A 56,106-nucleotide genomic window follows, 5' to 3' on the forward strand; every position below is an offset into this window, starting at 1 on the left:
GTAATTCTATATTTGGTACCACCCCAAAATGATACAGACTTGTTATATAAGCTCCGCCATTCAAGTTGCAGCTTTGTTAGTCGCACCTTGAAGCCCATTGAGTATAGAATCACTGATAAGATGTGGGGGAAAACATCAATTTTATTTGATTCCTGTTATTCCATACACTGCATTGCCAAAAAGAACTGCGTTCATTGTTATGGCTTGCACGAATAACCTCCAATCTGCGAAAAGGAGCCCCTTTGTCTAACTGCTTCTGGTAATCACCCGATTTAATATGTGCATTTAATCCAGCAGACGACAATAAAATGGTCTTGTCCTGTGTATCATAATAACCCACCAGGAGCGAAAAAGGCTCTTCAGCTTTAGCATCATTCAATATCTGGTTCAGCCAATTCATAATATTCTGCATATCAAGCAGACCATTTTTTTTATGAAGTTTTTTATTTTTCAATAAATTATTGAAAGCAACTCTCAATAACAGTGCAGAAACCGCGTTTCTATCTTTTGCATCGCTGATATCAAGGCAATAAAACATAACTTCCTTTTCAGAAAGCGCTGCAATATCGAAAATCAATCCCATTTTATCTACTGCATTTAACAGACGATAATTTACTCTACAGTTAGCAATAATCTGGGAAACAGGCGGCTGGCACTGTTTTAATACGCGCCATACGGTTGTCGTGTTTTGTTTTAATCTGGCTAACTCTTGAGATAATCTGCTTCGGTCGGTAGCTTCGGAAGAAAACAATTTGGGATATAAACAATCCAATGCGATTCTCTTTATCTCATTGAAATTAGCTAGCGGCTTTAACACGATATCTTTCGCGCCAAGACGCAACGCATTATCTATTTCCATCATTTTTTTTGTTGCAGAAACAATAATGATAGGGATCGCCATCCCTCTTGTCGTCATATGGCGGATAAATTCCAGACCATTCATGGTAGGCATATCCAAGTTATAAAAGATCAGATCAGGTTTTATTTCACTCTCTATCTTCTGTAGGGCGACCTGTCCATTTGATGCACACATAGTTATTGCTCCCAGAGAATCCAGATAATCCACTAATGAAGTGCAAAAAAATGGCTCATCTTCTACAACTAATATCCTCTTTCCTCTCAGTACCTTTTCCATAACGGCAGCCCCTTACCCAGCGTTGCGACCATTGCCTATATTCGAGTATCATCACGCGATGATATCCCAATAGACCCGTACTATTTATACTCTTACATATCTTTTCAATGTCGTTCATATTAACAGCAACTACCTTAAACAATTGGAGTTATTTTGACAAAAACGTGTCCCTGCGGCAGTAATTCGCCTTTTGCTCATTGCTGTAGCCCCTATATCGAAAAGCGCTATCCTGCTCCAGATGCCGAAACTCTGATGCGTTCCAGATATAGTGCGTATGTCACACAGAATGCGGATTACCTTATCGCGACCTGGCATCCTGATTGTCAGGCTGAAAATTGGCGTACGGAAATAGAACAAAGTTTTGCGGGTGTACAATGGCTGGGATTAAATGTTCTGAAAACCAGTCAGGGTAATCATAATAGCGAAGCCTATGTTGAATTTTCAGCTTGCTTTATTGAACAGGGAAAGCAAGATAGGCAATTGATTCACGAGCGCTCACGTTTTTTGCGTATTGACCAAAACTGGTTTTATATAGATGGTATTCACCCTCAGACAGGTCGTAATGACCCTTGTCCATGTGGTTCAGGCAAAAAATACAAGAAGTGCTGTGGTTAAATCAGTCTCTAAATATTAAACATAATAATTCACACACAGTGAAGAAATTTAAGGATCTCGCAATCCATGCAAAACACAAACATACAAAAAAAAATCTTGCGCACAATCTGCCCTGATGCCAAAGGGCTAATCGCAAAGATCACAAACATTTGTTACAAACATCAATTGAATATCGTTCAAAACAATGAATTTGTTGATCATCGTACTGGCCGTTTTTTTATGCGCACAGAATTGGAAGGCATTTTCAATGATGAAACGCTTTTAGCCGATTTGGATGATGCTTTACCGGCAGGCTCTAACCGAGAATTAAATACTGCGGGTCGTCGTCGCATTGTTATCATGGTAACAAAAGAAGCACATTGTATTGGCGATATCTTGGTAAAAAGCGCTTATGGCGGGCTGGATGTCGAAATTGCCGCTGTTGTTGGCAATCATACAACATTACAGCATTTGGTTGAGCAATTTGGTATTCCATTCCATCATGTCAGCCATGAAGGCTTAACCCGTGAGCAGCACGATGATGCATTGATGGCCCAGATTGATCAGTATCAACCCGATTACGTTGTACTTGCTAAATATATGCGTGTTTTGACGCCTGCATTTGTTCAACATTATCCGAATCAGATAATCAATATCCATCACTCATTCTTGCCAGCATTTATCGGCGCCCGTCCTTACCATCAAGCTTATGAACGTGGTGTAAAGATTATTGGAGCCACTGCTCATTATGTAAATGACAATTTGGATGAAGGCCCGATTATTACTCAGGATGTAATAAATGTGGATCATACTTATACTGCTGAAGAAATGATGCGGGCAGGACAGGATGTTGAAAAAAATGTTCTGAGCCAAGCGTTGCATTGGGTCTTCTCTCAACGAGTATTTGTATATGGCAACCGCACTGTTATTCTTTGATAAAGAGTGGTATTCCTCGCCTCTTTATTGGCTGCAACTTGATCATTGGGATTAAAAAAACGCCAAGCGATACTTTATTTTCAATTATCTACTTTACAGCGGCGGCTTATTTGGTATTATGCCGTCCGCTGCTAACGACAGCGAACAATTTAAATATCTGGTGGGGTTCCCGAGCGGCCAAAGGGAGCAGACTGTAAATCTGCCGTCACAGACTTCGAAGGTTCGAATCCTTCCCCCACCACCATCAAAGACTTGTCTCTTAATCAATTTACCCCTCCCCTCAGTCAATATCTCTGTTCTTGCTGTTTCTGTTATTTTCTATTTCCACTATTGTTTATCCCGACTACTGTTCATTCTCATTATTATTCATTTCATTCATTGGTAATGGTTTTGTTCTTTCACTTCTCCATAAAACATATCAAAATACTTTCCTTTTGAGGAAAAACAAGAATTTTGGAGTACTGGTTGAATTTAACACAAAATATAACAATGTAGAGAGATGGGAATTAAGAACAGAAAAATAACGAAACGAATTGCGGATATTATTTCAGCTAAGGGTGAGGAACAAAATGATGAGTCATCTTTCCCCACCACTATCAAAAATCCATTTCAAGCTTTCTATGCATTACAGAAATAGCAAACAATTTATTGGTTACATAGATTGTCTAATCAGTCACCACATTAGGAAATAATGCATTTACAATAACCAATAGCGGAGCTGAGGGATCTGGCAGTTCGCTCCGCTAGATGCAAGCAGTTACTCCATATCGCTAACTGAGTCGATAAAACGATTTAACACGCTTGAATGAGATTTTGATTTATAGACATAACACTGATTAATGGCATCAGGTCGTGGAATTGGCATGAAGCCTAAGCTTTCTCCCTCTTCCAAAGCACCGGAGTGAGAATCTGTAATGAAAATATAATCATCTGACTGAATAAAATTAAGACAGCATTCCATATTATCCATCTGTCTAATATTAATTTTCTCTCCGTTCTTTACCATTTCCTCTTCTAAGTTCTTTATCAAATTACTTTTATAGAGTACTGGGTCACATAACCATGTTCTCTTTTTCAGCAATTGAGTGAAATCTCCATTCACCTCATCCAATAATTCTTTACGGCAGCAGATCCCCAAATTTGGTCCATCAATTTTCCGTACAAGACTGAATCGATCACTAAGTATTTTTTCTGAACTTAAAATTATCGTATTGCCCTCATAATCAACTATTTCATCAATGTTATCATAACTGAAGCGTAATATATTTACTTGAGCATTATTTCTGTCTGCTGCTTTATAAAGAGAGATCAGATGCTTTTTCTTACCCCAATCATGGTATATATTTACAACATTACAAATACTCCCGCTAATGTGTTTCTTTGTAATTTCCTTCTCTTTCAAATAGAGTTCTTTCAGGTCATTATATAACTCCACTCCGTCTTTAGTCAGAATCATCCCAAACTTCTCCCTTTTAAATAAGCGCTTTCCTAACGTCGCTTCGAAGTCTTTAATTGATTTAGCGACTGGGGGAGTCGTACGGTTCATCACTCTTGCCGCTTTGCTTAAAGAACCCATTTCCACCACCGCCATGAATGCTTCTAATTTACGAGAAAAAAACATAATTCACCGTTCCTATGTAACTTGTGGCTAAAATAATTTCCTTGAAATGGCCTTCTCATCAGGTAACCGCTAAATCAAGCTTGATATTATGAAGGTATAATTTTGTACAATAAAAATAGATCTTTTTCAAATGACATTTATATAAAATGCCAGTCCCTGATGCAATAATGCGGTTTAGATGGACTAAATAAGTCCATCTATATCATGATGAATATTCCATCGTGATTGTAAGTCATTAGTAAATATAACCAAGACCTACAAGTTCAATTTTCTATCAGAGATTGATTAACTCTTCTACTTTTTCATTAATTAATTTTTGTAACGCATGACATAAAATAAATTCAAAGGATAAAAAACCTATCATGCAATTATAATATCGCGTGTTTAATATAACAGATTATAACTAGTGGATTATTATATATCCATTAATTTACTACTTATTATTTTTGTGATTTTTATTATCTTAAAAACGATTCAACACTTAAAATTTTGGATAACTAAGATATTATAGTTAATACAGTATGACAGATACGAGTAAAATAGCCATATATCAAGTTTATAGGGAAAAATTTATTAATTAATATATAGTTACATCTTTATTTATATCTGTTAACATTAAAAAATAGCATATTCTTAAGGTGATTATAACGACATGAAATTTGTATCATTTAATATTAATGGGTTACGAGCACGTCCCCATCAACTCGCCGCCATCGTCGAACAACACCAACCCGAAGTTATCGGATTACAGGAAATCAAAGTTCATGATGAGATGTTTCCATTAGAAGAGGTAGGTAAATTAGGCTATCACGTTTTCTATCATGGTCAAAAATCACACTATGGCGTTGCCCTGCTTACCCGTCAAAAACCGGTAAATGTTCGTAAAGGTTTTCCTACCGATGATGATGATGCCCAACGTCGCATTATTATGGCTGATATTGATACACCTCTCGGCTTATTAACTATCATCAATGGTTATTTTCCCCAAGGTGAAAGCCGCGAGCATCCGATCAAATTTCCGGCAAAAGAGAAGTTCTATCAAGATCTACAATCGTATCTGGAAAATAATCACTCTCAAGAATCACACGTTCTCATTATGGGAGATATGAACATCAGCCCAACCGACTTAGACATAGGGATCGGGGAAAATAATCAGAAACGCTGGCTAAAAACAGGAAAGTGTTCTTTCTTGCCTGAAGAAAGAGAATGGATGGAACGCCTGAAAAATTGGGGATTGGTTGATACTTTCCGCTCACAGCACCCTGAAATCAATGACCAATATTCTTGGTTTGATTATCGTTCAAAAGGGTTCGATGATAACCGTGGATTACGCATCGATTTGTTGCTTGCCAGCCGTTCATTGGCTGAAAAATGCGTTGCTTCTGGTATTGATTATGATATCCGTGGCATGGAAAAACCGTCTGATCATGCCCCTGTTTGGACAGAATTTGCCATATAACCATCAATTGGGACACAGCACCATGATTGATGGTGCTGTGTTATCGTTTTTATGCCTCTTTAATCTTAGCCTTGCTTTTACTCGGCTTTGGCTGTTTTCCTTTTTTCCCTTTCGCAGGAGCAGGAGGCAAATCCCTGAACGCTTTCAAATTACGATGCTGCTTTGCCTGCCAGATTAATTGTTGCAATGTTTCTTGGAGAGGCAGCATAAAATCCTGATAGCGAAATTGCTTTTCGCTGATTTGCGTTAATCGAGATTCCCAATGCGCGGTCATATCAGGTAATACTGCCATATCGGGCAATACATGGATTAAAGCTCGTCCGGCAGGTGTGGCATGTATATAACGCCCTTTTTTGTACAAAAATTCGCGTTTGAACAATAACTCAATAATGCCCGCCCGCGTTGCTTCTGTTCCCAAGCCATCGGTTGCCCGCAAGACTTTTTTAAGGGCTTTATCTTGCACAAAACGGGCTATCCCCGTCATTGCAGATAATAATGTCGCATCAGTGAAATGTCTTGGTGGCTGTGTTTGCCTTTCCACTATTTCACCTTTTTCACACCAAAGTTCATCTCCCTTGGAAACCACAGGCAATGGCATTCCTTCATTCTCTTCATCCCGCTCTTTGTTGCCGAGCAAGGTTCTCCAACCTGCCTCCGCCAGAAAGCGTGCCTTCGCGATAAATTTTCCACCAGCAATATCAAGTTCAATCGTGCATTTACGGAAGACCGCATCTGGAAAAAATTGCATCAGATATTGTCTGGCAATCAGGCTATAAACATGGCTTTCATTCTCTGTCAGTCTGACTTGACTGCTGCGTGCGGTAGGGACAATCGCATGGTGCGCATCAACTTTCTTATCATCCCAACTTCTATTTTTCCTCTCCATATCCAGAACATCTTGTGGAAGAAAATGAGAGGCATGAACTGAAATGGCATTCAAAACAGCATGACGTCCTGCAAAGTGCTCTTCTGGCAGATAACGGCAATCAGAACGCGGGTAAGTGATTAATTTATGGGTTTCATAAAGCCGTTGGCAAACATCAAGTACTTCCTGAGCACTTAACCCATGACGCTTGGCAGCTTCGATCTGCAAGGAAGAAAGAGAAAACGGCAAAGGTGCAGTTTCAGATTCCCGCTTGTCCTGATATGCAGTGACGTTGGCAGGCTGTTCCGTAATGCGCGCGACAACATGTTCAGCCAAATTTCGATGGATAACCCGCCCTTCTTCATCCTGAAAATCAATGCAAGATTCACTTGGCTGCCATACTGCCGTAAACCGTTCTTCATTTGGCGTAACAATATGCGCTTTGACTTCAAAGAAATCTTTCGGCACAAAATTTTCTATCTCTTCATCACGACGAACGACCAACCCCAAAACAGGAGTTTGAACTCGCCCAACGGATAAGACACCCTGATAACCCGCATTTTTCCCCAACAACGTATAAGCACGGGTCATATTGATGCCATAGAGCCAATCCGCCCTGGCTCTGGCAAGAGCGGAAACACACAAAGGGATAAATTCCCGGTTACTCCTCAATCGCTCTACCGCTTTGATTACCGCCTGTGGATTCAGGTCATTAATGAGACAACGCTGAACGTTTTGCTTTTTTCCGGCATCCAGATCCAAAAAGTCCAACACCTCATCCACTAACAATTGCCCTTCGCGATCAGGGTCACCTGCATGGACAATTTCATTTGCCCTTTCCAACAAGGATTTAATAGTATTTAACTGCTTCGCCACGGCTTCCCGTGGTTTTAACTGCCATTTTTCAGGGATAATCGGCAAATCCGCCAATACCCAGCGAGCATAACGACTGTCATAAGCATCTGGTTCAGCTTGCTCCAAAAGATGGCCGACACACCAAGTAACAAACTGATTATTTCCGCATTCAATAAACCCATCCCCACGCCGATGAGGTTTTGGTAAAACATCTGCAATAGCTCTCGCGAGGCTGGGTTTTTCTGCAATAAAAAGACGCATGGAATTTATTCAATAACTTCTATTAATGCCCTGTCTGAGCGTGGTTCAGTCAGCTCACCAATAGCAATCAGATCAATGTCGTGGCTCCGTGCAATGGCTTTCGCCTTTTCCACGTCTTCTGGCAAAATAGCCAGTAATAAACCACCCGAAGTTTGAGGGTCACACAGGAGCTGACGTTGGCTATCTGTCATTTCTCCAATTAAATGCCCATAACTGTCAAAGTTGCGCCCAGTACCACCGGGTACGCAACCTTTTTCAATATAATAGTCAACATCTGGCAATCTTGGCACCTGTGAAAATTTGACAGTGGCCTGAACCCCTGAACCTTCACAGATTTCACTCAAATGCCCCAACAGGCCAAAACCTGTTACATCCGTCATTGCCGTAACACCTTGAATGGCCGCGAAATCCGCCCCTGCTTTATTCAGCCGGCACATTGTTTCTTTCGCAACGCCCTGATGTTCAGGGTGAAGCAGGCCTTTCTTTTCAGCTGTGGTCAATACGCCAACCCCTAAAGGTTTTGTCAGGTACAAGAAACTTCCTGCCTTTGCCTGATTATTGCGCTTCACATGCTCAATATTGATTATTCCGGTCACGGCCAAACCAAAAATAGGTTCAGGTGCATCAATCGAATGCCCACCAGCAAGGGAAATACCTGCTTCCTGACAAATCGCCCGGCCTCCTTCAATGACTTTTTGTGCAATTTCCGGGGATAGATTGGCAATTGGCCACCCTAAAATGGCAATTGCCATGATGGGTTTCCCGCCCATGGCGTAAATATCACTGATGGCATTAGTGGCTGCAATACGGCCAAAATCAAACGGATCATCGACGATCGGCATAAAGAAATCCGTAGTGCTAATGATGCCGGTACCATTACCAATATCATAAACAGCAGCATCATCACGGGTTTCATTGCCGACCAGTAAATTAGGATCGAGAAATTTTACCTGTTCACTGTGCAGGATCGTTCCCAAGACTTTAGGGGAAATTTTGCAGCCACATCCGGCACCATGGCTATATTGAGTCAGACGGATTTCAGTTGGCATCATACTGTCCAGTTTAAAGTGGCCCGGTTAGAAGTAGCTGACAAAGTTTGTCAAATCGGGGGTTGATACTTTTGTTGGCGCTTTCAACTCTGGAGTGCCTAAATAGAGGAACCCGACAATTTTGTCATTTTCTTCACATCCCAGACCTGAACGCACAATCGGATCGTCTGTCCATGAACCAGAACGCCATATTCCACCAAATCCTTGGGCAACAGCCGCCATCTGCATGGCCTGAACGGCGCACCCTGCTGCAACAACCTGTTCCCATGCCGGGACTTTCGGGTGCTCAACCACTTTGGCAATCACGGTGATAATCATGGGAGCGCGATAAGGCGCATTTTTTGCCTTTTCCGCTACTTCGCTGCCCAAATTCCCTTCAATGGCTGATTTTTCAAGAAGCTGGCTAAATTTATCAATGCCTTCTCCCTGCATCACAACAAAATGCCAAGGACGCAATGCCCCATGATCAGGCGCCCTCATTCCTGCTGCTAAAATATGTTGTAGTTCGTTTCCTGCAGGGGCTGGTGTAACTAAACGTGAAACTGAACGACGATTTAACAAAAGTTCCAAAGCATTCATGCTGTTCTCCTGAATAAGATAATCTGCCACGGCACCACATTCTCTGTTTATTCGTTAATGAATGAAAGCATAGAAACGATTTTTTCTGTCTATTTGCATGATTTCCAGCTGACATTTACAAACGAGCTGATTAGGATACCTCAACTTGACCCCATAACCGGAGACGATATGCGTACTTTATGGAATTTTATAGCAGCTCTATTTAAATGGTGTTGGAAGTTGCTAAATTTTGTCCGCGAACTAATTTCCAATATTATTTTTATCCTGCTAATCCTTGTCATTGCTGCTGGTGTAGTTATTTATCAACAACAGATCAAATCTGACGAAAATTATCGTGGGGCATTGTATGTTAATTTAGCTGGTATTGTCGTTGATCAGACAACCGCCAAAAACCCACTTGAGCAATTCAGCAAAAATCTTATCAGCCCTGCCAGCAACAATGATCAAGAAACATCGCTATTTGATGTTGTTGACAGTATTCGCCGTGCTCAAAATGACCCTAAAATTACCGGAATGGTATTAAAGCTGAGCGATTTCGTGGGGTCTGATCAACCATCTTTGAAATATATCGGCAAAGCCATCAACGAATTTAAAGCAACGGGCAAACGTGTTTTTGCCATTGGTGAAACTTACAGCCAATCGCAATATTTGTTAGCCAGCTATGCGGATGAAATATATTTGTCTCCACAAGGGATGGTTGATATTCATGGTTTCTCAACCAACCATTTGTACTACAAATCATTATTGGACACGCTGAAAGTTTCTACCCATATTTTCCGGATCGGAACCTACAAATCTGCCGTGGAGCCTATGCTGCGGAATAATATGTCAGAAGCGGCACGTGAAGCTGACAGCCTGTGGCTCAATGAAATATGGGATAGTTATTTAAATACTGTTGCCGCCAATCGAAAAATTCCTGCCAATCAGGTCTTCCCCGGCGCCACTAATTTTATTGAAAAACTCCGTAAAGCCGGAGGCGACTTTGCGCTGTATGCCTATCAGAACAAACTGGTGGATCATATTGCGTCACGCAGTGAAGTTGAAAATAAAATGAAGGCGAAGTTTGGTTGGAATGCAGAACAAAAACATTTCAACTACATCGATCTCTATGACTATATTGCCCAAAAATCGACACATGATTCAGCGACTCAAGACGGCAACATTGCGGTCATTATTGCTGAAGGTGCAATTTTAGATGGCAAGCAATTGCCGGGTGCCGTAGGAAGTGATTCTACGGTGGAACAACTGCGTGAAGCACGTCAAAACCCCAACATAAAAGCTATCGTATTGCGGGTAAATAGCCCGGGCGGCAGTACCAGTGCATCTGAGGCTATTCGCAGTGAATTGCTCGCCATCCGCAACGACATAGAAAATAATGGCAAAAATGCCAAACCTATTGTTGTTTCGATGGGAGGAATGTCAGCCTCTGGGGGTTACTGGATTTCCACTCCGGCGAACTACATCATTGCCGATCCTGATACATTGACAGGCTCCATTGGTATTTTTGGTGTCGTCCAAACTTTTGAAAAGGGGCTGGATTACCTTGGTGTAAATACAGATGGTATTTCAACCACCCCACTGGCCGATATTTCTGTAACAAAAGGGATCAACCAAACATTCTCCGACCTGATGCAACTATCTATCGAGAATGGCTACAGCAAATTCATCGGGCTGGTTGCTAAATCTCGGAATAAGTCACTGGAAGAAGTTGACCATATCGCGCAAGGCCGAGTCTGGAGTGGCTTGGATGCCAAAAAGCATGGTTTGGTCGATCAACTCGGTGATTTTGATGATGCCGTTAAAAAAGCAGCGGAATTGGCAGGCATCAAAGATGCTTCCCTGAACTGGATGCAACCCGAATTGTCATTCACAGAAAAAATGATGTTAAGTATGACGTCATCCGCACAAGCATTGCTACCAAATATGTTGCAATCAGCATTACCAGCGCCGTTCTCCCAAATGGCCCAGGATATGAAAAAGCAAGCTGTGTTTTATAACAATATGAATGATCCTAAAAACATTTATTCATTCTGCCTGAGTTGTTCCGATATTCGTTAAAAACGACCGGCGAGTTATTGTGTAAATTTGAAGCCTGATCTCATCATCAGGCTTTTTTTATTCTACGTACTACCTATTTCCATTGGATTTCAAGCTGCAATTAACCACAAAGCAACGTCCTTGAAAGCCTGAACAGCCATATCTTCATAAAAAGGGTGACCGGGGCAAGTAAGAGCAGTCAACAAAGCTGCAACTTGAAAGAGGACAGGTATATAATCGGCTAAAAATATTTATTGAGACGTTAAGATGCAGGTTAATATGCAGAAAAAATCCATCTATGTTGTTTACACCGGCGGCACAATTGGGATGCAGTACTCTCCCAACGGGTATATTCCTGTTTCCGGCCATTTACAGCAACAACTCGCCAAAATGCCCGAATTTCACCGCCCAGAAATGCCGACATTTACGATCCGTGAACACCACCCCTTGATTGATTCTTCTGATATGAGTCCTGACGATTGGAGCGTTATCGCGGACGATATTTACCAGAATTATCACAATTATGATGGTTTTGTTATCCTCCACGGCACAGATACCATGGCTTTCACTGCCTCAGCTTTATCATTTATGTTTGAGAACCTCAATAAGCCCGTCATTGTGACAGGGTCACAAATACCTTTAGAGGCTCTGCGGTCTGATGGCCAAACAAATCTGCTTAACGCGCTTTATCTTGCAGCCAATTATCCTATCAATGAAGTCAGTCTATTTTTCAGCAATAAATTATTTCGAGGGAACAGAACAATCAAAGCCCATGCTGACGGTTTTGATGCTTTCTCCTCCCCTAACTGCTCGCCCTTGATGGAAGCCGGAATCAATATCCGAACCTTCAAGACAACGCCCATACCTGCCAGTCATAACGCATTCGCGGTAAACCCAATCACATCACAGCCTATTGGTGTTGTGACCATTTATCCGGGATTATCCAGCCAAGTGGTTGAAAATATCCTGATGCAACCCGTCAAGGCATTAATTTTACGTTCATATGGCGTCGGCAACGCGCCTCAATGCAGCGCGTTGTTGAAAACATTAAAGGATGCAACTGAACGGGGGATCATCGTGATTAATTTGACGCAATGTATTTCCGGCAGAGTCAACATGGGGGGCTACGCAACAGGTCATTCTCTGGCAGCGTCAGGTGTAATTAGTGGTTATGACATGACATTCGAAGCCACTTTGACAAAATTGCATTATCTCCTGAGCCAATCTTATGCACCTGAAGAAATTCGCCACCTGATGCAACAAAATCTGCGTGGAGAACTGAGCTATTCCGATGAATAACAAAATGTCAGTAAGAGTATAAATCGAGGAATATGATGAAAACCGCATTAATACTTATCGATTTGCAAAATGATTTCTGTACTGGGGGGGCGCTGGCCGTCAAAGAAAGTGATGACGTCATCAAAACCGCAAATGAAGTTATTGCTCTATGTCAGAACCGCCATGACGGAGATAAAAATATCGCGATTATTGCAAGTCAGGATTGGCATCCGGCAAATCACATGAGCTTTGCAGTCAATTCCGGGCAACCAGTTGGCGAGTTGGGCGAACTTAACGGTATTCCCCAAGTGTGGTGGCCGGTACATTGTGTCCAAGGCCAATTTGGCGCAGAGTTTCATCCGGCATTGAATCAATCCGCCATTCAGGAAGTTTTCCGCAAAGGAGAAAATCCCCAGTTGGATAGTTACAGTGCCTTCTTCGATAATGATCATCAAAGTAAAACGCGTTTGCATGAGTGGCTGACAGAGCAGAAAATACAGCGGCTGCTTGTATTGGGCATAGCAACAGATTATTGCGTCAAATTCACAGTGCTTGATGCTCTGATGTTGGGTTATGAAACCTATGTCATTGTTGATGGTTGCCGTGGTGTTAATATTCAGGCTGATGACAGCAAACACGCATTAGAAGAGATGGCGGCTAAAGGGGCTAAGTTAATTTCGCAAAACGAAGTCACTTCGATTTTATAACCGGTGAACGATTAATTCCTGCGGATTATGAGGTTGCGCCAAGGTGGCAAAAGAGCGGCAAATTCGTTTCTGACGAATTTGCCCGATCAAAGATTGGCCCTCGGTAATGAGCCGCAGCTTCTTGTTAATCCCGCCGGAGCATCAATAGCCGTCGCTTGCTGATTAATCTTCTGATTGAGGTTTTAGTTTAAAGACTATTTCAGATTGGAATGTGGCCTTCAATTCTTGTTTACTTTTTACCTTGATTTGGCCATCCACACCAATCGTCATATGTTCAGGATCGTGATTATGCTTGGCCTGCCAAAGCATCACCGCCTGTAGACTGTATTCTTTCTGTTCTGGCGTAAGCGGTACACCATCTTGCCATTTACCCAATTCAACAGCCTGAGCCAAGCGCTGATAAATTTCTGGCGTCATTGCGGCGAGTAAATCATCCAACTTCATCGGTATTTCCTTAGCGGCTATATGCTATTTTCTTACGTTACAAATTTACCTGATAAATCTGCGTGTTGATACTGCATTATATTCGTGTATTTGACATTGCCACAAATGAGCATACTGCTGAATGGCATTTAGCTGAATCGTTTCTGTTTTATATATTCTTCGTTATATATTCCCACTTCGAGGGCAAATTTAATGATTCAGACAAACTCAACACGCATCAATCTAAAACTAATTTTCTATTCTTTCAAAAACTAGCCTTCTGTTTTTTCACCCGTTTCTTCATCGATAAAACTCAGTGAAGCTGAATTAATGCAAAAACGCTCACCTGTTGGTTTAGGACCATCGGGAAAAACATGGCCTAAATGTGCCTGACAATGGCTGCAACGCACTTCTATCCGATGCATATTATGGCTGTAATCATCAAGGTAAGTAATGGATTCATTACTGATAGGCTGATAGAAACTCGGCCATCCACACCCAGAATCAAATTTAGTTTCAGAAACGAATAACGGTTGATGGCAACACAGGCAATGGTAAATACCACTTTTTTTGTTGTGCAATAATTTCCCTGAAAACGGAGGTTCAGTGCCTGCTTCTTGCGTAACATGACGTTGCGTTGAATTAAGCTTTTCTATAGAAAGGGAAATATTTTGACTCTTAATCATAATAACCACCTTTTAAGGCCGGTATTTTCAATAAAAAATCATCGAAAACAACAAAAAATTAACATCTAAATGATAAAAGCCATTCTAACCCATTCAACACAGTAATTTGCCTTACTAATTGTGATAAATCTCACATATCTAACCGATGGTAACTTTAAATATCTCCTGATACCCCGATAATGATGTGCGTAGAGCTTGTACCAGCTGTACAACAAGCGTTCATATGGGGGTTATTAAATTGATCTTTTTCAATTGTTGACACGATTCCGCTTGACGGCTGGCAAGATTTTGGTAACTTTAGACACAACTTTTAATTCACTAAAAAATAGCTGGTGGAATACTATGACTATCAAAGTAGGTATTAACGGTTTTGGTCGTATCGGCCGTATTGTTTTCCGTGCTGCACAAGAGCGTTCAGACATTGAAATTGTTGCTATCAATGATCTGTTGGATGCAGAGTACATGGCTTACATGCTGAAATACGATTCAACCCACGGCCGCTTCAATGGCACTGTTGAAGCTAAAGACGGTCAGTTGATTGTTAACGGCAAAACCATCCGCGTTACATCTGAAAGAGATCCAGCTAACCTGAAATGGAACGAAGTTGGTGTTGATGTTGTTGCAGAAGCAACGGGTATCTTCCTGACTGACGAAACTGCACGTAAGCATATCGCTGCTGGCGCGAAAAAAGTTGTTCTGACTGGCCCATCCAAAGACGACACTCCAATGTTCGTTATGGGTGTTAACCACAAAGCCTATGCAGGTCAAGAGATCGTTTCCAATGCATCTTGCACCACTAACTGCCTGGCTCCACTGGCTAAAGTTATCAATGACAAATTCGGCATCGTTGAAGGTCTGATGACAACTGTTCACGCAACAACTGCTACCCAGAAAACTGTTGATGGTCCTTCAGCAAAAGACTGGCGCGGCGGCCGCGGTGCAGCACAGAACATCATCCCATCTTCTACTGGCGCAGCAAAAGCAGTAGGTAAAGTTATTCCAGAACTGAACGGCAAACTGACTGGTATGTCTTTCCGTGTTCCTACTCCTAACGTTTCTGTTGTTGACCTGACTGCACGTCTGGAAAAACCAGCAACTTATGCAGAAATCTGCAACGCAATCAAAGAAGCAGCAGAAGGCGAGCTGAAAGGCATTCTGGGCTACACTGAAGATGACGTTGTTTCTACCGATTTCAACGGTGAAAAACTGACTTCTGTATTCGATGCTAAAGCAGGTATCGCGCTGAACGACAACTTTGTTAAACTGGTTTCTTGGTATGACAACGAAACTGGCTACTCCAACAAAGTTCTGGATCTGATTGCTCATATCTCTAAGTAATTGAGTTTAATCCCCCGAATTGTGGGTATGATCGACATCCAAAAGCCATCTGCATAAGATGGCTTTTATGTTTCTATTTCACAAATGTCTATTTTCAAAAGATTAAGCTATTCTTGAACCTTGCTTCAACTGTCAATTCAGAAAACGCAGCCAACAGAGCTGTAATTTAAAAGGCGAAGAGCATACATAAGGTTATGACAGATGCTTGATAAAATTTTCTCATTACCGGTTGCAGAACAGATATCCCCTTACATCAGTCAACGGAATATGGGTGATTTTCCATTGATTGTTGTTTCACATCCCAAGGCCCGCGGTGCAATCAGCATTCAGGGAGCACACCTTATTGCATGGCAACCCAGCGGTGAGAAGCCTGTCTTGTGGTTAAGCGATAACACAGCATTCAATTCGGGTACCCCCATTCGTGGCGGCATTCCCATTTGCTGGCCCTGGTTTGGTTCATCTACTGCGCCCAGCCACGGATTTGCACGCATCATGCCGTGGGAATTCAAGGCGCATCATGAAAATCAAAATGGCGTGCTTTTAACATTCACTTTACAGGATAATGACTTTACCCATAAGTTATGGCCGCATGAATTTACGCTGATTGCGCGTTTTAAATTAGGGGAAACCTGCGAAGTAGAATTGGAGTCTCATGGGGAATATGAGGCTACCGCTGCCCTTCACTCTTATCTGAATATCAGCGATATCGATCAAATTCAGGTCAGTGGGCTTGGTGATCATTTCCTTGATTCTGTTTCTGGCAAAGAACAGAGCCTCCATGAAGATTTAGTTTTTAAAGAACGTATCGATCGCATCTATACCCAGCCGGACGATTTTAGCCTGCTCAGAGATCCTTTGTGGAAACGTACAATTGAAATGCACCACTATCACCACAGTGATGTAGTGTGTTGGAATCCGGGCGCTGCCCTTTCCAGCAGCATGGAAGATATGGGCAAAGCCGGTTATAAGAATATGGCGTGTATCGAAACCGCACGTATCAATAACCCAATGCAACCTAAGAATAATAATCCTGACAGACTTTCGGTTATTATCCGATGCCGCAAAATGTCTGATAGTTCTTCATTGAATACAGATGGATGAATGCAGATCGACAGAATTGAAATAACGAAAAGCTGAACTCTGCCGTACTAATTTCCGTTCAGCTTTTCGTTTTATTGAAAAATCGCCAGGGATTAAATCACCGTTACCGGAACTCGTTTTGTCAGAGCACACAATAGCTCATAACCAATAGTTCCAGCTGATTCTGCCACTTCATCAACAGGTAAATTTTCTCCCCACAACTCAACAACGCTGCCGAGATTTGCATGCGGGCATGGTGTTAAATCAACGGTTAGCATATCCATAGAGATAGCACCCAATAGTTGGGTACGAACGCCATCAACTATGACAGGCGTTCCGGTCGGCGCATGTCGTGGATATCCATCCGCATAACCACAGGCAACTGTACCGACACGCATGGTTTGTTTAGTTGTATAACGGCTGCCATAGCCAATTTTTTTCCCTTCCGGAAGTTCGTGAACAGCGATGATTTCACTCTGTAGCGTCATCGCTGGTTTCAACCCAACATCCGCAATATCCCGCCATTTTCCGCTGGGGGATGCCCCATAAAGCACAATCCCTGTTCTGACCCAATCTTTGAGCGTGCTCGGGTGCCACAAGACAGCGCCCGAATTTGCCAGACAATGAGGAAGCGACTCCATTTTCAATTGCTCAATAATCGCCATTTGCTCATCAATGCCCACTTCATTATCTGAATTGGCAAAATGGCTCATCAGCGTCACTGAATTGATATTTTTAATCCCTTTTGCCCTTGCTACGACCAGTGGATACTCGTCTGGCGTAAAACCCAACCGATTCATTCCGCTATTGAGTTTCAAATAAATATCAATGGGTTTATCCAAGTGCGCTTTTTCTATCGCCTCAAGTTGCCAATTACTGTGCACTGCGGGCGTCAGGGCATATTCATTGACAATCTGCAAATCCGACAACTTAAAAAAACCTTCCAGTAGCAGGATTGGCCCTTGCCAGCCATTTCCCCGCAGATAAATAGCTTCATCCATGTCAAGCAATGCAAAACCATCTGTCTGCATGAGTGATTGCCATATTCTGTCCAATCCATGCCCATAGGCATTTGCTTTCACTACCGACCAAATTTTACTGCCACAAGCTTTTTGACGAATAACAGCCAGATTATGGCGAAATGCATCAAGGCTGATTGTCGCCAAGATAGGACGTGGCATAACGACCCCTTCTTATTAATTTACTTATGCCGTATGAAAATTAGGCTTCATTGGAAGCACTTTTATATTGAATCCGTCGATGTATCTGAAAACAGAGAGATCATCGGCGGCGATATCTGTTTTTTTGCCAGAAATTAAATCAGCCAACAATTTTCCTGACCCACAAGCCATTGTCCAACCTAGTGTGCCATGTCCGGTGTTCAGGTAAAGATTCGAATATTTCGTCGGGCCGACAATCGGTGTGCCATCCGGAGTCATGGGGCGCAACCCCGTCCAAAACTCAGCTTCCGCCACATTACCGCCATTGCGGTAAAGATCTTCCACCACCATTGTCAGTGTGTCACAGCGATTCTGGGGAATATTCAGATTAAAACCCACGACTTCGGCCATGCCACCGACACGAATGCGATTATCAAAGCGAGTAATAGCAATTTTATAAGTTTCATCCAACACCGTCGAAACTGGCGCTTTGGATTCATCGACAACCGGCATAGTCAATGAATAACCTTTCAATGGATAAACCGGGATCTTGACGAGATCTTTCAAAATGCTGGTAGAGTATGCACCCATTGCCACTACATACCTATCCGCAGTCATGATGCCATCATCACATTGGATACCTGTGATTTTTTCCCCATCAACCAAAATCTGTTTAACCTGCTTGTTATAGATAAACTTCACCCCGCTCTCTTCTGCCATTTTTGCCAATGTTTTGGTAAAAATCTGGCAATCCCCTGTTTCATCATTCGGGAGTTGTAGCCCTCCCGTCAATTTATGGGCGCTGTGGGCAAGTGCAGGTTCCACTTTTGCCAATTGATCAGCCGTCAGTAATTGATAAGGAACACCCTCCTGTTCCAGCACTTTGATGTCATTTGCGGCGTTATCAAATTGCTTGGCAGTTCTGAACAGTTGCAGGGTTCCTCCCTGACGCCCTTCATACTGAATGCCGGTATCCAGCCTTAATTGTTTAATGCAATCCCGACTGTATTCAGCCAAACGCACCATTCTGCTTTTATTCATTGCGTAGTGGCTTGCATCGCAATTAAGCAGCATTTGCCACATCCAACGTAATTGAAACAACGAACCATCAGGGCGAATAGCCAAAGGGGCATGGCGCTGGAACATCCACTTAATTGCTTTCAGTGGGATCCCCGGCGCTCCCCAAGGGGTGGCATACCCTGGTGATATTTGACCTGCATTACTGGCGCTGGTTTCTTCAGCTGCACTATTCTGGCGATCGATTACCGTAACTTCATGCCCTTCTTGCGCGAGATACCAAGCACTGGTTACGCCAATAACGCCACTACCTAAAATAAGGACTTTCATCCTGCCCCCTGCTAATGAGTAATATTCGCAAGCATAATATGCTGGATATAAAAATCCAATCCAGAATAATAGACTGTAACATAATTAGTCAATTTTTAGGATTTAGGTCACAATTTCATTACAAGGCGCAATTGTGAAATTCATTTAAAAAACAGGGATTTTTATAAAAATTTCATTTTAAATTATAAAATTACATAAGTATAAAATTCTGAAAAACCCCTTTATTTTGTATGATGAAAAGAGATTTTGACGGCAAAAAAACAACATCCGATTTACATTGGAAGTTTTTATTTAATCCATACAAACACAAATTAAAAGAATTAAATCCTGAACAAGCATAAGTTGAATAGCATTTAAATTTAAAAAATAGAATTTTACAGCTTGTGTCCATTTTTAACGTCAAACAACTAACACGCTGAAATACAATACCGTAAATACAACTCTTGGAGTTCAGGGCATAAGGAAGTAGATATCCCTATAGTATGAAGGGTTATTGATTGTAGGAACGGTAAAGGATGGATAAACGTTGAACAAACGTTGACGCTATACTAAACAGTAAAGAAAAAATCAATTAATAGAAAGTCATTCATTTAAAAAACAACAGTGATAATAACTTAGTAAAAATATTAAATACACTTAAGTTTAATCAAAAAAGCCACCAGCCACTTAATAACATAATTATTAGCTTTTATTTAATGAGTTAAGATAAAAATACTTTCTGTAAAAATCCATACCAGCCAACTTGATAATATTGCCAGATAAATAGCAAGGCATCCGCTACAATTTTACACGAATTTTGCTTTTATCTAAAAACAAACTATAATTAATGGTTTATATTCTTAAAACCCCAAATCCAATCTCAAAAAGCACCTCCCTTGCACGTTATTTTTTACGCAAGAATAGCGTTTCTAAAAACCCCTTATTTAATAAATAGATACAAAATAAACATAAGAAAAAATAAAAATAAACTTATATATTTAATAAACGGAAATCATCAGCCGATTGCAAATAGTAAACATTATGCTTAACTAATCACTAGAAAATCTATCTTCATGCTTTACTCTAATTTATATGTATTCCTTGAGCTGCAAGGGGTATGCGGTAGCTTTGAACGAGTGCAAGGTAATATCATGGATAAACAATATATTGTACATAGCTCGTCATCTGAAAAAACCTTATATTTCAAATCACTGACAGGAACAGAGAAATTATCTTCTCCCTATGAATTTGAAATACAATTATTAAGTGAAAAAAGATTGTCAGACCCAATTTCTCTGCATAACACAAATCTCACCATTGAAATAAAGGGCGGAGCAACATCCTCGAGATATTTAAGTGGTAATATAGAGAAGATATCCTACTCACCATTTCATAAATATGATGACAGGCTCTATTTATATACCGCGATAGTAAGACCTAATTTATGGAATTTGAAAAAGCTATTGGGCTATGGCATTTGGCAGGATAAAACTGTACCGGAAATTATTTCTGAGGTTTTGAACAAAGCGGGCATTTCCTTTACAAATCAATTAATAGAAAAATATCGCACATGGGAATATTGCGTTAAGCATAATGAAACTGATTTCGATTTTATCCATCGACTGATGGAGCATGAAGGCATTTATTACTATTTCAAACATGATATGGGCAACCATACCATGATCTTAGTGGATGCCCCTCAATCTCATGAATCTGCACCCAATTATGAAAAAATCAAATATATCAATACCACTGATACAGTAAAAAAACGTCCGACAGAATATATCTATAATTGGAATATTTCCAGCATCACCATACCACACACATACAGCCTTGATGATTACGATTTCCGCAAGCCGCGCGCTAAATTATATACAACGAACCAGACTCAAAATAGCGCCGTCGAAAACTCAGATATTTTTATTTGGCCCGGCCACTATATAAAAAGCGAACAAGGGCAATTTTATTCTCGTGTACGCCAACAAGCATCCGAAGCGAAAAGTGAATTAGTTGATGGAATAGGAAATGTCTTGGGAATGGCGCCGGGACATACATTCACTCTATCGTTGCCTCATGACATTAAAGGCGATGAGCATAACAATTATCTGATCATAGGCACACATTATGCGCTCTATGACGACGCTTACCCATCTGACACCGTGGACGAATTAGCCAATGACTTACCTGATGGAGATCGTGATAAAAATATTATCCGCTTTGATGCCATTCCGGCCAGTACGCCCTGGAAACCGTCTGCCATAACCCCGTGGCCAAAAGTCATGGGCCTTGAAACAGCCATTGTCGCAGGCCCTAATGACAAGAAGATATGGACGGATAAATACGGCCGGATAAAAGTGAAATTCCGCTGGGACAGAGACGACAAACAGGACGACAGCCGCTCTTGCTGGATACGTGTTGCCACACAATGGGCAGGCTGGCGTTACGGCAGCGTATGCATTCCCCGCGTAGGTGAAGAAGTCATTATCAGTTTCGTCAATGGCGATCCTGACAAACCCTTGGTTATCGGCAGTACTTACAACGACGAAAATATGCCGCCGTGGGAGTTGCCCCAATATGAAGCCCGTGTAGGCATTATGTCAAACACGGAAGGCGGTAAGCATGATCAGGCAAGTTATCTCTTTTTGGATGATAAACCCGATAATGAATCAATCACGATACATGCAGAGCGTGATATGAGCATTTCAGTGGAAAAAAATAATGATGTCATCATTCATGGGGGAAGCTGCACTCAAGTTGATGAAAATCAAAAAAATACCGTCGGTGGTAACGCCGATTTCACTTACCAAAAAGATCACACCATCACCATTGATGGTGAAGATTCGCTAACAGTCCAATCCGGCCGGCAAGAAACCATTAATGGGGGGTTGGAGACAAAAATTAAAGGCGGAAGAAAAACAAAGATTGACGGTAAGGACTTATTAACGCTCAAAAATGGCCGTAAAGAAACCATCAGTGACGGAGGACTGGAAACAAAAATTAAAGGCGGAAGAAAAACAGAGATCGAAGGTGAAGACTCATTAACGCTCAAAAATGGCCGTAAAGAAACCATCAGTGACGGAGGACTGGAAACAAAAATTAAAGGCGGAAGAAAAGCCGAAATCGACGGTGGAGACACCCACAAAATTACAGGCAACTTGGATACCGAAATAAGCGGAAACTGGGCTCAAAAGGCCACAGGAACGGTAACACTGAAAAGCTCCGGGGTTTTTTCTGTGAACTCTACCTTGTTCAAAATTGATTAATATACTTATTTATCAAAAAAATAATCACCAACGGACAAATTGCCGTTACGGCAAATAATAAATATAACACCATGTTTTAATGAAAAAATAATTTTAATAAATTAAGCATTAATAGGCATTGAGCATCACCTAACAAAGCCAATACAAAAAGCAAGCAATAAAAGATATTGTTTAATAAGCAGTTAACGCAAGCAATGAAAACTAACTTATATTTAACATAAACAAATCTCATCCATTTATTGCAAATAATGAACTTTATACATAAAACTCAAACTACAAAATTTGTCATTCCCCATTACTCCAGTTTCCATATATTCCTTGGTTTCCGAGGGGTATGCGGTAGCTTTAAACAAGAGCAAGGAAATATTATGGAGAAGAAATTTATTGCACACACTTCACTGCCTGGTAAATCTTTATTTTTCAAATCCCTTAACGGAATAGAAAGATTATCAGACGCGTACGAATTTGAGATCCAGTTATTAAGTGAAAAAAGATTGTCCGATCCCATATCCCTGCATAAAACCACACTGACCATTGAAATAAGAGACGGCTCCAAAGCAGCCAGGTTTCTAAGTGGCTATATAGATAAAATATCCTACTCCCCATTCTATAAATATGACGACAGACTCTATTTATATACCGCGATAGTAAGACCTAACTTATGGAAATTGAAACAAACATTGGGTTATGGCATTTGGCAAGATAAAACTGTCCCGGATATTATTTCTGAAATATTGAATAACGCCGGCATTGATTTTAAAAAACAACTGATAGAGAAATACCGTACATGGGAATATTGTGTTAAACATAATGAATCAGACTTCGATTTTATCCATCGTTTAATGGAGCATGAAGGAATTTATTATTACTTTAAGCATGATATGGGCAGCCACACCATGATTTTGGTTGATTCCCCCCAATCACTTGTCCCCATGCCTGACTATGAAAATATTAGGTATTTCAATACCTGCAGTTCAGCGAGAAAACGGCCTACGGAATATATCGATAACTGGAATATCTCCAGCGTGACTATTCCACAAAAATATAGCCTTGATGATTACGATTTCCGCAAACCACGCGCTAAATTGTTTACGACAACCCAAACCCCCATCAGCGCCCTCGATAACTCAAATATCTTTATTTGGCCCGGGCACTATATAAAAAGCGAGCAAGGACAATTTTATTCTCGAATACGCCAACAAGCGTCCGAAGCAAAAAGCGAATTAATTGATGGAAAAGGAAATGTTTTGGGAATGGCACCGGGACATACTTTCACGCTGGTGTTACCCAATGACATTAAGGGTGATGAACATAACGATTATTTAATCACCGGAACACATTATTATTTTTATGACGACATTTGCCCGTCCAATTTTATAGAAGAAATAGGTGAAATAATTGAGGAATTTTTGGATGAAGAACAAAACAAGAATGTTGTTCAATTTGAAGTCATTCCGGCCAATACCCCTTGGAAACCTTCGGCAGTCACTCCTTGGCCAAAAGTCATGGGCCTGGAAACCGCAATAGTGACCGGCCCCAAGGATAAAAAAATATGGACGGACAAGTATGGCCGGATAAAAGTGAAATTCCGTTGGGACAGAGACGACAAACAGGATGATACCCGTTCTTGCTGGATACGTGTTGCCACACGTTGGGCTGGCTGGCGTTACGGCAGTGTATGCATTCCCCGCGTGGGCGAAGAAGTTATTATCAGTTTCGTCAATGGTGATCCTGACAAGCCTTTGGTTATCGGCAGCACTTACAACGATGAAAATATGCCGCCGTGGGAGTTGCCTAAACATGAAACGCGTGTAGGCATTATGTCAAATACCAAAGGCGGTAAACATGAACAGGCAAATTATCTCTTTTTGGACGATGAGCCTGATAAAGAATCATTTGATTTGCATGCAGAACGCGACATGAACATCTCGGTGGAGAAAAATAAAAAAGTGACGATCGACGGTGACCGCACCACGGAGATTAAAAAAGAGCAAAAAGACACGGTAACAGGCAAAGCTACCTTCACCTACAAAGCTGACCATGAAACAACCATTGATGGCAAAAACACATTAACCGTCAAAAAGGGCCAACAGGAAACCATCAGCGATGGATTAAAAACAGATATCAAGGGAGGAAGGAAGACAACTATCGATGGCGGAGACACTTACAATCTCAAAGGCAATTTAAATGCCACCATCAATGGGAACTGGATGCAATCCATTACAGGAACAACAACTATCACCAGCCCCAATGTCATTACAATACACAGCGATAACAATGTTGTCATAGATTGCCCGCAGCATATATTTTCAGCCAAATTGATGTCTGTCTCCATCGTCGCTTCCAGTGCCAGCATGACCGGAAATTCGACTTCAACCACATCATCCAGCACCAGTGTGACAGGCACAAGTATCTCCTCAAAGGCAATTGATATAAGCGATTCAGATCTGTCGCGCAGCCAGGTAGGCACGAAACTCGATAAAGCAACCATGGCATTGGATGAAGCGGATGTTGCAATAAAAAAATCGCGGACCAACATATCAAACAGCAGCTTACACATCATTAGCTAATCAACTTCTTTGTCAGGATCCTAATGAAAATCATTAAGCCACTGCGTCTAAGCATACTTTACCGGCCTTATCGCTGGTTGCAAAAAAACCATCTTGGGGTCTCAGTCATGGCACTGGCCGATATGGGTTCATCTCCGCGCCTGCGCCCGGAAGCAGAACTCTGGCAACTGGCAGAAAATGAGTTAAAAACCTGCAACGGCATTATCGATTTGGCAATACCCAAGCCCTGCGCTGAATTTTTGGCGACAGGATACGCCTACAATCATCATCAAGATAATAAAAGCGCGTGTACTGCACGCATCCAAATTGAACGATTGGATAAATCCTTGGCAGTTTTCGGTAATCGTTATTGGATAGATGATAAGCCATCAAAACCCCAGCCTTTTGAACAAATGCGGTTGGATTGGAGTCAGGCATTTGGTGGTGAAGGCTATGAAAACAATCCACACGGTATCGGTTTCAGGCCGGAAGAGCTGACGGAAGGGATAAAAGTACACCGCTTGCCCAACATAGAAGTGCTGCACAAGCGCTTAATGTCGCAACGCCAATTGGCATCACAGGAAGAAACTCCCACTCCGGCAAGTTTTTGCCCTCTGGATATTGCGTGGCCGAGTCGTTTTAGCCGTATCGGAAAAAAATACGATAAAGAGTGGCTGGAAAATGAATTCCCTGGTTTTTCCCAAGATATCGATTGGCACTTGTTTAATGCGGCCCCCAAAGATCAATGGTGGGAAGAAAACACCGCCCTGCCAAAGCAAGCCAGATGGCGCATCTGGAATATGCATCCAGAGAAACCCATGCAAGAAGGCATCTTGCCCTCATGGAACGCGCGTTGTTTTATCAAAAGGCTGCGCCTTGATGAAGAGGTTTTTGAAGAAGTCGCCATGCGCAACACCACGGTATGGTTCTTCCCCCATTTAGAACAAATGATCCTGATTTGGCAAGGCAGCGCACGGATCAATGAAGATGATGCCAAGGATGTCCTGCAAATGGTATCCGCGCTGGAGTTGCATGACAGCCCCCGCCCGCAAAGCCATTATCTGCAAGTGCTTGAGCAGCGTATGGATAAAGAGAAAGGGGTTTTGTACTCATTTCGGGAAAAAGACCTTATTCCCGAAGACATTATTGGCACATGGTTGGATACAGAGTCCGCAGAGAATAATTCGCCCTTGCAAACAAACTTACAACATCTTGAAAAACGCATTCGTGAGCAGCAAAAGGAGCGATTGGCGGAATATGGACAAGATGCCAATGCATTTATCCAGCCTGAGAATGATCCATCAGCCAATGCCAAGCCGCCCAAATTGGACGAACTGCCGGAATTTGTGGCAAAGGTTGAACAAGATCTCAGCCAAAAGCGTGCAGAGGCTGAACTGAAACGGGCAGAGATGATTGCTATGGCCAAAGAGCAAGGCATTAATGTCGAAAAATCGGCTACCAAGCCTCAGGTTCGGGGGCCGGAAAGCCTGCAGCAGATGCGGGATATTTTGTACCGGCAACACCTGAAAGAAGAGATAGACGATAAAACGCTTGCTCAAATCGAACAATCAATCCATTTAATGTACCTTTCTTCAGCACAATCACAGGCACCTGCCTTGCGTCTGGCCAGCAATTTATCGCAGATCATTCGAAAACGGGCTGAAGAAATCATGTTGCAAGGCGGAGATTTCAGCGAAATGGATTTTACCGGCGTGGATTTGTCCGATATGGATCTGCGGGGAGCCAATTTCACCCGAACCCTGCTGGAAAATGCCTGCTTGAATCGCTGCCAACTGGATGGCGCTAACTTCACCGAAGCTATGTTAGCCAGAACAGAAATCTGTGATTCATCATTACGTGGCGCAAAATTGGATAACGCCAGTTTGGCACTGGCTAAATGTGAGCGGAGCGATTTTTCTGCCGCCAGTTTTGAGCAAACCCAGTTACAAGAAACACGATTTACTCATTGCCGCTTTGAGAACGCCCTTTTTTCAGGCTTGCTCCTGCAACAAATTTTTATTACGCAGTGCGATTTCTCTTATTCCCAATGGAAAGAGTCTAATTTCATGGAACTTGAACTGCCTGCGCTCAAATTTAATCATGCAAATTTAAATAAAGTCTCGTTCATCAAATGCAAACTGAAACAAGCGGTTTTTGACCATGCAGAGATGGAAAGCTGCTCTTGGGTAGAAACACAGCTAAACGGAAGCCAGTTTCACTCAGCCAAGCTATTGACCTGTGCATTTGCCATGGACAGTGAACTTAATCAGGCAAATTTCAGCCATGCCACATTGACCGAATGCAATTTGCGTCAGATGCCGCTGGTTAAGGCTAACTTCTATGCGGCCACGTTGAACAACAGTGATCTCAGTGAAGCTGACTGCCAGTCAGCCGATATGCGGTATCTGAATGCGCCAAAGAGTATGTTTATTAGAACTGATTTCCGTCATGCCTTACTCAATAAGGCCAATTTGATAGGTGCCATTATGCAGAAATGCAGCTTCATCGGCACTGATTTACGGGAAGCCAATCTCTTCCGTACCGATATGTCTCAATCTATTTTCGATAACACAACCTTAATTACCCATGCTTACATCAATCGAACCAAAACCTTGCCAAAACGAGATAAGGAAGTGATATGAGTTCACTCACAGCAGATGAGTTAATGGATAAAATCAAACAAGGTGAAATTATTGAAAAAGTGAATTTGCAGAATCTATCACTGACTGGATGTGACCTATCTGGAGGGATTTTTAAAGATGTCGATTTTTCGGGCACTGATTTTTCTCACGCTCAATTTAAAGAGTCTGTTTTTACTGAGTGCCAAATAGAAGAAGGCATTTTCCATTCAGCTATTTTTGAACAAAATATTTTCGAAAGATGTAACTTAATCCGCTCGACTTTCAATGAAAGTACATTGGCAGACACCGTCTTTAATCAATCTGTGTTAAAAAAAACACAATTTACCGAAACAAAACAAAATAATATTCAGTATGTGTCCAGCCCGCTGCAATATGCAGTTTTCAACCACAGCCAACTTGACCGAGTTCTATTTTCTGATTCAAACATGGATCAAATGACGCTGAATAATAGCCTGCTCTCTCTGGTGACTTTTTTTCGCCAAGATCTGCGCAAAACCAGTTTTTATGCCAGTGAATTCAATAAAACGATTTTTTTTGAATGTGATTTGCGCGATCAGGATTACCACAAGCAACAATTTAAAATGTGCCAATTTACTGATAGTAAGCTTGATAAAGTCAATTTCAGTCACGCCATATTGACGAATTGCAATTTCAAGGGCGCGACTCTGCAAGATGCCATATTAACTAATGTCAACGCCACTCAAGCGTTATTCCCCGAAGCTGATTTAACTCGGGCTTGTTGTAAAAACAGTGTGTTTGAACAGGCTATTTTTATCGATGCATGCCTTGAGGCCGCTGATTTCCGTTACAGCAAATTACCTATGGCAATAATGCACAAAATCAGTGCCGAGAACGCACAATTTACAGGCTGTGATATGCCTTATACCGATTTTTCTTATGCAAACCTCAACAACTGTGATTTCCGTGCAGCCCGTTTCATGAGGACACAGTTTCATCGGGCTAAACAAGTTGGAACCCTGTTCACTGACCGAGAAGGCATTCTGGAAAATGATCCTGAATTATTCGCGGCTGAAGAGTGGAGCATGCAACGTAATAAGATTTAATCAGGAGAATCAAGATGACGAAACCTTCTTATGCGCTTTCGCAATATCCCTTTACAACCTCCCTGACTACCGAACCTTTACAGCAAATGACCGGGCAAATCATCAGCATTCATCCTGATGGCAGCTTTATGGCGAAGAGCAAAAACAATCGTGGCTGGCATTGCCGCCGCGCTGCAAGCTGCCTCTTGACGCCAGAGATGGGAGATACCGTACTGATCACAAAAATTGAAGATAATCTTTGGGTTTTAGCCATATTAGAGCGGGCAACCCAACAGGGTGTGGCTGAAATCAGCGTTCCCGGCGATTTAACTATTACTTCCCCCGGAAATCTGAGCATGAACAGCAATGGGCTGAATATTACGGCTGACAACGGCAACTGCCATATCAAGGAAATGAAATACAGCGGAGAATCACTGTCTGCCTGGGTATCCATTACTCGTCTGGTCGGCAATCAATTTGAATCCCTCTGGCAAACCGTAACCCAATTGAGCAACCGGTTATTTCGCCATACAACACAAACAGAAAAAGTGCATGCCGGTCAATTGGATATGCAAGCAGACAATTATGCCCGATTGCATGCCCAACAAACTATCGTGACAGCAAAAGCCATGACCAAAATAGATGCTGAACAGATTCATATCGGCTAAGGGGAAAAAATCATGTATGCCAATACGCAAGGTGGTGGACAAGATTTCGCAACGCCCGATGTTTGCTTGACTCCCTCCGGGCCTACACCGGTACCCATGACATACCCCAATACAGCGCAAGGCACAATGGGCGCCCCCGGAATGTCGAATATCATGTTTGCGGGTTGTCCGGTACATAATATGACCACGAACATTACCTTAACAACAGGAGATAGCGCAGGTGTTAATCTCGGTGTGACTTCCGGCACCGTAATGGGACCATCGCGCCATACTGCGGGAGCAACTTCCGTGTTAGTCAAGGGTTCCCCCATTACACGAGTGTCGAGTCCAACCATGCAAAATTCAACTAATGCTCCTGGCTCCCGTACTTCACCCAGTCAAACCAAAGTCAGTATTCTAGCCTCCTGATACTGGCTATTTGACGGATAACCATTTTCTTTTTTTTGCCGTACCACTTTGCCACCTAAATTTGCCACACAAACTGTTTTCTTCATAAACAATAAGTCAGACCTTAAATAATCTGGCGGGCATGATGACACTTCATTTTCTCCGGAGAAATAACATTACAAAAAATAGGTTAAAAACGATCAAATGGTCGAGCAAGAGGCTAACCCCAGTAATGTCTCTGGCAGTTATTTCTCTGATAACAATATCTCTGACCATTATCACGGGTTGTTCATCTTCATCATCACAACCTAAGTTGCCACCTTATAAAATCATCTTCAACACTGCTTCAAACATGAATAATTCCGCCCCATTGAAAATGCATGTTCTTTTGTTGAAATCACGTGAGGAATTTATGTCTGCTGATTTCTTTTCTTTACAAGGAAAAGATAAGGCTGCATTAGGCGATAAATTGGTCAATGAAACCCAGTTTTTTCTCCGCCCTTCTCAGCCAACCTATTGTGTAATGGAAAAAAATCAATCAGAGGCCAATTACATAGGCGTTATTGCCGAATATAGCCAATTGAACGGTAAAAAATGGCGCATTGCCTTTCCCGTTCCCATACCTGAAAAGCCCTCTTTTTATGAGTTCTGGCGTTCTTCTCCTGACGAACTAAATCTATGCGTTAAAGTCACCCACAACGGCTTAAGTGTCATTAAAGAATGTAACTTGAGTTGTACAGCAGAGACTGAAGAGAACAATGAGTAAATCAGAAAAAGTTATCTGGACAGAAGGTATGTTTTTGCGTCCCCATCATTTCCAGCAGTCTGAAAGCTACCTGGAAGCTTATATCCGCAATTGGGGCCAGGCACAAATTCCTTACTATTGGGGGTTTTTGACCCTTGAATTAGATCAAAAATTACTTAACCAAAGTAAGATAAAACTTTCCTCAGCCAGCGGCATTTTCCCAGACGGAACCCCGTTTAGCTTTGATGCTGCCAATGCCCCAATGCCTTTGCAACTCGATGAAAATCAGACAAATATTGATGTGGTTCTGGCTCTGCCGACATTTCGGCAAGGAAAAGAAGAAGTGATTTTCAGTGAAAGAAATGACTCGCTGGCACGTTATGTCAGCTTTGAAGTTGAAGTTAATGATTTCAACGCCATGTCAGTCGGCAATGCGGCAATACAATTTGGTAAAATGCGTTTACGTCTGATGCTGAAATCAGATTTAACGCCGGAATGGACAGCACTCAGCATTTTGCACGTTGTAAACAAAACGAGTGACAAAAAACTTCACCTCGAACCGCTGTTTATTCCCCCTTTGCTCAATTGTCGTGCCAGCCCGCAAGTTGTCAGTTTTATCAACGATATACAGGGATTGCTGGAACAGCGTCGCCAACAAATCAGCCAGCGGTTATTACAGTTGGGAAGCCGCAACGATTCTGAAATCATGGACTTTCTCCTACTGTCACTGCTAAACCGTTATAGCGGTCAGGTAAGCCATGCCCAGAATTTATCCTTACTGCATCCTGAACGTTTATTCAGTGATTGGCTGCAATTTGCCACCGAACTGGCGACATTTTCCCAAGACAGGGTTCCCGAAGATAATTTACCTGTCTACGATCACGACAACCTGACTCAATGTTTTAATCAGCTCATGCTCCAGTTGCGTCAGGGATTATCAATCATTCTGGAAGAACAGGCTATCCAACTGCCATTGACGGGATATTCCCATGGCTTGAATGTCGCGACATTGCCTGATGCCAATATGATACACACCTTCAGCTTTATTCTGGCTGTCCATGCTGACATCGCCAATGATGTATTGATGACCAGTTTCCCCGCTCAAATGAAAATATCTCCCGTTGACCGCATACGTGAATTGGTGCAATTGCAATTACCCGGGATTTCACTGCGGGCAATGCCGTCTGTTCCCAGACAAATTCCCTGGCATTCTGGTTACGTCTATTTCGAATTGGAAAAAGAGGGCGAGTTGTGGAAACAAATGGAGAAATCCGGAGGCTTTGCGTTACACCTGGCAGGTGAGTTCCCAGGTCTGAGCATAGAGTTCTGGGCTGTCCGCAATCAGGAAAAATCAAGGTAAGCGAAGCCTATGATGCAGGAAAAATTAAAAACTGAACAAAAAATACAGGTTGATGATGCCAACCCCAATCCATTGGTTTCTGCCGCCAATCCATTGTTAAACAGCATCCCCCAGATCCGGCATTCGGTTGTTCATCCTGACCCAGCTAACTTAAGGCAGCAACTTATCAACGAAATCCGGCATTTTGAAGTCCTTTGCCAACAAGCCAATTTACCTTATGAAATGATCATTGGCGCACGCTACTGCTTGTGTACCGCATTGGATGAAGCGGCTGCACTGACGCCGTGGGGACTGCGCAGTGTCTGGTCTGGCAATGGATTGTTGGTCACTTTCCATAATGAAACATGGGGAGGAGAAAAATTCTTCCAGCTATTGGCCAAGTTATCGCAAAACCCCAAAGAGCATATTTTTCTGTTGGAGTTGATTAACTTTTGCCTGCAACTGGGTTTCGAAGGACGCTACCGAGTCATTGATAACGGGCGCACTCAACTCGAAACAGTAAAGCAACGTTTGTTCCAATTGATACGCTCTAACCGGGGCAATTATTCAGTTGGGTTGTCCCCCAAGGCGCACACCGCTACCGTACCGAATAAATCTTGGCGATTTTCCTTACCTCTCTGGGTTATTGCTGCAATCTTAGGTTTTTTGCTGTGTATTTTATATATCGGCTTGAACTGGCGACTGAATAATATAATCAACCCCGTTCTGGCAAAAATTTATCAAATCACTCTCCCCAACGTGGAAGAAAATAATCCGGCATTTCAACCCATATCTGGATCAACGCCACTCAGACTGAAACATATATTGAAAGAAGAAATCGATGACGGGCTATTGAATGTCACCGATTTGCCTGACAGAAGCATAGTGACATTGAAGGGTGACGGCTTGTTCAGTAGTAGCTCTGCCCAAATCAAAAACCAATACTTGGTTATCATCAGACAAATAGCTGAAGCAATGAATAATATTCAAGGCAAAATTTTAGTTGTCGGGTACACCGATAACATACCGGTTCACCGCAGCAATTTTCGATTTTCATCTAACAGGGCCTTATCGCTAGCCAGAGCCAGATCGGTACAAAAAGAACTTCAACGTTATCTGAATCAACCAGAAAGGGTTCATGCTCAAGGAAAAGGAGCCGAAAATCCTATCGCTCCCAATGATATTCCCAGTAATCGGGCCAAAAACAGACGAGTCGAAATTACATTATTAACTTCTCCTGTAAATTAAACGATGTAAGGAAACGAATACATGCTGAATGCACTCCTTTCTATCATCACCAGCAGATTGATGTGGAGCTTTCTCTCAATAACAACTATTTCTGCTATTATCTGGTTTTTAGGTCCCATTATTTCCATCGGCAATAACGTTCCCTTTAAATCAGATTTAATACGAATAATTACTATTGCTTGTCTTGCTGTTCTGTGGCTAATAATCAAATTGGTTCCTCGTCTTTATCGATTATGGTTCAATAAAAAAGTCGAGAAACAATTCAGTATTAATCAGGAAAAAAAAGAAGAAAAAAAACCAGATGAACCGGTCATTACATTAGCGGAACGTTTTGTTAATGCGATAAAATTATTGAAAAAAGCCTACTTTTCTGGCTTGTACAATAAAAACAAACCACACTGGATCAACGTTTTCAAACGCCAATACATATATCAATTACCTTGGTATCTGGTTATTGGTGAAAAAAACTCGGGAAAAACAACCGCGCTGGCAAATTCAGGCTTACACTTTTCACTGACTGACTATCTTGGCAAATCTGCGCTGTACAATAGGTACAGCAAACAGGCTACAGATGATTTTAACTGGTGGTTTACCAATAAAGCAGTCCTGCTTGATACCGCCGGACGTTATACCACACAGGACAGTTCGCCTTATCAAGATGCCAGTGAATGGAAAAAACTTATCCAATTATTGAAAAAGTACCGCGCCCGCCAGCCCATCAATGGAATTATCATCACAATCAGCGTTGAAGACTTACTGGAACCATCAAGTAATATTCGGGATAAAAAGGCCTATATACTGAGCAAGCGGTTATCTGAGTTACATGAACAATTTAAAATACAGCTACCTATTTATATCTTCATCACAAAAACAGATTTACTGAAAGGATTTACGGCTTATTTCACCCATTTTGACAAAAAATCACGCGAACAAATTTGGGGTTTTAATTTCCCTTGGGGAAATAAAACCAACTGTAATTTGCATGAAATCTTTGAGCAAAAATACAGTGAATTACAACTGCGACTGGAAGCTGAATTACCTTATATTCTCCTGAATGGGCACAATTCGCGGCAATGTGCGGAAAGTTATCTTTTTCCACAAGAAATGGCATCCTTGCGTCCCCTTCTTGGGCAATATCTTGAAATCGTATTTGCCAAATCAGGATTTGAAATACCGTGCTATCCACGCGGGTTGTATTTTACCAGTGGAATGCAGGAAGGAATGACATTCGACAATGTCATGGCGGATTTGAATCAAAAATTCCAACTGCCAATAGATAATGATAGTAATGCCATGTCATGGGGAGATGAGAAAGGTATTATCCCTCCTCCACCAGCCAGTCAGTCTTATTTCCTGAAAAACTTGCTGGAGAATATTTTTCAGGAAGCAGGAATAGCCGGTTATAACCGTTGGTGGATATACCGCAAGCGCCTGTTGGATTTATTGGGATACATTATCCTGCTAGCAATCGTAATTTTTATAGGTCAGTTATTTTTAACCAGCTATAACAACAATCGCCATTACTTGACAGAAATACAAAACAAACTTCCGACGGTTGTTCGCCAAGGAAATGAATTAAAAGGCAATGACGACAATATTTATGCCTTGCTCCCCATTTTGAATACACTGGCCAAGTTAGATCAAAGCCCAGATTTCTCTTTGGATAACCCCCCATTATCCTACCGCATGGGGTTATACACCGGAGTACAAATCAGTGATGTAAGTCGTCCCCTATATAACAAGGCACTAAAAAGTTTGTTACTGCCCAAAATAGCAAAATTAATTACAAATCAACTGAATGCTGAAAATGGTGGAGATATAGAGAACACCTACAATACGCTGAAAGCCTATCAGATGTTATATCAGCCTAAACATTATGACGGAAAATTCCTGCGCAATTGGGTCATGCAATATCTGGAGACTCATCAGGATGTGGATGTAACGCAAGTACAATTGCAACAAATGAATGGACATCTCAGCCGATTACTGGATAAACATGCTGTCATGTCACCCTTTCTTCGTGATGACAGACTCATTAAAAAAAAACAGATAACCATCAGTCAAACGCCTCCGGCACAACGCGCTTATAACTATCTGAAAAGCAAATTGCTGAATGATCCAAATTTACCTCCAGTGAATCTGGTAACGCTGGCCGGCCCCCAAGCTGAATTGGCTTTCTCAAGCACCGAAGATGTACCGGGAATGTTTACGCCAGCGGGTTATAAAAAGGGAATGAATCAAGATCTCAATACTTATCTTACTACCTTGCATTCACAGGATAATTGGGTACTTGGCAGCTACGCGAAGATATTGACCGCAAAAGAAATCAAATCCTTTGTTAACCAGTTCTATATCAATGACTACATCAATTACTGGGATAAATTTCTGGCAAGCATTCAGTTGAACAATGTGAGTAATCTGGAGCAAAGAATCAGTACAGCGCGCTTACTTTCTGGCGATAACTCACCACTGCGCAGTCTTGTTATTAATATCAGCAAAAATGTGACATTGACTAATTCTATGCTCAATAGAAATGCCCCTGCGGCTAAACAGCTCGATGGCATCGTAAAAAGTAAAGCAGGCAAACTCTCACCATTAGTTCCCGACAACATCATTTCCAAGCGCATATTGCCGAGCAACCCGCAAGATATCGCAGGAAAAACACTGGAAGAGCATTTTGCCCCACTGACTGTATTGGCGAAAAGCCCGGACGGAAAGAACAAGGTGATTCCTTTTGACAGTACATTGAAACAAATCAATGACTTATACCAACATCTCAACACCATACAAAGCGCCATCAAAATGAGCATGCCTTTTCCAGTGAATAATATTATTACTCAACTGCAAGCCTCGTCTGAACGTCTGCCGCAGCCGTTCAAGAACATGATTTTCTCACTGGCTGTCGGGGCCAGTAGCGATACCCAGCTCACTGACATGAAGAATGTCGCCAAAAATCTCAGTGCAGAAGTCGGCAACTTTTGCCATCAGGCAATTGCCAATCGTTATCCGCTGATGTCTAGAGCCAGACATGACATCAAGCCTGATGACATGGCCCGGATGTTCGCACCCACAACGGGCTTAATGGACAGTTTTTTCCAGAAAAATTTAATGGGTAAAATCGACATGACTGAATCGACATGGCAGTTTATGCCGGGAATTGACGGCAAGCCCCTGCCGGGAGGGGAAGCATTACTCAAGCCATTCCAGCAGGCTCAGGTTATTCGCAATACCTTGTTTGCCAATGGCACTCCTACTCCGTCATTTCATGTTATGGCACGCCCAATCAGCATGGATAACAATATATTGAGTATGACACTCGATGTAGATGGACAAAAATTGCAGTATAGCCACGGCCCGCAAATCTCACAGCTCATCAATTGGCCCGGCCCCAATAAAACCAATCAAGTTCTCATTCAATTGAATTTAAGTGACGGCACAACTGCAAATTTATCCACTTCCGGCTTTTGGGCACTGAACCGACTGCTGAATCACGCAACACAGATCCAACACAGTAAAACCAATGCTGATAGCTCCGCCATACAGGCAACATTCAACATCAATGGCCATAATATTTCGCTGGAATTTACACCAACCAGTATTTTTAACCCGTTCCAGCTCCCTATTTTCTCTTGTCCGGATAATTCTGTCTTTAAAACCGCCTAATTAACCATCTCAAAGTGAACTGAAAATATCATGAATATTGATGAGTTACTTACCCCGATTAGCCCGGAATCTCCTTGTGGAGACGATCTGGAATATGATGATGAATTCTTGGCGATAGAGCGATTATTAGTCGAAAAACCAGAGCAACAGTTTGGCGATGTCATCATTCCGGCTGAGCCACCCAATTGGGGGCAAATCGAGAAAAAAGCCACAAAACTACTCACCCGAACTAAAGACCTGCGCATCATTATCGCCCTCATGCGCTCATGGCTGAATCAGCGTGGTTTAGGGGGTTATGCTGACGGATTGAACTTACTGCGCCAAACGCTGGAAAGATATTGGGTAGATGTGTGGCCGAAATTGGAATTTGATGGCGAGTACGATCCTTTACTGCGCCTGAACACACTGGCAGCTATCGAAGACGGCTCTCCCAGTACCATTACCGCCCAGTACTCTCTTTTACTGAAAGATGTTTCGAGCGAACTGACATTTCAGGAAGCCTATTCACTCCTGAGTGGTACCGTGACAGAAGTCAGCAATTATTCTGGTGGGCGCAGCAGACTCGTCGAAGAGCTGCAACAAAAACACGACTCCCCTGAAATTCAGTCCATCAAAGCGGTTCATGAGCACCTGACCGCTCTGCTTGAAATTATTCGCGATAATTTATCTGCCGGCCATATGCCCGTGTTGCCGCAATTTATGAAGCAGTTGGAGACCATCATTGAATACAGTTCGCCTCCTGAGGAAATCGATATTGCAGGTGATTCTGACGAATTAGGCATGGCTGAACTCCAATCGCTCATGCAACCCGGCACGGATTTGGAGCAAGCCGCTTCATCAATAATGTCAGGCGGTGTGCCACTGTCCCTGTGGAAAGCCCTTGAAGTCAGTAATCGTGATGAAGCGCATATGTTATTGGAAAAAGTTAAAAATTATTTTCTCCAACATGAGCCCAGCCATCCTGCGCCCATGATGATTCAACGTGTCCAGAGGCTGATTCACAGTGATTTCATGGACATCATTCATGATCTTGCTCCCAGTGGTTTGGATCAATTGGAAGTCATTTTTGGCCATGCCAGCCATTCTGATACGGATATGGACTAATCATTTATTGTTTAAATTTATGTTGTTATTCCCCGCACATTGCATTTATCCAACAGCGTCATTCTCAATACCTTTCACATTACAGCCAGTAAGACCGTAGCGTGAAATGTAATGGGACATACAACTTGAGAGTTACAAGAAATATTAACTTACCTACATATACCCAATAGGTTTTAAGTTTTTGTGACTTAAAAATCGGGTATAGCCAATAACGGAGAACTTGTCATGAAATCCAGCGGACAGAAGTTTATAGCCCGAAACCGCGCTCCACGCGTGCAAATTGAATACGATGTTGAACTTTACGGTTCAGAAAAAACGGTTCAATTGCCCTTCGTCATGGGTGTTGTCGCTGATTTGGCCGGAAAACCTGTAGAGGCCTTGCCCGATGTCAGTGACCGCAAATTTATGGAAATTGATGTTGATAACTTTGATGAGCGTATGAGTTCAATCAGTCCCCGTGCTGCCTTTCAGGTTGATAACACATTAACAGGGGAAGGAAAACTGAACGTCGATTTAACGTTCAAAACAATGGAGGATTTTCAACCCGATGCCATAGCCAAGAATGTAGAGCCTTTGGCCAAGTTACTGGAAGCACGTGTCCAGTTGGCAAACCTGCTGTCTTATATGGACGGTAAAAGCGGCGCAGAACAACTGATTTCCGAAATATTGCAAAACCCAGCCCTATTGCAATCCTTAGCGGAAGCCCCCAATCCTGAAAACAGTGCTTCAGAAGAAAACGGAACTTCAGACGACAGCACAAACGATAAGGAATAATTCATGAGTACAACTGAACAAGATGCTTTGCTTCAGCAAGAACAAGTATCTAAAGAGTATACCCCTGATGAACTCAGCACTCTGCTGAACAAGGAATTCCGTCCGCAAAGTGACCAAACGCGCAATGCCGTTGAGTCTGCAGTCAAAACGCTGGCGCAACAGGCATTGGAAAATACTGTCACTGTTTCTGGAGATACTTATCGAACCATCCAGTCATTAATTTCGGAAATTGATACCAAGATATCTCAACAGATGAATCACATCCTGCACAATCCAGAGTTTCAAACGCTGGAAGGCGCATGGCGGGGATTGCATCATCTGGTCAGCAACACTGAAACCGATGAAATGTTGAAAATTCGGGTTATGTGCCTGTCCAAGAAGGAATTGGGCAGCACCCTAAAACGTTTCAAAGGGATCAGCTGGGATCAAAGCCCAATATTCAAAAAAATCTACGAAGCCGAATATGGTCAGTTTGGTGGCGAACCCTTCGGTTGCTTAGTAGGGGATTATCACTTCGACCATACCGCCCCCGATGTTGAACTTTTGCGTGAAATGGCACAAATCAGTGCGGCAGCACATTGTCCCTTTATTTCCGGTGCAGCGCCCAGTGTGATGCAAATGGAATCCTGGCAGGAATTGGCCAATCCACGCGACCTGACCAAAATATTCCAAAATACGGAATATGCGGCTTGGAGCAGTTTACGGGAATCTGAAGATTCGCGTTATATCGGTCTAACCCTCCCGCGTTTCCTTTCCCGCTTACCCTATGGCGCCCTGACCAATCCTGTCGACAGTTTTAATTTTGAGGAAGAAACTGACGGCCCGACCCACGATAACTACACGTGGTCGAATTCCGCTTATGCGATGGCCGTTAATATTAACCGCTCATTTAAAATGTATGGCTGGACGACCTCCATCCGTGGCGTGGAATCCGGTGGGATTGTGGAAAATCTGCCTACCTATACGTTCCCCACCGATGATGGTGGCGTGGATATGAAGTGCCCGACTGAAATTGCCATTAGCGATCGCCGTGAGGCAGAACTGGCAAAAAATGGCTTCATTCCATTATTGCACCGTAAAAACACCGACATGGCTGCGTTCATTGGTGCCCAATCTTTACAAAAGCCGGCTGAATATTTCGATCCTGATGCGACTGCCAATGCGAACTTGGCTGCCCGCCTTCCCTATCTGTTTGCCTGCTGTCGTTTCGCCCATTACCTGAAATGTATCGTACGCGACAAAATTGGGTCTTTTCAGGAACGTGATGATATGGAGCGTTGGCTCAACAGTTGGATCATCAATTATGTCGATGGCGATCCGGTTAACTCATCACAAGGCACCAAAGCGAGAAAACCGCTGGCAGCAGCAGAAGTCAAGGTCGAAGAGATTGAAGGCAACCCCGGCTACTATCATGCGAAGTTCTTCCTGCGCCCGCATTACCAACTGGAAGGTCTGACCGTATCCCTGCGTCTGGTTTCAAAATTACCCTCACTGAAAGGAGCTTAAAGACCCTTTTTTCAGTCAATATTCTAATAAAAGCCTCACCCTTAATTTTTAGCTGGACACATCTATCTCTACCCTTATCTCTACCCTTATCTCTACAAGCAATATCAACATATCTTTATTTAAATTAATTCAACTCTATTAAGGTGAAAAACTATGTCTACAGGTACTGATGCATATATCCAATTTTCAAGTATCACAGGTGAATCAAAAGATGAAAAACACTCAGGATGGACAGCCGTCAGATCATTCTCACTTAACCTGACTAACTCCGTTAACCGTAACAGACAAACTGGTGGTTTGGGTGCGGGCCTCGTCGGCGTCAGTGATCTGGTTGTCGATATTGTTTTTGATAAATCAGCTATTAGCTTGCGCCAATATCTTGTCAAAGGAACGCATATTAAGGACACTAAACTGAATATACGTCGTCAGGGTGGAGAACAAGAGCCTTGGTACGCCTTAGAGTTGACAAACGCTCTGATGGCAGATTCCAGAGTTGTTTTTGGTGACGGCTTCTTCCATTCTCAAATTGTCATCGCGTTCCAAACATTCAAAGAAAGTTACTTTCCTCAAAAAGATGAAGGTGGTAAAGACGCTGAAATCCACTACAAATGGGATACCTTCACCAATAAACTTGAATAATATTTGTAAAAACACATCAACTAACCCCCTTTTCAGGGGGTTAGTTTCTCAATTATTACTAGCTGCATTTCTGTTTCTATCAACAAACATTTCTATCAACAAACAATAGGTATCCATGATTATGCGGTTCACCATTGTTAAGAATTCAGGTACAGATCAACCAGCACAACTGAGTTACGATTTTACTCCGCCCGGCGGCACTATCGGTCGCAGTAAAGATAATAACTGGGTTTTGCCTGATGAGGAGTTATCGATTGCCCGGTTACAGGCCATTGTGTCTATTTCGGCTGATGGCGAGTGTTGGATTAGTAACCGCGGTTCTTCCTCTGAGATTTTGCTCAATGCGATGCCGTTGAGAGCTGAAAGACAGGTTGAAATTCGTGATGGTGATACGCTGAAGATTGGCAATTACCAGATTCAAGTCACTGACATAGCCCAAAATGCACTGGCACCAGAAAATAATGTCCCCAAAAACCATAGTGAAACGGAAATTCCCAATGGAGTGTGGGAAAATCTCGAACATATGTTCACAACTTCCATTACATCGACTAACCAGGCCGTTTCTGACTCATCTATTGCTGATCAACCTATTTCTGATCAATCCATTAATGAACAGACGATTTCCGGGCAAACTGCGATTGATCATACTGCATCAGTTCAAATTCCCCACCATCAAACAATGCAGGAATTGAACAACAATAACCCGTTGATAAAAGAACAACAAAGTCATGAGCGCAACCCCAGTGATCCACTGGCACACATTGAATCAACAACCGATCTTGAGGCTCTGCAATCAAGGTCAACTGACCCGATGTCAATGTTCAATTCAGATGCGACCTTCCAACAAGAAAGTATATTCAGTAATAATACGCCAACGACACTTGTTCAATCCGACAGGCAGCTTGATAAACAACATCAACAACAACCCGAAAATCAAGATGTCGATAAAAAAAGCGTTGACCCACTTGCGCTGTTTTCTGATACGCATACACGAAATACCCATGAAAATAATCCCTTGAGTGAAATGTTGGACAACGCTGTCCCCCTGAATTCACCCGATGACACCCCAATGACAGAATCTCAATCTACTTTTGAACCTACACCCAGTACTTCCCTATTTGATAACCCTGTTTCCGGCTCCAGCCAGACACAACTCTTTAATCAAGACACATTTATTCACGATACTTTTACCCAGAATGCCTTTACCCAAGATACACCCAGCCAAACATCTTCTTTGCCCCCTTTGTTTGCAACAAAAGAAAAATCAACGGAAAACGAACCTTCAGGAGCATCAGAGGCAGGAACCCATCTTTTTCATGAAAATGGTGATAATAAAGCAACGATTGCCAAGCCAAAGGAGAGATTGCCTGAGGCAGATTTGATTGCGGCATTACTTGAAGGAATGGGGCTGCAAAACTTGAACAAGCTGCCAATCGATAAGCAACTCATGTACCAGCTAGGCGCATGCATTAATCAGCTGGTTCAAGGGATCATGACTCTCAACGCGTCACGCAACTTGTTTAAGCGCAAATTAAAATTAAATGCAGGTACAACGTCAACCTCGCCGGATATGCAAAACCCGTTTGAACTGCTGCCCTCGGCTCAATCAGTTTTATCACTGATAGTGAACCATATCCCTGGTTTTATGCCACTTGAGCACGCAACCCACGATATTTTAACCGAATTACAGGCTCATCAAGCAGGAATACTTGCCGGAGTACATGCCGCAGAAGAAGAGATATTGCATTTATTCCATCCCGCCCTGCTTGAACAACAAGCCCAAGATGAAGGCCGCTTGCCACGCCTATCGTTATCATCAACCCATAAAGCCTTAATGTGGGATTACTTCATCAAACATTACCAAACAGCAATCAATCAATCTGAATTAGACTCCGTTCTGCTTGGTAAAAATTTCCTGCAAACTTATGAAACAGAAGTTGAAAATTATAAGCACGGCCAAAATAAAGATTCAAAATAACATCTAGTTAGTTGCATTTCTTCCATCACTCTTCCCATTTTCACAACGACAAATAGGTAACCCATGAACGACAATATCACTTTGCTCCATGGCGGTTATCGTAACCGAAGCAACACAACTCGCATTACTGCCAAAGACAGGATGCAGCCTTCTTTGCTGGATAAGCTCACAGATGACGCCCCCCACAAGAAAAAGGAGGCTATGAATAACTATCTATTGACGCACAGCGCCTTGCGGCAAAGTGTCATGAGGGATTTACAATGGCTGCTCAATAGTATCAACAGTGAATCAGAGCAAGATCTTTCCCCTTATCCTGAAATCCGCAATTCTGTTTATAACTTTGGCCTGACTCCCCTGGCAGGTAAATGTATTTCTGAAGTCGAATGGGAAGATGTCCAACACAATATTATCACCACTATCCGCATATTTGAGCCGCGCATTATTCCAGATGGGCTTGAAGTGAATCGCATTACTGATGCCAACGCATTGATTTTATACAACACACTACCGATAGAGATAAAAGGATTTTTATGGTGCGTTCCCTGGCCCCTTGAATTCCAGTTTTACAGTGATGTCGATTTAGAAAATGGTTATTTCACCATCAGAGAAGTCGGCTAAGGTCAAGGTAAAAAAGATAAAGGAGCAGCCGTGGACAGTAAACTGCTTGAATATTACAACCGAGAATTAGTGTATTTACGCGAATTGGGTAAAGAATTTGCAGAGCGTTACCCTAAAGTCGCCAATCGTCTGGGAATGCATGGTATTGATGTTGCGGATCCTTATGTTGAGCGCCTGATGGAAGGATTCGCTTTTCTGACATCCCGCGTTCAGCTGAAAATGGATGCCGAATTTCCACGTTTTTCCGAGCACTTGCTGGAGATGCTCTATCCTAATTATCTTTCCCCGACTCCGTCTATGGCTGTCGTAGAACTCCAGCCTGATACCAGCAAAGGAGATATCAGCCACGGATTTTTAGTACCCCGCGGAACACTCATGCACTGCCAGACATTAAAGAAAGAAGGCATTACGTTCCACTATGCCACCACACAGGACGTCACCTTACAGCCCTTGCACCTGCAACACATTGAGCTTGGCAAGATCCCGGCCAATTTGCCATTGGTGGCGCTCGATCTACACCAACATGGCGCTATCAGTGCCCTTCGCATTCATTTGAGTTGCAAAGAAAAATTCTTCCTCAATGAATTAGATCTCAACAAGCTGATATTTTTCCTTTCAGGGCCAGATATTCAATCCCAACAATTGCTGGAGCTGATTATGGAACATACTGTCGGCATGGTATGCCAGACTCTGGGTGATGATCCCCAGTATCAGGTTTTGCCCGATATTTTCCCTCACCATGAAGGATTTGATGATGACCAGTCGTTGTTTCCCAACGACTCGCGTAATTTCAGTGGATACCGGCAGCTTCAGGAATATTTTGCTTTTCCGGCACGTTTCCAGTTCTTTAGCATCCAAGGGATGGGATCTTTATTAGAACAGACAAACGAAAAGAACGAATTTGAATTGATTCTATTGCTGGATAAGATCGATGCAGATCTGGAAAATTTGGTGGATGCATCTTATTTAACTTTAAACTGTACTCCCGTCATTAATTTATTCTCCAAAGTCACAGAACGTGTCATGGTGAAAGAAAACACAAATGAATTCCATTTAGTTGTCGATAACACCCGCCCGTTGGACTACGAAATTTTTTCAGTGCAACGTTTACACGGCTCTGACGTCAAACGCAAAGATATACAAGTCTTCAAGCCTTTTTGGTCAACGTTCAGCAACGATAAAGAAAATTACGGCGCTTACTTTTCCTTGCGCCGCGATCCCCGGATTTTGTCTGAACATGCGCGCCAATACGGAACGCGATCCAGTTATATTGGTACAGAGACTTTTGTTTCTATTGTTGATGAACACCACTCTCCATGGCCCAATCAGCTTAAATTCCTGACGGCTGATGTCATGTGCACCAACCGTGATTTATCGACAATCCTGCGCCAGCAAGATCTCGACAATTTCACTATGCTGGATTCCATTCCCATCAACCGAATTGTTTTTCTCAAAAGACCGACTATCCCGCGCCCGGCCTTAGCCCAAGGTTCTGCTTCCTGGCGCTTGATAAGCCAGCTCCAGCTTAATTATTTAAACTTTATGGATAAAGATAATGAGCAAGGCACTCAGGCATTGCGGCAATTATTGAGCCTTTATGCAAACCTCGCCGATCCGGCCATCGTCCGCCAAATTAATGGAATACGTCACTGTTCATTAAACACGGTCTACCGGCGGGTTCCTGAATCCGGCCCGATTGTTTTTGCCCGCGGAGTCAGTATCCGGCTGGAAGTAAATGAGCAGGAATTCGCAGGAACCAGTCCTTGGCTATTGGGCAGTGTGCTGGAAAAACTCTTTTCCCATCTGATCACCATGAACTCCTTCACTGAAATGACTTTATACAGCCAGCAACGTGGTGATATCGGTTTTTGGCCTGCCCGCATGGGTAACAAGACATTAATATAAAAAACATATGAAAATGAATAAAACAAAGCCTGTTGCCATTCATCATGTCAGTCGGTTGCCTGACGATTTTTGGCAACAGCTCACGCAAGCACCCTGGAAATTTGATCTATTTCAAACCCTGCGCCGCATAGATGCCCAATCCGGGGAGTATTATATGCTCGGTTCGGCCCCCTTGCCGCGATACGATATCTTGCGGTTGGGGCAAGAGTCCTCCCTGATTTTCGCACCTTCTACCCTGTCTAAAGTCAAAAAACGGGGGGAATCAAAATTATACGATATACTGATTTACAGTTTTGGCCTGCTCGGCCCCAATGGCCCGATGCCATTGCATATCACTGAATATGCCTATTCCCGGCAGTATAATTTTCAAGATCCGACACTAAGCGCCTTTTTCAACTTATTTCATCATCGACTGACACTATTGTTCTACCGGGCTTGGGCCAATACCCAACCCACGGTTTCGCTTGATAGGCCGGATAATCAACGATTTTGCCATTACCTTGCCTGTTTAATCGGCATGGGATTACCAGCACAAAAAAAGCCGGATACCATTAATGACCACGCCCGCTATTTTCTATCCGGGCATTTATCCCGCCAAAGACATAGCGCCGAAGGAATGGAAAAAATACTGTTTAGTTATTTCAATATTCCGCTAAAAATCATCCAAAACATTCCTCAATGGCTGAAAATAGAAATACAGGATCAAGCCCGATTAAAAGCAGGCCGAAATATGCCCCGTTTAGGTCACTCTGCTTTTTTGGGTATTGCGCTTTACGATGTTCAGCATAAATTTCGCATTGAATTAGGCCCGTTAAGACTGGACGAATATAATTCGTTCTTACCCGGAAAACCAAAGTCACAACAATTGCGCGATTGGGTTAATCAATATTTGGGAATCGAATATGCATGGGATATTCGGTTAATACTCCACCAAGCCGATATAAAAGGCATTCGTTTGTCAGAACCAATGAAATTAGGTCTGGACAGTTGGTTGGGCAAAATTGATCGGCCAACCCATCGCGGCGATTTACTGTATACCTATAAATAATTCACGGTATAGCTATAAATATCAGCATCCATAAATATTCGGATGCATCTTAATATTCTCCTGCCCATAAACATAATTTCTATCAATAAGTTCTATCCATAATCTCTGCCCTGTATTCCACTATTAAGTATTTCGTTATTGAGCACTTAACCATTAATCCTATTGCTATTACATGTCATTACCGATCTTGTCATTATTGTTCACAATAACATTGCGGGTGATACTTTTATGTCAGAAATCAATCGTTCTGTACTCTTTGGTAAGCTCAACCGTACCCTGTTCACTGCGCTGGAAAGTGCTACAACCTTTTGTAAACTGCGCGGAAACCCTTATGTTGAGTTAGTTCACTGGCTGCACCAACTGATGCAGCAGCAAAACAGTGACCTGCAACAAATTATTCGTTACTTTGCTCTGGAAGAAAACAAACTGACGCAAGATATGGTCACCGCGCTGGATCGTCTGCCCCGTGGCGCAAGTGCCATATCTGATCTGTCAGAGCACATTGACAATGCTGTGGAACGTGCCTGGATATATGGCTCGCTGAAATTTGGTGTTAATAAGATCCGCAGTGCGCATTTGCTTATTGGCATGTTAAAAACCTTTAACTTACGCAACGCGCTGAAAGCCATTTCTCCCCAGTTTGATCGTATTAATGCAGATACTCTGCTCAATCTTATCAACGAGATTTGCAACAATAGTGACGAGGCTCAGGAAGATACACTTTCGTCAGAAGTGGCTCAAGGAACATCCTCACCGTCTTCATCCCAGCAACAATCGGCCCTGCAACAATACGGGCAAGAATTGACTGCCCGTGCGCGCAATGGAGAAATTGATCCGGTAACAGGGCGTGATGAAGAGATCCGCCAGATTATCGATATCCTGATGCGCCGTCGTCAAAATAACCCTTTGCTGACAGGAGAGGCAGGTGTGGGTAAAACCGCTGTCATTGAAGGATTTGCCTTGCGGATTGCCTCAGGTGAAGTTCCCCCGCCCCTGCGCAATGTCCAGCTTTGGTTATTGGATATAGGCATGTTACAGGCGGGAGCTGGCGTTAAAGGCGAATTTGAATCCCGATTACGCAAAGTCATTGATGAAGTTCAATCCAGCCCGATTCCAATCATCTTGTTTATTGATGAGATCCACACCTTAATCGGCGCGGGCGGACAACAGGGCACCGGCGATGCTGCCAACTTGCTGAAACCTGCCTTGGCACGGGGACAATTGCGGACATTGGGTGCGACCACCTGGTCCGAATACAAAAAGTATATTGAAAAAGATCCCGCCCTGACCCGCCGTTTTCAAGTTGTTCAGGTACACGAACCCGATGAGGCCAAAGCATTGTTGATGCTGCGCAGTCTGGTCGCTGCTCTGGAAAAACATCATCATGTTCTCTTGCTGGATGAAGCCGTTGAAGCCGCCGTACGCCTTTCACATCGCTATATTCCTGCCCGCCAGTTGCCAGATAAAGCCATCGCGTTGCTGGATACAGCCTGTGCCAGAGTCGCTGTCAGCCAACACGCAGAACCTCCACAACTGGAAAATTGCCGCCATCAAATAGACGCATTGCACATCGAACTGGAAATTGTTGAACGGGAATCGAAAGTCGGCATTGACGATAAACAACGCTCAGAAGCCATTTTGAATGAATTGTCGATTCTGGAAGAACAGCGAACCCAATTGCAGACGCGCTGGGAAAGCGAACTTTCTCTGATAGACCAAATCATTTCCCTACGAACACAGTTGCATGAAAGACAGTCTGAAGATGAAGATACTGAAACCCAGCACGCTGAGTTGTCAGAATTACAACAACAACTGAAAGAGCTACAGGGAGAAGAGCCGCTTATTTTTGCTGCCGTAGACAGCAATGTTGTTTCTTCGGTTGTTTCAGACTGGACGGGGATCCCGCTCAATCGCATGGTAAAAGACGAAATTGATGCAGTATTGCAATTGGCTGACACACTCAGCCAACGCGTCATTGGCCAATATCACGGGTTGGAGTTAATTTCAAAACGGGTTCGCACTTCACGGGCCAAACTGGATGATCCGAACAAACCTGTCGGTGTTTTTATGCTGTGCGGCCCCTCCGGTGTGGGTAAAACCGAAACAGCTCTCGCTCTCGCAGAAACCCTGTACGGCGGAGAGCAAAACCTGATCACCATCAACATGAGCGAATTCCAGGAAGCCCATACCGTATCTACCCTGAAAGGTGCGCCGCCGGGTTATGTCGGTTACGGTGAGGGCGGCGTGCTGACTGAAGCTGTCCGGCGCAGGCCGTACAGCGTCGTGTTATTGGACGAAATTGAAAAAGCGCATCCTGATGTCCATGAAATCTTTTTCCAGGTTTTCGATAAAGGCTGGATGGAAGATGGTGAAGGCCGCCATATCGACTTCCGCAATACTATTATCATCCTGACATCCAATGTCGGTGCTGATCTGGTCACATCCCTTTGTACTCAACAAGAGACAGTTCCAGAGCCGGATAAGCTCAGTGCTGCCTTGCGCAAACCTTTATTAAATGTATTCCCGGCAGCTTTATTGGGGCGTTTGCTGATCATTCCTTACTACCCATTGAGTAACGAAGTGATGACCCAGATTGTGCACCTGCAATTGGGCAGAATCCAAAAACGTCTGTTGGAAAATCATGACATTACCGCAACATTTGATGAAGAAATGGTAGAGCATATCGTCGCCAGATGTACCGAAATTGAATCAGGCGGGCGTATGGTTGATGCAATTCTGACTAATACCCTGCTGCCACAAATCAGTCAGAGATTACTTTCAGCCAGTGCGCATGACGAACAATACCATCAACTGCGAATATCCCTCGCAGAAGGGGAATTTCAATTCGATTTTTCTGACGCTCCCCAAACATAACTATCCTTAAATGGGAGGCACTTGTGCCTCCCATTTATTCTTGTGAGTATAATTTCACCGTGCGTATATCATTGGAGCACTGAGTGTATATTGTGAAAATAAAAAAATATCGCTATCGAATTTTTTAGAAGAAACAGCCCGTGAAATTAAACATAGAGCACATTAATAGCATTTATGCTTATGATCTTAATGAAGGGAATACAAAGAGCAAATTAAGATACACGTTATTTACAGAAAGGAATACTGAAGCCCCTTTTTCTTATCACTCAACACCAGCAGAAAATGAAGAAATAAACCGTGGTGCCTATGCCCAAACCTCGCCTAGATCACTCTATCTGTTTGCTAAATCACTACCTATAACAACATTCACGCAACTTTATCCCCTTCGATCGTAACATCCCATTTATAAGACGCTTGCCCTTTATCTAATGAACATAGACACCTACCTATCGCCAAACTAACCCAATACATGTACAGCAAATTGGGGCAGCCCTCATACTGAATACTCTGACAATAACGCAGCATATTCAGCAAACAGATAAATCCCACCGTAAAACAGCAGGAACACTTTCTCTTTTTTATTGCAACCCAATGTCGTTCTTATAGCATTGGGCTATTAGGAAAAATTATGTTATTGGGCCAAATCGTGAAAACGTTTCCTGATCCCTATAAATTTTTCCCCAGACTTTCAACAAAGGCTTAACGGAATTAAGGAATTCCATATAACTGTTATTGAAATATAAACATCATCATAACACCTCGTCAAAAACAACGGATTTATTCTGATAAATAAGATATTATTTTTAAGACGAGGCAATTGATATAGAAATGATAGGATTACAGTTAGATTAGTATTAGTTGCTCAATATATTAATGGGGGTTTTATGTAATAAGGTGATCACTATGTTTCATGATTTATTTAAATTTAAACAAAGCGAGAATGTATCCGGCAATTGGAAGTTCCAAATTTGCCCGGATTTCCCTGATAGAGAGGCCAACAACCTATTTACCTCCAGAAGACATTCCGTAGTTTATATCACTATGAATATTTCAACATTATGTGTCTCCTCATAATATGCATAATCCCCAGAAAATCTGGGGAAAATAAACACTATCAATAACGCGGAAGATCAAATAATGTCATCAAAAGGAACGAGAATCGGCTAATTCATTAATCATAATGCCTTGCATACCGTGCCAGATAATGCCACTTTCTTTACCATAATTACGCACGCAATCCATAATTGCATCATAGGATTTTTCCTTGCACAGCGAACCTAATTGCTGATAGAAGTTCAATGCCAATTTACGGGCTTCAGGATTGGAAAAATAGTAACGGCCAACGCGGGTGTACAACCCTTTCAATCCATTAATGATCAAACCATAAATTGGATTTCCTGATGCAAAAGCCAGCCCGCGGAAAATATCATAATCCAAAGAGCTGAAGGATTCGGCAGTATCTTCTGCTTGTTCTTTTTCTGCCAGTACTTCCAACGATTTTTCAGGGTTGTTTCTAAAAGCAGTGCGAATAAAGATAGCCGCGATATTGGTTCGAACAGACAATAAGTTGTCAACTAACTGAGGAACACTTTCATGATCAAGACGCGCCAACGTTTCCAATATATTGAGGCCGGATGTTTCCCAAAAATTATTGACCTTTGTCGGCTTTCCATGCTGAATAGTTAACCATCCATCACGGGCAAGACGTTGTAACACTTCACGCAAAGTCGTACGGGTGACACCAATCAATTCCGATAATTCACGTTCCGCTGGCAATATACTGCCGGGTGGGAAGCGATTATTCCAAATACTTTCAATGATATACTCTTCCGCAAAACTCGCAGGACTTTGAGCCTTAATTACCATAATTTTAATTATTCCAAAGCAGTTTTCTTGGCTAATAATAGCAGCTGATCATACCAGAATGTCGCTGTTCGACATAGTTGCCTGCATCGTTGACGGGGCAATAAACAGTGAAAGAGTGAAAGGGCTCATAAAAAATGCAATTATTCACGGATTAATTATGTGCTGACAGTCTTAAATTGCTATCGTGTTGAGCGTACTATTGGGGTCATCTCGGCTTCGCTTTGAATTTATACCCAATGGATTTCAGGTTGCAATGTGATGGCAAGGGAACGAATTCTCCCAGCCCAAGGCGGGTCTCCGGGGAAAAACAGGCGTTTTTCATTTATCTCCGGGAGTATCGATAGCCGTATTTTTATAAACGGTAGCCGGAGGATGTGAGTGCCGCCAAAAAAGCAGTAACTTGAAAGGCAACGGGTATAGCTGTTTAGATTTGTTCCCACATATATAAAAAGAGGAATGTTAACAATAATGGAAATCAGTATCCGACGTGCAGTGGTGAAAAACTTTCTCGGTAATTCGCCGGATTGGTACAAGCTAGCTATCATTGTTTTTCTTATCATCAATCCACTGGTTTATTTCTTTGTCAGCCCTTTTGTTGCTGGCTGGATGCTCGTTGTAGAGTTTATTTTCACTTTGGCAATGGCATTAAAATGTTATCCCTTGCAACCCGGTGGTTTACTGGCGATTGAAGCCGTCATCATCGGGATGACCTCGCCAAAGCAGATCAGCCATGAAATCAGCAATAATCTGGAAGTGATTTTATTGCTGATTTTTATGGTGGCAGGCATTTACTTCATGAAACAGCTATTGCTGTTTGTCTTCACAAAACTCCTGTTAACTATCCGTTCAAAAAAAATGCTGGCGTTGGCATTTTGTCTGGCAAGTGCTTTCTTATCCGCTTTCCTTGATGCCCTGACCGTTATTGCGGTCGTTATCAGTGTTTCTGTCGGGTTTTATGCCATCTATCATCAATATCTTTCCCACAACGGTAATTTTGAACTGAGTGACGATAAATTCATTGACAGCGAAGATAAAAAACAAACGCTGGAACAGTTCCGTTCATTCCTTCGCAGCCTGATGATGCATGCCGGTATCGGTACTGCACTGGGTGGCGTGATGACCATGGTGGGGGAACCACAAAACCTGATTATCGCCAAACACGTTGGATGGGATTTTGTCTCTTTCTTTGTGCGTATGTCACCCGTGACCATTCCTGTCTTTGTATGCGGTTTGCTGGTTTGTTTATTGGTGGAACACTTTAAACTGTTTGGCTATGGTGCTGAATTGCCGGAACGTGTTCGGTCTGTTTTGCAGGATTATGCGCAAAAAGCGAATGAAAAGCGCACCCGTCAAGAGAAAGCCCAGCTTGTTGTGCAGGCATTGATCGGTATTTGGTTGATTGTGGCTCTGGCCTTCCATTTGGCCGAAGTGGGTTTGATTGGTCTGTCAGTGATTATTATGGCAACCGCATTCTGCGGCATCACTGAAGAACATTCATTGGGCAAAGCGTTTGAAGAAGCCCTGCCCTTTACGGCTCTATTAACCGTCTTTTTCTCTGTAGTTGCCGTGATTGTTGATCAGCAACTGTTTACGCCATTTATTCAATTTGTCTTGCAATCGTCACCGGCATCGCAGCTTTCCCTGTTCTATCTCTTCAACGGATTGCTTTCTGCGGTTTCGGATAATGTCTTCGTGGGTACGGTTTACATTAATGAAGCCCTGTTTGCCCTGAAAAATGGCCTGATTTCACAGCAGCAATATGAGTATTTAGCGGTCGCCATCAACACGGGCACTAACTTGCCTTCCGTGGCGACGCCAAATGGACAGGCCGCTTTCCTGTTCTTGCTGACCTCTGCCCTATCTCCGCTAATCCGCCTCTCTTATGGTCGCATGGTCATCATGGCACTGCCTTATACTATTGTCATGACGTTGGTCGGGCTGCTGTGTGTTGAGTTCTGGCTGGTGCCTGCTACAGAATATCTCGTTAAACTTGGCTTGATTACCCCGCTGTAACTATCCCCATAGTCTTTCACGCCGCCGCTTTGTTGGCGGCGCTCATTTCCCCCGGGAACAGGGTTCACTATGCTCCCAGGGAAAATGAGAAGCGCTGGCTTCTCACCATATGATCCACCTTGAGCTGACAAACTCGCAGCTTAAAATCCGTCGGGTACATCAGCCAAATTTAATATTGTGCCCTGCCGGATAGTGCATAAACTCACACCATCCGACTTTTTATTAAACAATTTTCTGAAAAAATAGCGTAGTTTACTTTAATTATATTTTTTTATGGCTGATGAAACGGCACAATAAGCTAAATTATTTTTTCTTAAGAGATGGAAAACAGAAAATGCTTCAATATCTAAAAAAGAGTTCCCAAGGGCGAGGCGCATGGCTATTGATGGCGCTGACAGCACTTATTCTGGAAGCAACTGCCCTTTATTTTCAACACAAGATGCAATTGCAACCCTGTGTTATGTGCATCTATGAACGCGTCGCTCTGTTTGGTATTTTAGGCGCGGCTTTGCTGGCTGCAATTACCCCTAAGACCCCGTTGCGCTGGCTGGCTATTTTGTTGTGGATTTACAGCGCATGGCAAGGATTGAGGCTTGCGTGGGATCACACCATGATGCAGTTATACCCTTCTCCGTTTAACACCTGCGATTTCTTTGTTGATTTCCCGTCTTGGCTGCCACTGCATGAATGGTTACCTTCCGTATTTCAGGCGTATGGTGATTGCTCGATTAAACAGTGGGAATTTCTGACACTGGATATGCCGCAATGGCTGATTGGCATTTTTGCTGTTTATTTGGTTGTTGGCGTGTTGGTGTTGGTGAGCCAAGGTGTTCGGGTGCGTCATAAGTACTTTAGCTGAGATAAAAAACTGCCCCTTGTTGTTGATGGATATAACTTTAGGGGCAGTTTGGTTTTTATTAAGCCTGTTTAGGATTTTGTGGAATTGCTCAAACAGTCACACATTATTTTTTCACGCAAACCAGGTATTCCCCTCCCCCTGTATTTGAACCATCTTCCTGCCAAATTCCAGTATTTAGAGTAATATATCTATACCCATTTGAACTGCTTGAATCCCTAGTCCATATATAAAAGTTACCTCCGTCGGGAGGGAATGGCCAACCATAAATTTTTGCAAGATTTCCATCTTTGCCGCCAGTATTATTATTATATAATTCTTGTGCGGTACTTCTATCAGGTAACGTGCAGCTCCTGCTCGCGGCCTCCCAATTAACCGTTGCCCAATCTTCATTATTTTCGGGGTATTTTCCTTTATCTCCTACAAGATTTTCATTAGATAGCCGAGGCCGCGTAACTGAGCCTTTACCCGAAATAAAGACGGTTTCTGGCATATGCCCCCAATAATTAGCTTCTTTCACATCAGGACTAGTTATTACAGTAAACATAACCTCCTTCTCCCCCACAGGAACCTTATTATTACTTTCATCATTCAGTGTGGCTGACAATTTAGTTATTACGCCTTTACCATCCGGATCAGTAATGTTGATAACTAAATCACCGTTATGATCTGTATGCCCCGTGTAAGTATTTTTGCCTCCGCCCAGAACACCTTTAACAACTTCCACATTTGCTGTCACGGTTGCTGAACCTTTACTGCGCCCAGTAGCACTCAAACTAATGGTAACAGGCACACCACCTATTGGTTTCCCTCCTTTAAGGCTTTGAATTGCCCATTGCATACTGCCTTTTTCAGCATTATCAAGAAGATTTTCCCTGGCCTGAAGTTTAACGACTGATTTACCTTTGATCTCCACTACCTCCTTGCCTTTGGTATCCCAAGTATCGGACGCTTTATCAGCAATTCCCTTTATAGTGCCATCTGTGTTAGTGCTTACAACTGTGTTTGATTTTTTGGTATCTTGGTCTTGAATATCACCAATCTTACCAGAGGCTGTACCACTTTTTGCCAATACACTTAATGCAATGACCCGGCCATAAAGGTCTTCTAATGGTTTGTGGTATCGAGGAACCTTATGAGGCTGAGCTCTAATATCCTGACCCGGGGTAACGGGTGAACCGTCACGAGCTACCTCCGTCCTTGTTGTGAACTCTGCATCCGGAGCAAAATCCCCCCATGTGTAATGAGAAGCATCGCTTGTCTCTCCACCGTTATGGTCAAATTGATAGGTTGCCGCCAGATATGTCTTACCATCAACTTCTTCTGGTACTAGCGTCAGCTTGGTTATAACTGGTCCTATAGCTGGATCGATTACCCGACCCGACGGACTCCCCCCTCCCGCAAGATTTTTGTTACCATTCCCGTCATCACCTACTAGATTCGACGTTACGACTAAAGGAGCCTCAAATGGCTGTCCTTTAAACATTCTTTGTACTTCGAGTCGGATAAAATACAGAGAATCACTCTTCTCAAGTGTATATTCCGGCACTGTACCATTTGAAGGGACTGCTTTTTTGAGGAGTACCACCTTCTCAGCAGTTTCATCAGGTACGCTAGGAATCTTATCCTTATCCGCCCCCTCATTTGCTTTAGCCTTTATTTGATACCATGTGTATACCGAATGATCGACGGGATCACCCTTATTGGCATCAAAATGATATTTACCCCTTATTGTCTTACCAACTTGCAACATCCCATGAAGTTCCAAATTATTAACAATCGGTTTAGCATCCGGATCGACGATGGCGCCCTTGTTGCCACCAGATGTATTATTTCCAGGTGAACCCGGTACTGTGGTGACCTTCTTAATACCGCCCAGATTCTGTTGTCCGGCGAAGTTGGCCGGTAGAATAGACATGACAATCACTTCACCTGAAATCTCCAATTCCAACTCTTTTTCCAGTATGAGCTTGGCCTGACCTTTGTTAT

The 56,106-nt window shown here is 42.7% G+C and carries 40 protein-coding genes and 1 tRNA gene; 30 read left to right on the forward strand and 11 right to left on the reverse strand.

Annotated features, from left to right (window positions below; genetic code table 11):
- Nucleotides 1-109 precede the first annotated feature (109 nt).
- Nucleotides 110-1,135: a two-component system response regulator RssB gene (gene rssB, locus BM100_RS06095; RefSeq protein WP_092508960.1), complete on the reverse strand. Its 1,026-nt coding sequence runs from the start codon at nt 1,133-1,135 to the stop codon at nt 110-112.
- A 153-nt stretch (nt 1,136-1,288) separates the two neighbouring features.
- On the opposite strand from rssB, the gene BM100_RS06100 reads away from it, so the two are divergent.
- From BM100_RS06100 to BM100_RS06110, 3 genes are all read left to right on the forward strand, one after another.
- On the forward strand, nt 1,289-1,750 hold the full coding sequence (locus tag BM100_RS06100; protein WP_092508962.1) for a YchJ family protein: 462 nt from the start codon (nt 1,289-1,291) through the stop codon (nt 1,748-1,750).
- Between the two features lie 66 nt (nt 1,751-1,816).
- Complete coding sequence (purU, locus tag BM100_RS06105; RefSeq protein ID WP_092508964.1) at nt 1,817-2,665, forward strand: formyltetrahydrofolate deformylase; 849 nt, start codon at nt 1,817-1,819, stop codon at nt 2,663-2,665.
- 159 nt (nt 2,666-2,824) lie between these two features.
- Nucleotides 2,825-2,909 (forward strand) — tRNA-Tyr (locus BM100_RS06110).
- 513 nt (nt 2,910-3,422) lie between these two features.
- Here the strand turns inward: BM100_RS06110 and BM100_RS06115 are convergent.
- Complete coding sequence (locus tag BM100_RS06115; RefSeq protein ID WP_092508966.1) at nt 3,423-4,286, reverse strand: helix-turn-helix domain-containing protein; 864 nt, start codon at nt 4,284-4,286, stop codon at nt 3,423-3,425.
- 652 nt (nt 4,287-4,938) lie between these two features.
- On the opposite strand from BM100_RS06115, the gene xthA reads away from it, so the two are divergent.
- The gene (gene xthA / locus BM100_RS06120) at nt 4,939-5,745 is read left to right on the forward strand and encodes an exodeoxyribonuclease III (protein ID WP_092508968.1); all 807 of its coding nucleotides are present in this window, start codon (nt 4,939-4,941) and stop codon (nt 5,743-5,745) included.
- A 49-nt stretch (nt 5,746-5,794) separates the two neighbouring features.
- On the opposite strand, the gene BM100_RS06125 is transcribed toward xthA, so the two are convergent.
- The 3 genes from BM100_RS06125 to BM100_RS06135 are packed head-to-tail and all read right to left on the reverse strand — an operon-like array spanning nt 5,795 to nt 9,354.
- The gene (locus BM100_RS06125) at nt 5,795-7,726 is read right to left on the reverse strand and encodes a DNA topoisomerase III (RefSeq protein WP_092508970.1); all 1,932 of its coding nucleotides are present in this window, start codon (nt 7,724-7,726) and stop codon (nt 5,795-5,797) included.
- Nucleotides 7,727-7,731: 5 nt separating this feature from the next.
- Nucleotides 7,732-8,775 (reverse strand): selenide, water dikinase SelD, encoded by a 1,044-nt coding sequence (selD, locus tag BM100_RS06130; RefSeq protein WP_092508972.1) that lies wholly within the window; start codon nt 8,773-8,775, stop codon nt 7,732-7,734.
- A 27-nt stretch (nt 8,776-8,802) separates the two neighbouring features.
- On the reverse strand, nt 8,803-9,354 hold the full coding sequence (locus tag BM100_RS06135; protein ID WP_092508974.1) for an NAD(P)H nitroreductase: 552 nt from the start codon (nt 9,352-9,354) through the stop codon (nt 8,803-8,805).
- Nucleotides 9,355-9,522: 168 nt separating this feature from the next.
- On the opposite strand from BM100_RS06135, the gene sppA reads away from it, so the two are divergent.
- The 3 genes from sppA to pncA all read left to right on the forward strand — a co-directional run bounded on the left by sppA (nt 9,523) and on the right by pncA (nt 13,376).
- Entirely contained in the window at nt 9,523-11,412 is a 1,890-nt protein-coding gene (sppA, locus tag BM100_RS06140; protein ID WP_092508976.1) for a signal peptide peptidase SppA, read from the forward strand.
- Nucleotides 11,413-11,670: 258 nt separating this feature from the next.
- On the forward strand, nt 11,671-12,690 hold the full coding sequence (gene ansA / locus BM100_RS06145) for an asparaginase (RefSeq protein ID WP_092509054.1): 1,020 nt from the start codon (nt 11,671-11,673) through the stop codon (nt 12,688-12,690).
- A 35-nt stretch (nt 12,691-12,725) separates the two neighbouring features.
- Complete coding sequence (pncA, locus tag BM100_RS06150; RefSeq protein ID WP_092508978.1) at nt 12,726-13,376, forward strand: bifunctional nicotinamidase/pyrazinamidase; 651 nt, start codon at nt 12,726-12,728, stop codon at nt 13,374-13,376.
- A gap of 162 nt (nt 13,377-13,538) precedes the next feature.
- Here pncA and BM100_RS06155 read toward each other — a convergent pair whose 3' ends face one another.
- Nucleotides 13,539-13,820, reverse strand: coding sequence for a YeaC family protein (locus BM100_RS06155; RefSeq protein ID WP_092508980.1), 282 nt, complete (start codon nt 13,818-13,820; stop codon nt 13,539-13,541).
- Nucleotides 13,821-14,071: 251 nt separating this feature from the next.
- Complete coding sequence (msrB, locus tag BM100_RS06160; protein WP_092508982.1) at nt 14,072-14,485, reverse strand: peptide-methionine (R)-S-oxide reductase MsrB; 414 nt, start codon at nt 14,483-14,485, stop codon at nt 14,072-14,074.
- Between the two features lie 342 nt (nt 14,486-14,827).
- Here msrB and gapA point away from each other — a divergent pair, with 342 nt between their 5' ends.
- Both gapA and BM100_RS06170 read left to right on the forward strand, forming a co-directional pair.
- The gene (gapA, locus tag BM100_RS06165; protein WP_092508984.1) at nt 14,828-15,823 is read left to right on the forward strand and encodes a glyceraldehyde-3-phosphate dehydrogenase; all 996 of its coding nucleotides are present in this window, start codon (nt 14,828-14,830) and stop codon (nt 15,821-15,823) included.
- 201 nt (nt 15,824-16,024) lie between these two features.
- Nucleotides 16,025-16,924: a D-hexose-6-phosphate mutarotase gene (locus tag BM100_RS06170; protein ID WP_092508986.1), complete on the forward strand. Its 900-nt coding sequence runs from the start codon at nt 16,025-16,027 to the stop codon at nt 16,922-16,924.
- 92 nt (nt 16,925-17,016) lie between these two features.
- Here BM100_RS06170 and alr read toward each other — a convergent pair whose 3' ends face one another.
- Together alr and BM100_RS06180 are read right to left on the reverse strand one after the other, a co-directional pair.
- Nucleotides 17,017-18,084 carry an alanine racemase gene (gene alr, locus BM100_RS06175; RefSeq protein ID WP_092508988.1) on the reverse strand — a complete coding sequence of 356 codons (1,068 nt, stop codon included), beginning with the start codon at nt 18,082-18,084 and terminating at the stop codon, nt 17,017-17,019.
- 24 nt (nt 18,085-18,108) lie between these two features.
- Nucleotides 18,109-19,410: a D-amino acid dehydrogenase gene (locus BM100_RS06180; protein WP_092508990.1), complete on the reverse strand. Its 1,302-nt coding sequence runs from the start codon at nt 19,408-19,410 to the stop codon at nt 18,109-18,111.
- Between the two features lie 1,130 nt (nt 19,411-20,540).
- Between BM100_RS06180 and BM100_RS06185 the strand changes: the two genes are divergently transcribed.
- The 19 genes from BM100_RS06185 to tssH all read left to right on the forward strand — a co-directional run bounded on the left by BM100_RS06185 (nt 20,541) and on the right by tssH (nt 49,382).
- Nucleotides 20,541-22,652: a type VI secretion system Vgr family protein gene (locus BM100_RS06185; RefSeq protein WP_092508992.1), complete on the forward strand. Its 2,112-nt coding sequence runs from the start codon at nt 20,541-20,543 to the stop codon at nt 22,650-22,652.
- Nucleotides 22,653-23,020: 368 nt separating this feature from the next.
- Nucleotides 23,021-25,222: a type VI secretion system Vgr family protein gene (locus BM100_RS06190; protein ID WP_092508994.1), complete on the forward strand. Its 2,202-nt coding sequence runs from the start codon at nt 23,021-23,023 to the stop codon at nt 25,220-25,222.
- Between the two features lie 23 nt (nt 25,223-25,245).
- Entirely contained in the window at nt 25,246-27,843 is a 2,598-nt protein-coding gene (locus BM100_RS06195) for a DUF2169 family type VI secretion system accessory protein (protein WP_092508996.1), read from the forward strand.
- Nucleotides 27,840-28,907 (forward strand): pentapeptide repeat-containing protein, encoded by a 1,068-nt coding sequence (locus tag BM100_RS06200; RefSeq protein ID WP_092508998.1) that lies wholly within the window; start codon nt 27,840-27,842, stop codon nt 28,905-28,907. The genes BM100_RS06195 and BM100_RS06200 overlap by 4 nt, the downstream gene beginning before the upstream one ends.
- Before the next feature lie 14 nt (nt 28,908-28,921).
- A complete protein-coding gene (locus BM100_RS06205; protein WP_092509000.1) occupies nt 28,922-29,554 on the forward strand; it encodes a DUF3540 domain-containing protein in 633 nt (210 codons plus the stop codon).
- 12 nt (nt 29,555-29,566) lie between these two features.
- The gene (locus BM100_RS06210; protein WP_092509002.1) at nt 29,567-29,962 is read left to right on the forward strand and encodes a DUF4150 domain-containing protein; all 396 of its coding nucleotides are present in this window, start codon (nt 29,567-29,569) and stop codon (nt 29,960-29,962) included.
- 211 nt (nt 29,963-30,173) lie between these two features.
- Nucleotides 30,174-30,707, forward strand: coding sequence for a type VI secretion system lipoprotein TssJ (gene tssJ / locus BM100_RS06215; protein ID WP_092509004.1), 534 nt, complete (start codon nt 30,174-30,176; stop codon nt 30,705-30,707).
- Nucleotides 30,700-32,046, forward strand: coding sequence for a type VI secretion system baseplate subunit TssK (gene tssK / locus BM100_RS06220; RefSeq protein WP_092509006.1), 1,347 nt, complete (start codon nt 30,700-30,702; stop codon nt 32,044-32,046). The genes tssJ and tssK overlap by 8 nt, the downstream gene beginning before the upstream one ends.
- 9 nt (nt 32,047-32,055) lie before the next feature.
- Nucleotides 32,056-33,273 (forward strand): DotU family type VI secretion system protein, encoded by a 1,218-nt coding sequence (locus BM100_RS06225; protein ID WP_092509008.1) that lies wholly within the window; start codon nt 32,056-32,058, stop codon nt 33,271-33,273.
- A 21-nt stretch (nt 33,274-33,294) separates the two neighbouring features.
- Nucleotides 33,295-36,936, forward strand: a complete 3,642-nt coding sequence (gene tssM / locus BM100_RS06230; RefSeq protein ID WP_092509010.1) for a type VI secretion system membrane subunit TssM — start codon at nt 33,295-33,297, stop codon at nt 36,934-36,936.
- A gap of 30 nt (nt 36,937-36,966) precedes the next feature.
- Nucleotides 36,967-38,040, forward strand: a complete 1,074-nt coding sequence (gene tssA, locus BM100_RS06235; RefSeq protein WP_092509012.1) for a type VI secretion system protein TssA — start codon at nt 36,967-36,969, stop codon at nt 38,038-38,040.
- Nucleotides 38,041-38,265: 225 nt separating this feature from the next.
- A complete protein-coding gene (tssB, locus tag BM100_RS06240; protein ID WP_092509014.1) occupies nt 38,266-38,814 on the forward strand; it encodes a type VI secretion system contractile sheath small subunit in 549 nt (182 codons plus the stop codon).
- 3 nt (nt 38,815-38,817) lie between these two features.
- Nucleotides 38,818-40,320 (forward strand): type VI secretion system contractile sheath large subunit, encoded by a 1,503-nt coding sequence (tssC, locus tag BM100_RS06245; RefSeq protein ID WP_092509016.1) that lies wholly within the window; start codon nt 38,818-38,820, stop codon nt 40,318-40,320.
- Between the two features lie 153 nt (nt 40,321-40,473).
- Nucleotides 40,474-40,959, forward strand: coding sequence for an Hcp family type VI secretion system effector (locus BM100_RS06250; RefSeq protein ID WP_092509018.1), 486 nt, complete (start codon nt 40,474-40,476; stop codon nt 40,957-40,959).
- 121 nt (nt 40,960-41,080) lie between these two features.
- Nucleotides 41,081-42,937, forward strand: coding sequence for a type VI secretion system-associated FHA domain protein (locus BM100_RS06255; protein ID WP_244590580.1), 1,857 nt, complete (start codon nt 41,081-41,083; stop codon nt 42,935-42,937).
- A 63-nt stretch (nt 42,938-43,000) separates the two neighbouring features.
- Entirely contained in the window at nt 43,001-43,555 is a 555-nt protein-coding gene (locus tag BM100_RS06260; RefSeq protein WP_092509020.1) for a type VI secretion system baseplate subunit TssE, read from the forward strand.
- A 30-nt stretch (nt 43,556-43,585) separates the two neighbouring features.
- Nucleotides 43,586-45,460 (forward strand): type VI secretion system baseplate subunit TssF, encoded by a 1,875-nt coding sequence (gene tssF / locus BM100_RS06265; RefSeq protein ID WP_092509022.1) that lies wholly within the window; start codon nt 43,586-43,588, stop codon nt 45,458-45,460.
- 7 nt (nt 45,461-45,467) lie between these two features.
- Nucleotides 45,468-46,508 carry a type VI secretion system baseplate subunit TssG gene (tssG, locus tag BM100_RS06270; protein WP_420855300.1) on the forward strand — a complete coding sequence of 347 codons (1,041 nt, stop codon included), beginning with the start codon at nt 45,468-45,470 and terminating at the stop codon, nt 46,506-46,508.
- Between the two features lie 228 nt (nt 46,509-46,736).
- A complete protein-coding gene (tssH, locus tag BM100_RS06275) occupies nt 46,737-49,382 on the forward strand; it encodes a type VI secretion system ATPase TssH (RefSeq protein WP_092509024.1) in 2,646 nt (881 codons plus the stop codon).
- A 1,143-nt stretch (nt 49,383-50,525) separates the two neighbouring features.
- Here tssH and fadR read toward each other — a convergent pair.
- Nucleotides 50,526-51,248 carry a fatty acid metabolism transcriptional regulator FadR gene (fadR, locus tag BM100_RS06280; RefSeq protein ID WP_092509026.1) on the reverse strand — a complete coding sequence of 241 codons (723 nt, stop codon included), beginning with the start codon at nt 51,246-51,248 and terminating at the stop codon, nt 50,526-50,528.
- A 468-nt stretch (nt 51,249-51,716) separates the two neighbouring features.
- On the opposite strand from fadR, the gene nhaB reads away from it, so the two are divergent.
- Entirely contained in the window at nt 51,717-53,261 is a 1,545-nt protein-coding gene (gene nhaB / locus BM100_RS06285; RefSeq protein ID WP_092509028.1) for a sodium/proton antiporter NhaB, read from the forward strand.
- Nucleotides 53,262-53,595: 334 nt separating this feature from the next.
- Nucleotides 53,596-54,120, forward strand: coding sequence for a disulfide bond formation protein DsbB (gene dsbB / locus BM100_RS06290; protein ID WP_092509030.1), 525 nt, complete (start codon nt 53,596-53,598; stop codon nt 54,118-54,120).
- Nucleotides 54,121-54,223: 103 nt separating this feature from the next.
- Here dsbB and BM100_RS06295 read toward each other — a convergent pair.
- The coding region (locus BM100_RS06295; protein ID WP_244896536.1) for an adhesion domain-containing protein at nt 54,224-56,106 on the reverse strand (1,883 nt) is incomplete at its 5' end.

This window comes from Xenorhabdus mauleonii (assembly GCF_900113945.1).
Classification (GTDB): Bacteria; Pseudomonadota; Gammaproteobacteria; order Enterobacterales; family Enterobacteriaceae; genus Xenorhabdus; species Xenorhabdus mauleonii.

What these genes read in the sequence shown, in the direction of transcription:
- rssB (WP_092508960.1), bottom strand. Translation starts at nt 1,135, where the DNA reads ATGGAAAAGGTACTGAGAGGAAAGAGGATATTAGTTGTAGAAGATGAG.
- purU (WP_092508964.1), top strand. Translation starts at nt 1,817, where the DNA reads ATGCAAAACACAAACATACAAAAAAAAATCTTGCGCACAATCTGCCCT.
- BM100_RS06115 (WP_092508966.1), bottom strand. Translation starts at nt 4,286, where the DNA reads ATGTTTTTTTCTCGTAAATTAGAAGCATTCATGGCGGTGGTGGAAATG.
- xthA (WP_092508968.1), top strand. Translation starts at nt 4,939, where the DNA reads ATGAAATTTGTATCATTTAATATTAATGGGTTACGAGCACGTCCCCAT.
- BM100_RS06125 (WP_092508970.1), bottom strand. Translation starts at nt 7,726, where the DNA reads ATGCGTCTTTTTATTGCAGAAAAACCCAGCCTCGCGAGAGCTATTGCA.
- selD (WP_092508972.1), bottom strand. Translation starts at nt 8,775, where the DNA reads ATGCCAACTGAAATCCGTCTGACTCAATATAGCCATGGTGCCGGATGT.
- BM100_RS06135 (WP_092508974.1), bottom strand. Translation starts at nt 9,354, where the DNA reads ATGAATGCTTTGGAACTTTTGTTAAATCGTCGTTCAGTTTCACGTTTA.
- sppA (WP_092508976.1), top strand. Translation starts at nt 9,523, where the DNA reads ATGCGTACTTTATGGAATTTTATAGCAGCTCTATTTAAATGGTGTTGG.
- ansA (WP_092509054.1), top strand. Translation starts at nt 11,671, where the DNA reads ATGCAGAAAAAATCCATCTATGTTGTTTACACCGGCGGCACAATTGGG.
- pncA (WP_092508978.1), top strand. Translation starts at nt 12,726, where the DNA reads ATGAAAACCGCATTAATACTTATCGATTTGCAAAATGATTTCTGTACT.
- BM100_RS06155 (WP_092508980.1), bottom strand. Translation starts at nt 13,820, where the DNA reads ATGAAGTTGGATGATTTACTCGCCGCAATGACGCCAGAAATTTATCAG.
- msrB (WP_092508982.1), bottom strand. Translation starts at nt 14,485, where the DNA reads ATGATTAAGAGTCAAAATATTTCCCTTTCTATAGAAAAGCTTAATTCA.
- gapA (WP_092508984.1), top strand. Translation starts at nt 14,828, where the DNA reads ATGACTATCAAAGTAGGTATTAACGGTTTTGGTCGTATCGGCCGTATT.
- BM100_RS06170 (WP_092508986.1), top strand. Translation starts at nt 16,025, where the DNA reads ATGCTTGATAAAATTTTCTCATTACCGGTTGCAGAACAGATATCCCCT.
- alr (WP_092508988.1), bottom strand. Translation starts at nt 18,084, where the DNA reads ATGCCACGTCCTATCTTGGCGACAATCAGCCTTGATGCATTTCGCCAT.
- BM100_RS06180 (WP_092508990.1), bottom strand. Translation starts at nt 19,410, where the DNA reads ATGAAAGTCCTTATTTTAGGTAGTGGCGTTATTGGCGTAACCAGTGCT.
- BM100_RS06185 (WP_092508992.1), top strand. Translation starts at nt 20,541, where the DNA reads ATGGATAAACAATATATTGTACATAGCTCGTCATCTGAAAAAACCTTA.
- BM100_RS06190 (WP_092508994.1), top strand. Translation starts at nt 23,021, where the DNA reads ATGGAGAAGAAATTTATTGCACACACTTCACTGCCTGGTAAATCTTTA.
- BM100_RS06195 (WP_092508996.1), top strand. Translation starts at nt 25,246, where the DNA reads ATGAAAATCATTAAGCCACTGCGTCTAAGCATACTTTACCGGCCTTAT.
- BM100_RS06200 (WP_092508998.1), top strand. Translation starts at nt 27,840, where the DNA reads ATGAGTTCACTCACAGCAGATGAGTTAATGGATAAAATCAAACAAGGT.
- BM100_RS06205 (WP_092509000.1), top strand. Translation starts at nt 28,922, where the DNA reads ATGACGAAACCTTCTTATGCGCTTTCGCAATATCCCTTTACAACCTCC.
- BM100_RS06210 (WP_092509002.1), top strand. Translation starts at nt 29,567, where the DNA reads ATGTATGCCAATACGCAAGGTGGTGGACAAGATTTCGCAACGCCCGAT.
- tssJ (WP_092509004.1), top strand. Translation starts at nt 30,174, where the DNA reads ATGTCTCTGGCAGTTATTTCTCTGATAACAATATCTCTGACCATTATC.
- tssK (WP_092509006.1), top strand. Translation starts at nt 30,700, where the DNA reads ATGAGTAAATCAGAAAAAGTTATCTGGACAGAAGGTATGTTTTTGCGT.
- BM100_RS06225 (WP_092509008.1), top strand. Translation starts at nt 32,056, where the DNA reads ATGATGCAGGAAAAATTAAAAACTGAACAAAAAATACAGGTTGATGAT.
- tssM (WP_092509010.1), top strand. Translation starts at nt 33,295, where the DNA reads ATGCTGAATGCACTCCTTTCTATCATCACCAGCAGATTGATGTGGAGC.
- tssA (WP_092509012.1), top strand. Translation starts at nt 36,967, where the DNA reads ATGAATATTGATGAGTTACTTACCCCGATTAGCCCGGAATCTCCTTGT.
- tssB (WP_092509014.1), top strand. Translation starts at nt 38,266, where the DNA reads ATGAAATCCAGCGGACAGAAGTTTATAGCCCGAAACCGCGCTCCACGC.
- tssC (WP_092509016.1), top strand. Translation starts at nt 38,818, where the DNA reads ATGAGTACAACTGAACAAGATGCTTTGCTTCAGCAAGAACAAGTATCT.
- BM100_RS06250 (WP_092509018.1), top strand. Translation starts at nt 40,474, where the DNA reads ATGTCTACAGGTACTGATGCATATATCCAATTTTCAAGTATCACAGGT.
- BM100_RS06255 (WP_244590580.1), top strand. Translation starts at nt 41,081, where the DNA reads ATGCGGTTCACCATTGTTAAGAATTCAGGTACAGATCAACCAGCACAA.
- BM100_RS06260 (WP_092509020.1), top strand. Translation starts at nt 43,001, where the DNA reads ATGAACGACAATATCACTTTGCTCCATGGCGGTTATCGTAACCGAAGC.
- tssG (WP_420855300.1), top strand. Translation starts at nt 45,468, where the DNA reads ATGAAAATGAATAAAACAAAGCCTGTTGCCATTCATCATGTCAGTCGG.
- tssH (WP_092509024.1), top strand. Translation starts at nt 46,737, where the DNA reads ATGTCAGAAATCAATCGTTCTGTACTCTTTGGTAAGCTCAACCGTACC.
- fadR (WP_092509026.1), bottom strand. Translation starts at nt 51,248, where the DNA reads ATGGTAATTAAGGCTCAAAGTCCTGCGAGTTTTGCGGAAGAGTATATC.
- nhaB (WP_092509028.1), top strand. Translation starts at nt 51,717, where the DNA reads ATGGAAATCAGTATCCGACGTGCAGTGGTGAAAAACTTTCTCGGTAAT.
- dsbB (WP_092509030.1), top strand. Translation starts at nt 53,596, where the DNA reads ATGCTTCAATATCTAAAAAAGAGTTCCCAAGGGCGAGGCGCATGGCTA.